The organism is Microcoleus sp. PH2017_24_DOB_U_A (genome assembly GCF_020738205.1).
In the GTDB taxonomy this organism is placed as follows: Bacteria; Cyanobacteriota; Cyanobacteriia; order Cyanobacteriales; family Microcoleaceae; genus Microcoleus.
In genome coordinates this window covers 1-42,671 of the sequence record NZ_JAEQCT010000074.1, presented here as the reverse complement: position 1 = coordinate 42,671, position 42,671 = coordinate 1, and the positions used below count along the sequence as shown (strand labels likewise).

Sequence of the window (42,671 nt, the reverse complement as noted above, 5' to 3'; positions counted from 1 at the left end):
GCGCTCCGGAAAGGTACGTAGTTGCGCTTCAGCGCTCCGGAAAGGTACGTAGTTGCGCTTCAGCGCTCCGGAAAGGTACGTAGTTGCGCTTCAGCGCTCTGGGAGCATCACATTTTTGCAAAAACCATCTTGCTTGCAGTGCTGTCCACCAAGAACGAGCTGTATAATACTCGCTCGGAGTGGACAGCACTATAACAACAAAACTGAGATGCTCCCGAAGTAATTGCGCCGCGAATTTCTGTGGCTTCATCCAGATTTTGTCGATGAGTATTAATTGGGGAATCGGCGACGGAAATCGCTAGTATACTGTATGAAATGGTGTTAGCAATCCAATGCTAGAAAAGGTAAAACTTCATAACTTCAAAAGTCATCAAGATACAGAAATTAATTTTGACAATTCAGGCTTACACGCCCTCGTAGGACAAAACAGTTCTGGTAAAACATCCGTTTTGCAAGCATTGCATTATCTCAGTCAGCTTACTAATTCATCATTTGCAAATATTTTTCAGAATGAAAGAGCGCCTCAATTTCTTACAACAATTGGGCAAAATAATATGTCTGTTACTGCAAGTGGTTGTTGGAAAAACCCAGATCGAAATGATTGGGAAGCTTCTTATGAATGGAGACAAAGAGTTAATCATTCTTGGTTTCCGACAGCATCATGGAAGGCCGATAAAAACCAGGAATATAGGAAAGTAATGTCTAAAACTTCCTTAATCACTACGAAAGAGCCAATTCCTGAATCTTTGAGATACTCAGTTCATCTTAAGCTAGTAGCTACTAATCTTGCTAAAGCAGCTTACAGCGATGCAATCATTCCGCGAGTTGAGTTCGATGGTTCAGGCTTAGCACCTACCTTAGACTATCTTCGTGACGAAGCTCCAGATAAGTTTCAATCTTTACAAGAAATGTTGAAACGGATTGTACCAGGTGTACGCGAAGTAGGCGTAAAACGAGCCAAGGTTATGGTAAATCGCCAACGCTTAATCGAAGTCGATGGCAAATCTATCTCCTACGAAGAAAGTCAGGAAATGACAGGGCAAGAAGTTGTCCTAGACATGAATACTGGTAAACGCATTCCAGCCCATGCGATTAGCGAAGGAACAATGCTCGCCCTCGGATTACTGACTGTTTTGATAAATCCAACTCAACCTAATTTAGTGTTACTAGATGATGTCGAACAGGGACTCCACCCAAAAGCACAACGAGAATTAATCGCTGTTTTTAAAGAAATTATTCAACAAAACAACAACCTGCAAATTATTTTTTCCACCCATTCTCCCTACATTGTGGATGAACTTACTCCGTCTCAAGTTCATGTATTAAGTAACAATAACTCCGGTGTGACTCGTTGCAAAAGATTAGATGAACATCCTGATGTAGAATGGGCAAAACAAACTTTAACCACCGGAGAATTCTGGGATGCGGAGGGAGAAGATTGGGTGGTTGCAGGAGAAATTAATGATTGAGTTTGTAGTGATTGTCGAAAGTAGTGCAGACGCACGAACCGCTACTAAATTAGCCGATCGCACTTTAGTGCAAAAAATTGACTGGTTAGACCCTGAGATGCTGCAACATCTATATCAATGGAGTGGTTTAGAAGCTGGCACAGAGAATTCTTGCTGGAAAAATATTAATCAAATTATAGATAATTTCCAACAAAGCTTAGGATTCCGTCCTCCCAGATATTTAGGTCATCGTAAAGATGGAGCATTAAAAGCTGATGGTGCAGCAGTGTCCGAGTTGTGGGACGAAAATCTAAAATCTTAAATGTATTGACGGCGGCCCCAGAAGCCGCTACGCTGTGAAATTAAGGTTGCTTTGCTCGAAGATGAAGCAGCCACGATCGCCCGAAAATCTAGTTGCACTGTCCGAAGCTGTAACCAGCAGCAACGGACAGCTAACCGCCAAACTGAGATGAGCAGTCTGGAGGCTGATCGAGAATCTTAGCATTCTCTGTCGCCGCCCTGCCTTTTGTTAGTATGCGGGGCGGCTGGGTTTTTGGGTTTTCCTCCCAGAAAACAACCAAAAACCAGGAGACCATAATTATGTCACAGGAATTCGTGCCTGACGATAACTCTTCCGTGCAGCCAAATGACGGCTGTGCAGTATCCGAACAGGAAATCGTGCAGATAACGGTTGTCGGTTCCCAGAAAACCGTATTAGAAACCATCCACACCTTGTACAGGCTGGGATTCGCCACCGTCGGCGATTGGAGTAAGTTGCAGCGAGGCCCAAAGCCGGGACAATTTATTAGCGTTTTAATCAAGCGCAAAGCCTAGAAATTGGTCTAGCCTCATCGGTTATATCAGCGGGCGGTTGAAATAGACAACACGGCGATGAAATAGAGGACACGGCATTGCCGTGTCCCTACCCGATATCGTTATTTCCAGCAATTTTATCCTTCACTCAATCCCGCTTGAAAAATCTGTTGTGCCGTCAACTTCAACTCTGGAAAAGTTGGCGACTCAATCCTATCATCTCCCCGAAATTGACTAACTTCATACTCGCCATCAATCAACCGATAAATCGAAATAGTCGGTTGCTTGGGATTCCCAATAAATCGACGGCCGCCCAAACCGAGATAATCCACAATCCAATATTCGGGAATGCCGATTAGTTCGTATTCACCTACCTTTTTTATGTAGTCATCTTGCCAATTCGTGCTAACGACTTCAACAACCAGCGGAATTGATGCTCCTTGAGTTACGGTTGAAAAATTTTTCCACAAAGGTTCTGATGTTAAGTTGGGGCGATTTAATATCAGAATATCCGGCGAATAAGCTGATTCGTTTTCTGGTGGCTTAATTAATGCTTTTCCGGGGATGAAGTATGGACGTTTTTCTTTTCTAAACTCAGCAGTTAATTCGGAGGCTAAAAAACCGATAACTTCTTCATGGTCTCCTAATGGCTGTGACATTTCAACAATCTCTCCATTGTGCAGTTCGTAACGTCCGTTTTCTGGCTTCCATTCCGCAAATTCTTCAAAAGTTAGCGTTTTAGCTGCTATTTGAATCATGGTTATTCTCCTTGGTGATGAATCGGGCGGGCTAGAAGCCCACCCCACAAGATAAACTGACTCTTTGTGGAACAGGCATCTTGCCTGTTCAAGAAAATAAGGCTAAATGCAAGTTCTTACCTATAGCCTTTCTCAAAAAGATGAGGTGTAACTGATAGATCGATAATCATTAAACTCAGAGGGCTGAAGCCCAACAACGTACCTAATTTTTCTGATAAGCGCTATTCATATTATAAATGCCCAAGGCCCAATTCCCAATTACCATTTGATTAATTGTGCATCTTGATTAAAAAAACTCCGACACAATCCCTCAGTCAACAATAGAGTGGCGATTAAAGTTGCTAGCGCCAACACAAACATAATCAAAATTTGATAAGATGCTGCATCCAAAGGACTGACACCGCTCAACATTTGACCCGTCATCATTCCCGGTAATGTTACGATACCTACGACTGTCATTGTGTTTAATGTGGGGATTAATCCAGCTTTGATCGCATCTTTGCGGTACTGTTTTACTGCTTGCTGCGGAGTCGATCCTAAACTTAAATGGGTTTCTATTTCTAATTGGCTGCTGTTAACTGTACTCACAAGTCTTTCACCAGCGATCGCCCCTGAGTTCATCGCATTGCCCAAAATCATCCCCGCTAGGGGAATCAAATACTGCGGTTCGTACCAGGGATCAGGTTGCAAAATTAGCAAGTGTGTATAGGCCAGAGTAAACGCCGTACCGATCGATATCGAACCCACAACTAACGGCAGCAAGTGCTTGATTTTTTTGCTAATCCGGTTGGTGGCCACCATGCTAGCCGTGGCCAGCATGATTGCTAACACTGCTAACACCAGCCACGGATTTTTCCCCTCCGGCGCAAACACCACGGCGAGCACGTAGCCGACTCCGATTAGCTGGATCAAGGTGCGCCCCGCCGCGATCGCCAGAGCCCCTTCCAACCCCAATCCCTGCCACGCCGAAAGCCCGATCGCGATCGCCACCATCCCCAAAGCCCAACCCAAATCAGTAAAATCTAGCAGAATTAACATCCGCGCTCCCTTTCGATAAAGTGATTGTTTGCCCGTCCAACTATAAGATATTTGAATAAAGGTTTCTGAGAAACAGTTTTGCTGTAAGAATTTGCTTTGATAATGGTTGCAATTTGTGGTGTCAAGAGTGAATAACGTTCCCCCCCTCGATTTAACCCAGCAGTACGCCCAGATTGGCGACGAAATCGGCGCTGCGGTACAAAAAGTGCTCGCCTCTGGCGGCTACATCGGCGGCCCCGCCGTCAAGAGTTTTGAGCAAGAGTTTGCCAACTACACAGGCGTTTCCGACTGCGTTGGCTGCAACTCCGGCACCGATGCCCTAATTTTGGCTTTGCGAGCTCTCAAAATCGGCCCCGGCGACGAAGTAATTACCACTCCTTTTACCTTCTTCGCTTCCGCTGAAACAATTAGCGCTGTGGGTGCAACTCCCGTATTTGTCGATATTGACAGCGGGACTTTTAATCTGGATGTCGAACTTTTGGAAGCGGCAATTACCGACAAAACCAAGGCAATTATGCCGGTTCACATTTTCGGACAACCCACAGACATGACTCGGTTGATGGAAATTGCCACCAAGCATAACTTAGCCGTCATCGAAGATTGCGCCCAGTCTGTCGGGGCCGAGTGGGAGTCTAGAAAAGTCGGCAGCATCGGCCATGTGGGCTGCTTCAGCTTTTATCCGACCAAAAATTTAGGCGCTTGCGGTGACGGCGGCGCGGTGACAACAAACGATCGCGCCCTGGCAGCTTCCATGCGTATGCTTAAGGAGCACGGACAGTCTTCTAGGTATTTTTACGAGGAAATAGGCTACAACAGCCGTCTGGATGCCCTGCAAGCGGTGATTCTCAGCATTAAGTTGCGGTATCTCGACAGTTGGAACTCCCAACGGCGCGAGAAAGCAGCCGTTTATAGCGAATTTCTTTCCCGCGTGCCCGGAGTTGCTGTCCCCAAGGAATTGCCAGCAGCCAAGCCTGTTTGGAATCAATATACAATTCGCTTGACAAGTCAAGACACAATCCGGCTGACAAGTCCAGAAGGCGCGCCAAATCCTTCTGGTAATTTCCGCGACTCGATGCGGACTAAGTTGCAGGAATCCGGCATCGGTTCGATGGTTTACTATCCGTTACCTTTGCACCTGCAACCTGTTTACAAATCTTTGGGCTATCAAGCCGGTCAGTTGCCTGTAGCTGAGCAAGTTTGTCGCGAAGTCTTGTCTTTGCCGATGTTCCCGGAACTTTCGAGGGATCAACAGGAGAGGGCAATTTACGGGCTGAAAGATTGTTTGGCAAAGGGCGGATAGGATTTAGTGGCTTTTGTGCGATCGCCCGATCGAAAGAAATACCTGAGAATAGAGGAATTGTAGGGTTGCAGTGTCGTACTGGTGCAGCGGTCAGGAAAACATATTAAGTGTTTTGACTGATCACTTGTACTTTTATCAGAAATTTGGGTTTAAAACCCCGTCATAAGCTTGACGGCTTTCTGCTATAGTATTCGTAGGTTGCTGACCGTGAGAACGTGAGGAAACAGGTTGAACGTCCTACTCCGGGATCTCAAAATCTTTAACCGTCAATGGTAAAAACCAAATCCACACGGTAAGAGCAAATAAAAATCAAATAGCGTGGGACACACGCGAATTTACGCTTGGGGAGTAGTCCGTAAGAGTGCTTGCTGTAAAAGGTGTAGTCGGACTAGACATGAAACTGTAAGACCAAAACTGACATTGTTGGTAGAGGCACGATTCAGCCCAAGAATCCTCGTACCTTGATAGTCGAGGAGTGTCAAGTACTATATTTAATGAAAAGAAACAAATTTAGGCTGGCAATCCGCCTTCAACGGGTGCATTTTCCGCTCGCCTAAAATTTGCGATCGGTCAATGATGAAGAAGGAAGAAGGAAGAAGGAAGAAGGAAGAAGAAAGACGGAAGAAGGAAGACGGAAGAAGGTTTTAACTTTCGACTTCCGATGCCCGATGCCCGATGCCCGATGCCCGATGCCCGATGCTTTTATGCCCGATGCCCGATGCCCGATGCCCGATGCCCAATCTCAATTTAAGCTGCAATTTTCATAAAACAAGAGGAAAATAAACGAGTGCCTCAGTATCAATTCACTCAGGCTAGACGCTACGATCCACAGGCGATCGCCCAATATTACCGCAACCGTCCTTGGAAAGCAATTTGGCGAGCAATAACCGTTATTTGGTCATTTGCAGGCTTCGTACTCGGAATGCTGTGGGACAGTTGGCAGCACGAAGTTGCCGCCCACCAGCCGGAACGCGCCGCCCATCTGCGACTAATACTCACTCGCTTAGGCCCCACTTTCATTAAAGTCGGCCAAGCCCTGTCTACTAGACCAGACTTAATCCGCAAAGACTTTCTCATAGAACTAATCAAACTTCAGGATCAACTGCCGCCCTTTGATTCGGTGCGAGCATTTGAGATTATTGAAGCAGAACTCGATCGCAAAATCAGCGAAACTTACAGCGAAATCTCCCCCGAACCAGTCGCCGCCGCCAGTCTCGGTCAAGTTTATAAAGCCCGTTTAATCACCGGAGAAGAAGTAGCAGTCAAAGTTCAGCGACCGAATTTGCTACCAATCTTGAGCCTTGACCTTTACTTAATGCGCTGGGCTGCTGGATGGTTGGGCCCGTTGTTGCCACTAAATCTCGGTCACGACCTCTGTTTAATAGTCGATGAATTCGGTATTAAATTATTCGAGGAAATTGACTATATCAACGAAGGCCGCAACGCCGAAAAATTTGCGACCAATTTTGCCGACGACCCGACCGTAAAAGTTCCGAGCATTTACTGGCGCTATACTGCAAAATGCGTTCTCACTCTCGAATGGATTGACGGTATCAAACTGACAGATATGGCAAGTGTCAAAGCCGCCGGTTTAGACACTAATAGCTTAATTGAAATCGGAGTTCGCAGCGGTTTGCGGCAGTTACTGGAACACGGTTTTTTTCACGCAGACCCCCATCCAGGAAATCTGTTTGCCTTAGCGGACGGCCGCATGGCTTACATCGATTTTGGGATGATGGATCAGATGGAAGAAACAACTAAAGAAACTTTGGTTGATTCTGTCGTTCACTTGATCAACAAAGATTATTTAGAGTTAGCCCAGGATTTTGTAAAACTTGGGTTTTTGACACCAGATACAGATATTATGCCGATCGTCCCGGCGCTGGAATCTGTCCTCGGCGATATCGTCGGCGAAAAGGTAGGAGACTTTAACTTCAAGACGATTACAGACGAGTTTTCGGAGTTGATGTACGACTATCCTTTCCGAGTCCCCGCCAAATTTGCCTTAATTATTCGGTCTCTCGTCACAGAAGAAGGTTTAGCCCTTAGCCTCAATCCAGATTTCAAGATAGTTGAGGTAGCCTATCCCTATGTAGCCCGACGTTTGTTAAACGGAGAATCTCCGGCATTGCGCCGTCGCCTGATTGAGGTATTATTCAAAGATGGCAAATTCCAGTGGAATAGATTAGAGGAGATGATTGCGATCGCCAGATCCGATCGCAGTTTCGACCTGCTACCCACAGCCCAACTCGGCTTGCAATTTTTGCTGTCAGAGGAAGGGTCGTTTTTGAGACGCCAGGTAATGTTAGCCTTGATTGAGGACGATCGAATTCACACCGAAGAAGTTGGCAGCCTCTGGAACTTAGTCAAAGAAGACCTGCAACCAAGTCGCTTGTTCAACGTTGCTTTAGGCGCTTTGACAGAGTTCTCCACAGCAGGAACAGCCGCGCTGAATCGATTTTAATTAGAAGGAAGAAGCAAGAGGGAAGAAGGAAGAAGGAAGAAGGAAGAAGGAAGAAGGAAGAAAAATAATTCTACTTTTGCCAATTCCCAATTCCCAATTCCCAATTCCCAATTCCCAATTCCCAATTCCCCATCCCCAATTCCCAATTTTCCCATTACCCCAAAAGAATTATTCGTGTATTACTTTCCAGAACCTCCCTATTTTTTAATGACTGCTGGATTAATAGCAGGTATGGCATCAGGCTTAGCCTTTGAAGCAACTCTCAAACAAGCCGTACAACTCTGGTCTAAAAATCGTTCTAGCCGTACTTTGTCCAACCTAAAAGGTCTACAATTGCAGTTGCCTTTTTTGGGAATGGCCGGCGGAATTTGCGTATTTTTAGCTTCAGGAATGGAGATATTCGGCTTCCCCAAATTACTGTCCTACGTTCTAGCCCTGCCCCTGACACTACTAACAGCATGGCTAGTTTGGACTCAACTAGCCAAAGTTTTAATTGAACTACAACGCGGAGGTTCCCAAGCCTTAGACTTGGATTCTTTTTTTGAAGAACCATAGTTAAACATCAACCCTCTTTTACAACGAAGAGGGTTGGTTCGTAGTAAGGACTTTAGTCCTTCTTTATTAAAATCCGCAACTTAAATAGAACATTATTAACCCTTTGAATACCCCAACTTTTGAAATTCCTCTGCAAGCGCAGTAACAAATTGGGAGGCGCGAGTTTTGGTCGTGTTTCCGGCGAATTCAAATAGCGGTAGTGCAGAAATACATCGCGGTAAGGAATCTCAACATCTTCGCCCGCACACAATCGAGTAAATTTTGCAGCCGAAATACTCATGTAATGCAAATAAGTCAGCCGCCGTCCTTTGTCGTATAAAACATAATCTATCACATCAAATTGAGAAGACCAATGATTTCCCGTTATCAGTGCAGGTTGATGATAAGCAAAATTATAAAAAGAGATAGCGCTGCGGGCGACTAAATAGTTAAATAAAGGTTGGTCAGTTCCCCGCAAAGACAAAATTTCTGCTTCTCCTGAAGTCAATTTATCTAAAAGTTCGGCTAAGTTATTGCGATTTAAAATACCTTTTTTTGCAGCAAACCAACCAGCACAAAAAATCTGAGATTCCAGTTTTTCAATCTCAAAAAATGCTGCGAGTTTTTCTGATGATAAATCAAAGACATAATTGAGGTCAGATTTGTATTGAAAATCGTTAGCTACCCAATCAAATTCATCAAGTTTTTGATAAATATAATCCAGAGAACCCATTAACAGAGTGTCGGCATCAAAATAGACAAACTTGTCAAAAGGGCCATCAAAACAGCAAAATTTTCGGTGCATTCCCAAACAGTGAACTGGCGCCCAACCTTTAGCTTGCCAAACTTTTTGAGCTTTTTGGTGAGATGTCCAAACTACAGTCGCGAAGTCTTCCCAAAATTGGATGGAATCGGCATTGTCAAATAGAGTAACATTGCTTCGCGAGGCAATTTCTACTCGAACTTTTTGCAAGTTATCATCGTAGGGAATGATGCAAACAGGAATAGTTTTCGCCCCATTAACTTCGAGACTATTCAATAAAGCGACTAAGTGATCAAAAACCACATCATTGCCTAGAATATAAATACCATCAGTCATAGTTGTTAATAAGTAACTGTTTAGGTGCGGGCAAGATGCCCACACCACAATAAAAATGATTGACTGTGGAACAGGCATCTTGCCTGTTCCTCAAAGCTTGTTTAAAGTTAAAAGCACAATAAAATTTATGAATTGTGGAACAGGCATCTTGCCTGTTCCTCAAAGCTTGTTTAAAGTCAAAACCACAATAAAATTTATGAATTGTGGAACAGGTATCTTGCCTGTTCCTCAAAGCTTGTTTAAAGTCAAAACCACAATAAAATTTATGAATTGTGGAACAGGCATCTTGCCTGTTCCTCAAAGCTTGTTGATAATAATATAACATATCAGTTTATCCTCATCTACTGAAAGGCTGAAGGATTTTTTGCATTAAATTTGGTTTTCTTTCATCCAAATAACGATAATATCGCCAAAGTTTCCAATAAGGAGTACCGGATTTAATTGGTATTCCAGCCCAGTGAATATATTTTAATCTTTTGCCTTTGTCATAAAGCACATAATCTCTTTCCTGAAAATGTGTAGAACCAGCCCAGCTTCCAGGTTCTGCTGCTGAATCTTTAACAAGATTCCAGCGTTTGAAAATTAACTTGAGAATCATATAATTTAGTATAGGCTGGTCTGTGACATTTTGAGTAAAGTCAAAATATTCTCGATGTTCCGAACATTCCCGCAAAATTTCATACATTTGCGATTCTGCAATCGTGCCTTTTCGGGAAGCCCAAAAACCGCTGTTGAATACATCTTGAAGCTGTGAGTCGGTAAAGATATTTTGTTCTTTGACAATGGGTGAAAATATATTTCGCAGTTTTTCGCTGAGGTGGTGATAGTCGCAGCAAAAAAAGTCTACTTCTGAGAGTTTGTTGAGGTTGGCTGCGATGTCTTCAAAGACGATGATGTCGGTATCGATGTACAGAAATTCGTCGAGGGGGCCAAACCAGGCGCAGAGTTTCCGCATTTTGTTGGGAAGGGCTAGAAAGTTGCGATCGAATATTTGGCCAATTTCCCTGGTAAACTGTTCCACAAACCCCAGATTTGGGTACAATTGCACACCATAGAGGCTGCTGAGGGCGGCAGCGACTTGCAGATAATTGTCGTCAAACGGGATTAAAAAAACTGGTACTTGACAATTGTACAGGCGTATGCTGGCTAAAAGGGCGATCGCACTTTCCATCACCTTATCATTAGCAACAATATAAATACCGCGACTCATAAATTTATCCTCAACCTTCTCAAGACTCTTTCTAGCAAACTCGGCGCAGAAATATCAGCATAAGACTTTAGCGGTTCCCTAAAAACCGGCCGCTTCGAGGGTTCGCGGAGATAGCGGTAATGTAGAAACAAATCGCGGTAGGGAAACTCAATATTTTCGCCAGCACAAACTCTCCGAATTAAATCCGGCTGCACCCCAATATAATGAAGGTAAGTCAGGCGATTTCCCTTGTCGTACAAAATGTTATCTCGGGTTTGAAAATGTGGGGAAGTGACACTGCAACCAGTTTTTTCATCATCCGGGAGACTGCAACCAAAATTATAGCTGTTCATCCCCGTTTTCATCACCATATAATTGAGCAACGGCTGTTCTCCCGCACCTGCATAGAGAATTTCCGCCTCCCCAGATAGCAGTTTACCTAACAGCCATTCTCTAGTATCACGGTCAAAAACTCCTTGCTTGCTGGCGTAAAATCCAGAACAAAATATTTCCGAGTCGAGCCGATTTTGCTCAAAAACTTCCAGCAGTTTTGGCGAATCAATGTTGTAGACTTTAGTTGGGTCGCGAAATTGAAAGTCATAAACCACAAAATCATATTTATCTAATTTATCAAAAACCGCATCTAGCGAATTCATTGCTAAAGTATCAGCATCCATGTAAATAAACTTGGCAAACGGGCCGTCGAAAGCGCAAAAGCGGCGGTGCGCGCCGTAAAGCCGGAACTTTTTGCGATTTAAGCGCTCAGGTGCGGCGGCTTGCATAAATTCATCCCATCGCTGAATTGATGCAGTATCTTCATAAATAAACACGTTGGGACGGTTAATGATTTCTGCTTTGATTTGTTCTATATGCTCGTCGAAAGGATAAATACAGACAGGAATATTTGAACCTAAAATTACTTCAATACTGTTGAGTAAAGCAATTAGTTGGTCGTAAACTACATCGTTTGCTAGCGTGCAAATTCCCTTCATATCATGTCCTATCTATTGACCGTAATAACTAAGGTTAGTTCGTAGTGCGGACTTCAGTCCGCTCTCCGGCTGCGGACTTCAGTCCGCACTACGAACCTATTTTTTGTACTATTTCCTAAGATGCAAAATTAGACAGCCAATTGAGCAAGTTCAATTCGTGGAGAATGATTTGCCTAGCTTCAGCAATTTTATCCCTCGCTTCATGCCAACAATCCGGCGTAGCAATCACCTCTTTAATAAATTCTACTCCCTTCTCATCCAAACTGGGAAGCCGCAAAAAACTTCCCGCCGGCAACAACTTATCCGCCGCCGAACCGCCGTAATAAATCGGCAAATTCCAAGCTAATAAAGCATCCCAAAGTTTTTCGCTGACATACCAATCATTTTCTGCATAATTCTCCACAGCCAAATTGTAATAGTAAGGCGCGACAGCGTGCCATTTATTATTAACCGTGCCGTTTCCCTGCGCCCAACTTGGCAAGTTTCGCCCGTAAAGGTCAAAATCTAATTCTGCTTCTTGCAGCAAATTGATAAAATCTAATCTGCGTCGGTGGTTGGCTGTGCGACTAACGCCCGAAGTTATCCAAGAACAGGATTTAGTTTTAGTTGGTGGTGGCATTTCATTCAATTCTCGAAACGAGTTTGAGTGATACCAAATCGCGGGCATATAATTGGGATTGGGCGCAAAATCATCCGGCCCGGAAACGTAACCGCAATAAAGTTTTGCTTGTTCGTAGTTGGCTTTGGTAATTTCAATAACTTCTGCTAAAGGCGGTTCTCTGATTAGATAAATAATCCGTTCTTGGGGGACGTTGCGGAATTTATCTCGAATGTCATTTTCTGGTTTATTATGCCCGTGTCGGCGTATTTTGTCGAGCCATGACTGCTGTTTAGGCTGTCGGGGAAAGTCGAATTGATACATGAGCAAAAAATCTGGTTCCGGGTGATTGGCGAGCATTTGAATGTTGCCCCATTCCCCAAAGTTGTGAGGTGTTTGTTGCCACAGCCAATCGCTTTGATTCATGCCTGGATAGGTGGTGATTGCACTGATAATTATTGGGTTCATTTCTCTCTTAGTCCGCGGAGGCGGACTTTGTTTATGTAGCCGCGGTTTCAACCGCCGGGGCTAGGAATAGGTAATTTAAAATTATACAAAACTAATGAATAATTTGCGATCGCACTTCTTCATCCACATAACTCAAAATCCTCTCGATCCTATTTTCCCACGAAAATTGCTTGACAAAACCCAATGTTTCTGCATAACCTTCGCTTCTCCTCGGATATTTTGCTAAACTATCTCGAATGCTTTGCGCGAACTTGTGCGGGTTATCAGGTTCGCACCAAATGGCAGCTATATTTCCAGATTTGAATTCCATTAAAGATGCAATCTCCGTCGCAACAATAGGAGTTCCCGATGCCATATAATCAAAGAACTTCAAAGGAGATGTGAATGTCGCGGCCTCTGTCTGACAGTGAGGGTGAGTCAAAACATCGGCGGCTTGCAGCAAGCTGGCTAGTTGATTTTGAGGCAGGTAGCCGAGAAAATTGATGTTCTTGACTTGCTTGTCTGTGGCTAACTGCTGGTATGCTGTTACTTGAGATGAGTCACCACCGGCGATCGCAAATTGAACTTCCGGCAACACCCGCGCCACATCCACCAGCATATCCACACCCTTAAACGGGTACAGCCCACCCGCATACACCGCTAAATATTGCCTTCCACCTGCTAATAATCGCTGCCGCCAATTCTCCGCTGCGTCTGTTTGTCTCGCCAGAAACAACTGGTTAAAACCATTGTGCAGCATAATGACTTTTTCCGCTGGCATCCCATTTTGAATCATGCTGTATCGCACAGTATCTGCAACAGTTACAGCAATTTGAAAGAGAGGATTATTAACAACCTCCGGCTCAAATTTCTTATCTTCGTGGTGGTGTTGTTCGTAGATAGCAGGAATCCCGTGTTTAATGGCAGCTTTAACAAAGTTCCAGTCGCGAGTATGAACAATTTTAGTCGATTTCAGCAGGTGAATTGGCAAGTAGTATTTTGAGACTATTGTACTGGAACTTGTCCACTTGCTGTTCAAAAGGTCGATCGGCCACGGCATCGGTAAGTATGCTATTTTTAATTGCTCTTGAATATTGTATATTTGAGCAAGTTTTGCATCGGGTTTTCTCGGTTGAAAAGGATGAAACCAATCAACTGGATTAAAAGCCTTCCATCCTTTACGGATATATACCAAAACTGCTGGATAACCGAGATTTGCTGCGGCATTTGCTGAGTGTGCAACTTGAACTAAGCTGGCTACATTCGGTTGTGGCAAGATATTTCTGGTGAAAAATACATAGTATTTCGACATTGGAATTGGTAATGGGTAATGGTAATTGGCTGGATCGCGGCTGGATCGCGGCTGGATCGCGGCTGGATCGCGGCTGGATCGCGGCTGGATCGCGGCTGGATCGCGGCTGGATCGCGGCTGGATCGCGAGCGAGACGCTCGCACTACTATTCTAATAACAAATAACAAATAACAAATAACTAATAACTAATAACCAATAACTATTTTGTTGCTTGACGTTTAATAGTATTTTCTATAAATTCCAAAGTTTTGAAAATATTAGCAGCCGAGTGATATGATTCTCTGATTAACTCATCTCTTTCTTCGGGAGAATCAACCATTTCATCTACTAGCAACTTCAGGTAAGCTATCATCGGAGTCAGGCGAGTGCGAATTTCGTAAGAACCTCTAATCAAAGCTTCATCGCGGGCGGTTTCTTCCGCAAATTGCATTGAATACAAGCGAGTGTAGTAACCTCCTTTGGCTAGCAATTCTTCGTGAGAACCGATTTCTACGACTTGTCCGCGATCGATCACGGCGATTTTGTCTGCTTTTTGGACTGTGGAGAGGCGGTGGGCGATGACTAAGGTTGTGCGATCGCAACTCAGTTTCTCGATCGCCGATTGCACGTATCTTTCCGAAACCGTATCCAGCGAACTCGTTGCCTCGTCTAAAATTAAGATTTCCGGGTTTTGCAGCAAAGCCCTAGCGATCGAAATCCTCTGACGCTGCCCTCCCGATAATATCACACCGCGATCGCCAATTTGAGTATCCAACCCCTCCGACAACCGTTCAATAAACTCATAAGCATTCGCCCCCTGCGCCGCTTCCACAATTTCAGCCTCCGTCGCATCGGGCCTAGCGTAAGCAATATTTTCGCGCACCGAAGCATTAAACAAAAACGTATCTTGGCTAACAATACCCATCGCCTTTCTGAGACTTTTTAGCTCAAATTCGCGCAAATCTCTACCATCTATCGAGATACTACCTTCAGTAGGATCGTAAAATCTCGGCAGTAAATCTGCCAAAGTTGACTTCCCAGAACCCGAAGTTCCTACCAAAGCCAAAGTAGTGCCGTAAGGTAGAAATAAATCAATTCCTTGAAGAACTAAATTTTTGTGATTCGGATAACTAAAAGATATTTTATTAAAACTAATTCCCGATCGCAAATGAGTGTATGGCACAGAACCGTTCAGCATAAAAGGCTTCTCATCGCAGCTCAAAAAATCATCAACTACTTCTACGCTAGCTGACGTATTAGCAAATTGACTCCGCCCGCTATTCAACTGAGAAATCAAAGGAATTAACCTAAAAAGTACCAATAAATAGGTCAGCAGAACAGTTGAAATAGACTCAATTTCATTAGCAAATATTGTACGACCGATAAATACAATCAAAATTATCACGATCAAATTAACAACTTCGTTAATTGGGGCAATCGCCGCATAATTTACCTGAGCCTGAAAATCCGCGTGTTCTCGCCTTTGAATTAAATGCTTAATCCGCTGATACTCCCTTTCTTCGTTACCCGTTGACTTAACTAGCCGAATCCCAGTCATGGTTTCCAGCACCCTCACCGAATAATCTTTCGACATTTCAGAAAGCACGAGACCAAAATGCTTAGAACGGTTAATAATATATTGATTTGTGCAAGCAACCAATCCCAACAAAAGCGTAGATGTCAACGTCAACTTCCACGATATAGAAAGCAGCAAACCCAGAAACACGAAAACAGTGACTGAGGTAGTAAACATTCCAATTGCCGTACCAACTGCACTCGCAGTCCGGCCAATCTCCCCGCCCAATCTATTAATCAAATCCCCGACTTTAGTTTTAGAATAAAAATCTAAATCTACTTCTAACAACAACCGCAAACCTGCTTCTCGCAAATCAAAAGTCAGAGAGCGCGTCAGAGAAGTGGCGACTAAAGTATTAATATAGCTAGCAAGATTTTTTAATATAATTGCCAGAACAATCGCCCCGGTCATCAACATTAAACGCTGATTTTCCGGCATTCCCTCAAAGGGATACATCAAACTTTTAATGAGAGGTGGAGCGCCGCGCAGCTCGATAGCTTCCCCCAAAAAAATTAAAAGCACTGGTACAATCAGAGTAGTGCTGATACCGCTGAATAAAGCCCCAGCAAAGCCCAGCATCACAGTTAACACAATCCTGCCCGGATATCGTCTCGCAAATTTTAGGAGTAGCTTATTGGCAGACATGAAGCATTCCCAGCTAAACAGTACGGCATCTCAAAATATTCTTTAATTACAGCCAGTTTTTCTTCCTCCATTCAGTCGCTTCAATTTCACCTATAGCTACCTGCAATTATATCTGAAAGTATCGGTGCCATTGCTTGAATACTATATTTTTTCACGCATCTTTCCCGAGCTTTCATTCCTTGGAAATTGGCGGCTGTAAAATTTTGAAATATCCATTTAATTTTTTGGGAAATTTGATCGGGAGAACTAGGTTCGACTAAATAACCAGTTCCGCCTAAAATTGTAGGAATATCTCCCACGCGCGTAGACAAAACAGGCTTAGCCATTGCCATGCCATCTGTCAGCTTGAGCGGAAACTGAGCCACCGCTGTCAGAGTGTCTCGCTGAGGAACAACGACAACGTGAGCAGCCGCTACAACTTCCGGCATCGTTTCCACAGGAAATTTTGGCAGTTTAACAACCCAACGACCCCATTGTTGCATAAGTCTATCATCATAATCATCATAAGGACTTCCGCCGACGATCGCTAATTTTAAATCGGGCTCATTTAACTGTTCGAGGGCCATCAAAACATCCTCAACACCTTTGTGAGGTCGCGGCGCCCCGGGAAACATCAGAACTCTATAGCCCGACAAGCCGTAACGCTCTCTGCTCAATTCAGGATTGTATTTAACAGGGTCAAACATTTCAGTATCCTTACCATTAGGCAAATATACACCACCAAAACGCTGTTTTAAAAACTCTGTATCAACGGTGACAGCATCAGCACGGGAAACTAAACCTTCCATCCACTTGACATATAGCGGATGATCCGGTTCTCGCAATTGACCATTGTGTTTAAAAATATCTCGATAAAGTTGCTTAAAAGAAGGGCGATATTTCCATTCGTCACCGCCGAACCAGCTAAGTTCCCAGTCATCAATGTCTAAAATGAGAGGGCGGCGAGTATCGAGTTTTTTGAGCAGCGATAAACCAAAACTTGTAGGCTTAGGTTTCACTGCATAAATAATATCCCCATCGATTTTTTTCAATAATTTTTGAACATCCATCAAAAACCCTGGATAGTTTTTCCCCGGTATCGCACATACGGGGATGCCTGTCGGAGGAATAGCATACAATTCCTTACCAAACTGAAATCCCACAACTTCTACATCACATTTAAGCTCGATTAGGACTTGAGCTAGTAGAAAAGCACGAATTGCACCTCCTCCAGACAAATCGCTCACCACTAATGAAACTTTCACTTGGTAATTTTTTATTAAAAAAGTTGCTTTATTTTCCTGCTTAAACGATCTTTTGTCAAGGGTAGCAAAGCAAAAAATATTTTTTTCAGTGAAATCCTTGGATCTTTTAAGGCTAAAATATCTTTGATTTCTTGTCTTAATTTGGTAGCTGCTGATGCCGTTCGCAAGTAAAGCTGCGGATGAATTAAGGAAAGCTGAAAAATGTTAGTTCTCGCTGCCTCTTTTTGCAAGACTGGATTTGTTGTTAAATATTCCCGATTCGCAAATATAAGTATATTCTGGGCGTAGTACCATTTAACTCGCTCATTTTGCCATATTTTATGTCTCATGCAGTCAATCGCCACATATCCTTGCTCTTGAAAGAGTTTCGCCCAATAGTCTGGCCACTGTTCGTTAACGTGATTTGTTCCCCCTTGAAATGGTACTGCGGCAGAGAATAAAATCACTGGGCCAAGCTTCACTAAAGACTCTATAAATACTCGGGCACACTCTGGGGGCAAGTGTTCTGCTACTTCTAGAGAAACAACTAAATCAAATTGTTGTTGGACGCGCAAAGGTTGGGTTAAATCTAATGCTAAAAACTTGTTTTCAGGGATTTCTAGCATTTTGATATCTACCCAATCACCGTCTATTCCTAAAAAATCTTCAACGCCGAATTCTTGGAATGCGGACAGCCAAGTCCCCGTACCGCAACCGACATCAATTACTCGTTTGGGCTGCACGAATTCCCAAAGGATAGGGATAATTTCTATGGCTGATTCGTAGGAGGTTGTTTGTAAGTATTGATATAATTCTTTGGTATAATGTTGCACGGCCTAGAGTAGTAAGTTGGTCAAGTTTATTTTAAGCGCCAGGGATTGTTAATTTGATTTGGTAAAAATATTTTAGCGGTGCGATCGACTATTCGAGTAAAAAGCGATCGCGTGACGTTCTTTGCGTACTGCGGGCGGTAGGGGTAGGTGCAGTGCATGACTTTTATCGGTTTGTCGATCGCATAAGCATCTTTCCACTTATCCAAATAGTTGTACACAGGGGACAATGTTCTCATTTGCGGTTTCACAGATTCAATAGCAGCAGCAAAAGCACCCTGGTCTTTCAAAAGTAGCACATTTTGATGCGCCACTACTATCTCGAAATATTTCTTAAATTCCGCGAACAATTCCTGATTTGTACTGCTTTTCGTAAAAGCAATAAATCCGCCATTGTATTGAATGGTATTTTTGTTTAGTGGCAATCCCACAGACTGCAAAGTTGACAGAATATCTTGCTTGACTCTTAATAAATTGCTCGCTTTCGCAATCGCAGGCTGCACATCTTCTGTCACCAACAAATCCACCTCATCAAGATAGCCGAAAACCTCATCTATTGGCGACAGCAAACAAATATCGCAATCCATATAAATAGTTTTCTCAAACAGAGATTCCCCGTACAAAGACAGCTTGGCTTGGCGCGACGCTAAAACAGGATTTTCGTGAGAGGGTGCTCTTTGCAATATGACATTTCCAAACACCTGAAGTAAAGGATATAAAATTCGAGGTACTCTATCTATTAAAATAATAATTGGTTCCTGGTGAAATTTCCTGACGGACGCCAGAAAATGAACGCAATCTTGGAAAGAGTAAAGACCTGTTAAAATAGTGATAAATCCCTTAGTTGCTAGTTTCATTAGTGCGTCCACTCCCAAAAACTCTCGTTCCAGTTATCTCGATAATTAAAAATTCCTTCCCATTCATAAAAATGCACAAAATCTTTCAAGTTAATTACTTTATTGATATTTTTGAGCATATAAAGAGGTTTTTCGCCATAAAAAGAAGCCCACATAGTATAACTACTAGGCGGCCCGACAATATAGTCGCACTCAGCCAAAGCATAGATATCTTCGATTAAATGACCGTTAGCAAAAACGCAGTTAAAATCATCAAATAACTTAGGATTTTGCTGAATATTAGAGCAAATCAAAAACTTGATTTTGTTACCTTCAAATAGTTTGACTATTGAATTCATCACTTCTAAGTATTGCTCAGTTGTGTAAAAGTATCTCCCCTTTTGGTGCTGAGCATAATCCCCTTGACGGATGTGAACTCCAACGATCGTATCTGCGTTATTTTTTACATTCAATATCAAACTATTTACATTGATTTTATATTGTTGTAATGGTGTAAAGTAGGATCTAATCTCATCGGCGTACTTATACAACTTTGGCAAATCTTCTACAAACCAGCCATCTCGAAATAACCAGCCTTTAAAACAAACAATTGAACTATTTTTTATTGCTTGAATATCCCGATAATTTATCCAATTAAACGGCTTTTCTCTGGTAATTTCTTGCGTTTTAAAGATATTTTTATTGCTTAAATTATTGATGAGTTTAAAATATTTATTTCTGATAAATCTGTTACCTGATACGGTAAAATATGGAGGAGGATAACAGCACAATAAATCTTTGTTCGTGTCTACAAAGAATTCTGCATATTCTTCAAAAGCTGGATTGAGGACAGTGCAATTATGCTCGATCGCCCAAGCTATGAAATTGGCAAAAAGCAGCAGTCTGTTGCCTAGTTGTCCCGATTTAGCAGATATTATCAACATAGTCGCTATTTTGGTTAAGGTAAGGTGCGCGGCGCGCACCCTACAGACTAAGGGTGATGACGTTTTTGGTGCCACTGCCAAGCGTGAGTTACAATATCCTTAATGTCGGGATATTCTGGAGACCAACCCAAGGTTTCGATCGCCTTTTTGCTGCTGCCAACCAAACTAGGCGGGTCTCCCGGACGCCGATCGCACTCCACAGCCTTAATCTCTTTTCCCGTCACTTGGCGGGCTGTTTCAATCACCTCTTTTACCGAAAACCCGCCACCGTTGCCCAAATTAAAGAAATCTGATTTGCCGTCATTTAGCAAATATTCTAGCCCTAAAATGTGAGCTGACGCCAAATCGTTAACGTGAATGTAATCGCGAATGCAAGTACCGTCAGGAGTATCGTAATCGGTGCCGAAAATTGCGATCGAATCTCGTTTTCCCAAAGCAGCGAACAACACCAACGGGATCAGGTGAGTTTCGGGCTTGTGATCTTCTCCTAACAACCCGTTCGGATCGGCTCCAGCGGCGTTAAAATAGCGAAAACAAACAGACTTAAAATTGTACGCCGCGTCAAAGTCTGACAAGATCCTTTCTACCATTAACTTAGTAGCACCGTAGGGATTGATCGGATTTTGCGGGTGGTCTTCGGTGAGGGGGATTTTCTGCGGTACGCCGTAAGTCGCGCAAGTAGAAGAAAACACCAATTTCTTAATCCCAGCAGCAATCATCGCTTCCAAAAGTGTAATCGTGCCGATGACGTTGTTCCGGTAATATTTAGCTGGATCGGTAACAGATTCGCCGACGTAAGCGTAAGCAGAAAAGTGCATTACCCCTGCAATGTTGTGGGTGGCGAACAAGTTGTCGAGAAGTGCGCGATCGTTTGTATCACCAACTACTAACCCTACTTGCAAAACCTGCTCTACTATATCTCGGTGGCCGTAAACTAAATTATCTAAAATCACTACACCGTAACCGGCATTTTTCAGCGCTAATACTGCGTGAGAGCCAATATATCCAGCTCCGCCTGTTACCAAAATTGTTGGTTTTTCTGTACTCATATTATTCTGGGTTGTTTTGTAGCTGTAACTGTCGATGAGATTGCAATACGGTTGGGTTAAGCCTGTTTATGCCCCGGAGATCCCCCTCGCATCCCCCTTAAGAAGGGGGACGAAAGAGAATTCTCTTGTCCCCCCCTTTTTTAAGGAGGCTGTGAGAATTCTCTTGTCCCCCGATTTTTAAGAGGGCTTTGAGAATTCTCTTGTCCCCTCATTTTTAAGGTTTGTGAGAATTCTCTTGTCCCCCCCATTTTTAAGGAGGCTGTGAGAATTCTCTTGTCCCCCCCTTTTTTAAGGGGGGTTAGGGGGGATCGGCGTTAACTGCAACTGTGGATTATCTTGTGAATTTACCAGCTCAATCGATGAACTTGAGGCGACCAATTTGGATGTAATCAAATATCCGATTGATTTGATATCGATCCTCCTCTGAAATTTTATCATCAGATAGGATCGTAGAAGTCAAAACTAAATGTTCCCGGCGAGAGATTTTGCCAGACGTGACAATCCGATCGACCATTTGAGAAATTGTTAAGTTGGATTTGTTTTGAGATGTTCGCATTTATTCGATCGCATTTATGTCAGAATATTTAAAGCTGCTGGGAGTTCTCGACCTAAAAATCGTCTGTACCAGACTGCAAAGCAATTTGTGGAACAGCAGAAACAATGTATCAGAGTTTTACTTCCAAAGATAGATGCGCTGATTATAGAATTCTGCATTATGCCTTCGGAACACGCTCACAATATTTTAATTGTATAATATTTTTTCTAGAGAGGCTGTTTTCTATGCAGGTCTATCGGATTCCGGTACTGTCGGACAATTACATTTTCTTGCTGTACGACCCCGATCGCCATACAGTAGCAGTGGTCGATCCAGCGCAAGCAGAACCGGTCTTGCAGCAAGTGCGATCGCTCAAAGCCGAATTAATCGCAATTTTCAACACGCACCACGATCGCGATCACGTAGGCGGCAACCAGCAACTGATCGATCGCTTCCCCCAAATTACAGTTTACGGCGGCGCCGAAGACCGAGGCAGAATTCCCGGACAGCAAGTATTTTTACATCAGGGCGATCGCGTTGAATTTGGCGATCGAACCGCCGAAATTTTCTTCGTGCCCGGCCACACAAAAGCCCACATAGCCTACTATTTCCCGCCCAGCAACCCAGGGGAAACCGGCGAATTGTTCTGTGGAGACACTTTGTTTGCTGGAGGCTGTGGCAGACTCAAAGAAGGCACTCCCGCCCAAATGCTAGCTTCCCTCGAACAATTGCGAAACTTGCCCGACAATACCAGAGTTTGGTGCGCCCACGAATACACGCTGACAAACTTGCAATTTGCCATTAGTGTAGATCCCGACAATCCTGAGTTACAGCAGCGCTTGGCAGCAGTTAAAGAAGCTCGCAGCCGATCGCAACCTACAATACCATCATCGATCGGCATCGAGAAAAGCACAAACCCCTTTTTGCGCTGGGATTTTCCTAGTCTTCAGTCAGTCGCCAACAGTCAAGATTCAGTGCAAACCTTCGCTCGATTGCGCGGGATGAAAGACCGATTTTGACAGTTGACAGTTGACAGTTGACAGTTGACAATTGACAGTTGACAAAAGAAGGAAGGGTCTTGGAGTAATGAATCGTCTGATTTTAATTTTTCTTTAAAAAGGAGAGGCTTTCAACCAATTCTTTCTGGTATAGCCCTTCTCAAAAAAGTGAGCTATGACATATGCCCTATGCCCATGCGTACCTCATCTTTTTGAGAAGGGCTATAAATGTCTGTATTGGGTTAAGTTGGGGGCACGAACCAAAGTAAAAGGCGATCGGTCTAAACATCAGAAGAGCCGTGGCACTGGAGGAAAAATAGACCGCTATATTGGGTAAATGCGATCGCCATTTACCGTTAACACCAAGATAGCCTTGCCAAAATTTGCGATCGGGTTTAGTTAAAGCAATTGGGTTTTTCGTTACCTGCGCGCAAGTGCGATCGGATCGCCCTCGAAAACAAGCAACAGCAGGCGATCGCAATCTACAGAAACGTTGAATAATGATGAGACCGATCGCTCATTTGCCACAGCCAGAAAATTGCCTCTCGCCTTTGCTTACACAACTGGTCAAGGCGTGGAGCTCTGGTATAAAATAAATTGTCGAGATATTGAAATTCCAGCAGAACGATCGACATCTCTCTGAGGTTTGAATTGTCAGCCTGTTTGCATCAAAAGTTTTTGTGATTATTTCCTTATATATAATTGATGAGTACGATTAGCTTTGCCACAAGTAAAACGATCTTTGTTAAAAGATGAAAAATCTAGGCAATACTGAACCCCAAGCGAAAATAGACTCCTCTGTTTCAGAGGATTCTAACAAAGCACTCAACCCGAGTGCAGCTTTGCAAACAGATGTAGGGATGGTTCTGCAATTGGCAGACGGCAGCATTCAGGCGTGCAATTCTCGCGCCGAGAAACTGTTGGGGATGACAGCAGAACAAATGCAGGGAAACACTTCCATCAACTGTCCGTGGCAGACTCTGCGTGAAGATGGCTCGGATTTTCCTGGGGAGACGCACCCGTCTATGGTGGCGCTGCAAACCGGGAAACCCTGCTCAAATGTCATCATGGGCTTCTATCAACCACAGGGAGAATTGATTTGGTTGAAGATCAATTCTCAACCTTTATTTCAGGGAGATCGATCGACTCCCTACGCCGTAGTTACCACCTTTATAGAAATCGGTCAACCTGGGCCAAGATTCGTCGGTGACGCGCCCGCCCAACAACAGTCAGACACCCTCGAAAGTATTTCCGACGGGTTCTTTGCTTTGGATCGAAACTGGCGGTTTACCTACGTTAATTCTCAAGCGGCGCGGTGGATAAATCGACTCTCGAAAGATTTGATCGGCAACACCGTTTGGGAAGAGTTTCCCGAGTCTGCGGGCAGTTTGTTCGATCAGGAATTTCGCCGCTGCGCCACAGAGCAAGTTACAGTTAGTTTTGAATCTTTTTATGGGCCGCTCAATGCTTGGTATGCGGTACGAGCTTATCCGATCGCATCGGGAATTGCCGTTTATTTTCAAGATGTTACCGAGCAGAAAGCCGATCGGGCTGCTTTTATTAAACAAGGGCAAACGGCGCACCAACAACTAGCAGAAATCGAGGCAATTTATGCTAGCGCGCCGATCGGACTTTGCTTTATCGATACCGACTTGCGATTTGTCCGCATCAACTCGCGCCTCGCAGAAATTAACGGAGTTCCCGCCGCCGCCCACATCGGTAAAACATTGCGCGAAATCTTGCCGCAACAAGCTGATGATTTAGAGCCGCTTTACCGAGAAGTTATAGCCACTAAAGTTCCCGTCGAACAGCTCGAAATTCACGGGGAAAACTCAGCGCAGCCGGGAGTAGAACGTAGTTGGCTGTTGAGTCTCTATCCGCTGAAAGCCCAGGACGATCGCGTGTTGGGCGTGAATGTGACAGTGTACGAAATTACCGATCGCAAAGCTCGCAAAAAAGAAATTCAACGGCTCAACCAGGAACTACAGCGCAGAGTTAACGAACTGCAATCAATATTTGATGCTGTACCCGTCGGGATCGCGATCGCCCACGATCCAGAGTGTAATGTAATTCGCACTAACAGGTTTGCTCAGTCGATGCTAACAGTGCGGCCGGATGCCAATGTTTCTGCAAGCGGAGACGAAGCCGCACTCCTTCCCTTCAGACTGCTTAGCAACGGCCAGGAAATCCCGCCAGAAGAGCACCCAATGCAGCGGGCGGCGGCTTCGGGTGCCGAATTGCGAGATGCGGAATTTCAAATGGTGCGATCGGATGGGGCGACGTTTGATTGGTTGATGAATGCGGTGCCGTTATTTGACGCACAGGGCGCAGTCTGCGGCTGTGTCTCGGCGTTTGTGGATATTAGCGATCGCAAACGAGCGGAGGCAGCTTTGCGCGACTCTGAGGAACGCTACCGCACTTTGTTTGAGTCCCTAGACGAAGGCTTTTGCGTCATCCAAATACTGTTTGACGACAACCAAAAGCCGATCGATTACCGCTTTTTGGAAATCAATCCGGCCTTTGAGAAACAAACCGGACTCGTACAAGCTGCGGGCAAAACTGCGCGGCAGCTCGTTCCAGAACTCGAAAATTATTGGTTCGAGATCTACGGCAAAGTTGCGCTGACAGGCGAACCAGCGAGCTTTGAACACGGCTCCGAAGCCATGAACCGCTGGTTTGAGGTTTCAGCGTTCCGCACGAGCGAGCCCCAGAGCCGCAAAGTCGCCATACTTTTCAAAGACATCAGCGATCGCAAACAGGCGGAAAATCGCCTGCGGGAACAGTCAGAGCAACTGCGGCTGTTCGTCAAACATTCGCCTGCGGGGGTGGCGATGTTTGACCGCCAGATGCGGTATATGCTGGTGAGCGATCGCTGGCTGGAAAGTTACGGGCTGGGCGCTCAAAACATTGTAGGTCGATCGCACTACGAGATATTTCCAGAATTGTCCGATCGTTGGAGACAAATCCACCAGCGCTGTCTGGCGGGAGCAGTCGAAATGTGTCCAGAAGATCCGTTTCCCCGCGCTGATGGTTCGATAGACTGGGTGCGCTGGGAAATTCACCCTTGGCGAACCAACAGCGGTGAGATTGGCGGGATCATGATTTTTTCCGAAGTAATCACCGATCGCAAAAACGCTGAACTCGCGCTGCAATTGGCAAACCAGCAAGTCAGCAATATTATCGAAAGTATTACCGATGCCTTTATCGCGATCGATGCACAATGGCGCTATACCTACGTTAATGCCACTGCTGAAAAACTTCTGGTGCGATCGAGAAACGACTTGTTAGGTCGATCGATCTGGGAGATATTCCCCGCCGAAGCAGAATCCAACTCAAGGCTGTATCAAGAATTTCATCGAGTCGTTTCCGAGCAAGTTTCTGTCAAGTTTGAAGAGTTTTCGCCGTCGCTTCAAAGGTATATAGAAGTCAGCGTCTATCCAGCAGCCGATGGACTTACGGCTTATTGGAGCGATATTGGCGATCGCAAACGCACAGAAGAAGAACTGCGGCAAAAAAATGCAATTTTGAACGTAATTAACGAGTCAGCGCCCACGCCAATTTTTGTTAAAGATCGACAAGGATGTATTATTTATGCCAATCCAGCCACCCTGGAGGCGCTGGGAAAACCTGCTGCTGAAGTAATTGGCCGGCGCGATCGCGATTTATACGCAGTAGCAGAACTGGGAGCCACAGTCTCGGAAAACGATCGGCGGATTATGGAATCCGGTCAAACAGAAATCGTCGAAGAATCTCCCGATGGCGTTCGGACTTTTCTGGGAATGAAAGCTCCCTACCGCAACGAAGCCGGAGAAGTAATCGGCTTGATTGGCATCTCCAACGACATCACAAAACGCAAGCGAGCCGAAGTCGCACTGCAAGAAAAAACGAAGTTACTCCAAGTAATTATAGACAGCATTGGTGACGGTTTGATTCTCGCCAACCAACAAGGGGAGTTTGTGCTGTTTAACCGCGCCGCCGTGAGAATATTCGGTCAGCTAACCAATGAAAAATCCTCTCAGGAATGGTCGAGCACCTACGGACTATTTTTGCCAGACCAAAAAACCCTTTTCCCCGAGGAGGAACTACCTCTAACCAGAGCAATCAAAGGTGAATATGTCAATGATGTAGCGATATTTGTCCGCCACCAAGATTGCGAAGATCGCTGGATCAGTATCAGCGGTTATCCGGTAGTTGATACCAGCAGAGAAATCACAGGCGGAGTGATTGTCTGTCGGGATATCACAGAACGCAAACAATCAGAAGCCGCGCTGCAAGAGAGCGAACAGCGATTCCGCTATATGGCTAACAACGCTCCATTTATGGTCTGGGTAACAGACTCTACAGGCTACTGCACTTTCTTGAGCGACAACTGGTATGAATTCACAGGTCAAACTGAGGAAACAGGTTTGGGATTTGGTTGGATAAACGCGGTGCATCCAGAAGACCGAGAATACGCCCTTAACGGATTTTTGAGGGCCAACGAACGCCAGGAACATTACAGCATGGAATTTCGCTTGGGGCGCAAAGATGGCGGATATTCTTGGGCGCTGGATGCGGCGGCTCCCAGATTTACCGACAGCGGACAATTTGAGGGTTATATCGGTTCTGCGATCGACATTACAGAGCGCAAACAAGTGGAAACCGAGCGCGATATGGTTCTGCAATTGGAACAAACGGCGCGCGCGGAAGCCGAACGAGCTAACCGGATTAAAGACGAGTTTTTGGCGGTGCTTTCTCACGAGTTGCGATCGCCCTTAAATCCGATTTTAGGCTGGTCGCAACTGCTGCTCGGCGGCAAACTGAGCGCGGCTAAAACCGCCCAAGCCTTCGAGACGATCGAACGCAACGCCCGACTGCAATCTCAATTAATCGAAGACTTGCTCGACGTGTCTCGGATTCTGCAAGGAAAACTCAGATTGAATGTTGCTCCGGTGAATGTCGGCACCATTATCTTGTCTGCTTTGGAAACCGTGCAACTAGCAGCCGAAGCTAAAAAGATTCAAATTCAAACAATCTTAAATCCAGATATCGGACTCGTTGTCGGCGATACAGGTCGCTTGCAGCAAATTGTGTGGAACTTGTTATCTAACGCGGTGAAATTCACGCCCGAAGGCGGTCGAGTAGAAGTTAAATTAGCGCAAATCGCACACGAAGTTCAAATTCAAGTTTCAGACACGGGTAAAGGGATTATTCCCGATTTCTTGCCCTATGTTTTCGAGCATTTCCGACAAGAAGACGGCGCCACAACTCGCAAATTTGGCGGTTTGGGATTGGGATTGGCGATCGTCCGCCAACTGATTGAACTTCACGGCGGAAGGGTGTTTGCAGAAAGCCCCGGAGAAGGTCAAGGAGCGACGTTTACGGTGAGATTACCGCTATTAAATGATGATTCTAGAACGCAGGATGAGACAGAACGTCATTCATCTGAGAGTGCCAATCTTTCATCTTTGCCGCTCGCTGGATTGAGAATTTTGGTAGTAGATGATGAGCCGGACTCGCGCGATTTTGTCGCCTTCGTGCTAGAGGACGCGGGTGCAGAGGTGATTTCCCTGTCATCTGCTGCTGAGGTGCTGCTGTCGATCGCCCAAACTGCACCGGATCTGATCGTCAGCGACATCGGAATGCCCGAGATGGACGGGTATATGCTGATCCGTCACATCCGCACTCAGCTCGCGCCCGAGTATCGGGGGCTAGTGGCGATCGCCCTAACAGCCTATGCTGGAGAAGCCAACGAGCGTCAAGTTTTGCAAGCCGGATTTCAAAAGCACTTATCTAAGCCGATCGATCCAACCCAGTTAGTTGCTACAGTAGCGCGGGCGATCGGCCCAAAGCTAAAAAACCCATAATAGGTTCGCAGTCAGTTGACAGTTGACAGTTGACAGTTGACAGCTTGTCAGTCAGATCCGTCGAAGGGTTGACGGTTGACAGTTGACAGAAGTCCCACGGAATAAGGATGAGATATCATTTTTGGTGCATTCATCCGTCTACAGCGAAGGTGGTGCAGAAATCGGAGAAGACTCTTCGTCCTTACTACGAACCTGATTAAGAAGGACTCTTAGTCCTGTCAACTGCCAACTGCCAACTGCCAACTGCCAACTGCCAACTGCCAACTGCCAACTCTTCCTTCTCCCTTGCGATCGCCCGTCAAACTTCGCTATTATAGAAAGTTGCAGTTAAAACCCCACAATCAACGATCATGGCCAAGCGCGTCCAATTAGTTTTAAACAAAGATGTCAGCAAACTCGGCAAAGCTGGCGACGTAGTAGAAGTAGCCCCAGGCTACGCCCGCAACTACCTAGTACCCCAAGGAATGGGATTTAAAGCCACTCCCGGCATTCTCAAGCAAGCAGCCCGCCGCAGAGAAGAAGAAAGACTGCGCCAGCTAGAGCTCAAGCAGCAAGCCGAAGTCCGCAAAACCGCCCTGGAAGCAGCCGGGCCTTTCATCATCTCCAAGCAAGTCGGCGAAGGAGACGCGATTTTTGGTACAGTCACCAACCAAGAAGTAGCAGAGCTGATCTTCAACTCTACCAGTCAAGAAGTCGATCGGCGCGGCATCACCCTGCCCGAAATTCGCGGCACTGGTACATACAAAGCTGAAATCAAACTCCACGCAGAAGTTACCGCCGAAGTTGATGTTCAAGTTGTCCCGATGTAATTTGGTATTGGGAATTGGGAATTGGGAATTGGGAATTGGGCATAGGGCATAGGGAATTGGGCATAGGGAATTGGGCATAGGGAATTGGGCATAGGGAATTGGGCATAGGGCATAGGGCATAGGGCATAGGGCATTGTCATTTGTTTTTCCACTAACCACTAACCAATAACCACTAACCACTAACCAATAACCAATAACCACTAACCAATAACCACTAACCAATAACCAATAACCAATAACCAATAACCAATAACCAATAACCAATAACTATTGACTAATGAGCGATTTGATGCCGACAAATATAGAGGCAGAGGAAGCAATTTTGGGCGGGATTTTAATCGACCCCGAAGCTATTTCCCGAATTTCTGAAATCTTGCGACCAGAGTTTTTTGCCATCACCGCTCATCAAGTCATTTATCGATCGGCATTAGGGCTATTTTTGCAAGGTCAACCGACGGATTTAATGACCGTAACGACTTGGCTGACGGATCGCAACCAGTTAGAACAAGTCGGAGGATTAACTAAATTAGCACAATTAGTCGATCGCACAGTTTCAGCAGTCAACATCGACCAATATGCAGCTTTAGTCGAAGACAAATATCAGCGGCGCCGATTGATCGAAGCGGGCAACAACATAGTACAATTAGGTTACGAGACATCAGCGCCACTAGAAACAGTCTTAGACCGTGCCGAACAAGAAGTTTTCGGCATCACTCAAGACCGCCCGCAACAAGATTTAGTATCGATCGGCGAAACCCTAAACCAAACATTTCAAGACTTAGAAAATCGCAATGAAGGCCTCACGCTTCCCGGTATTCCGTGCGGTTTTTATGATTTAGATGCCATGACAGGCGGCTTTCAGCGATCGGATTTAATCATCGTTGCTGCCAGGCCGGCAATGGGCAAATGCCAAGCAAGCTCTACCATAACGCTTCAAAGCGATGGAAGCCTTGCTACCATTGAAGAAATCTATCAAAAACGTCAAGCTGAATTACTAACTTTAGGAAAAGATTGGAAGTTTCATCTAACTAGACCATCTGCTTTTATAGATGATGGAATTAAGCCTGTATTTCGCGTCACAACCAGATTGGGACGCTTTATAGAAACTACAATTACACACCCATTTTTAACAATTAAGGGTTGGCGGCAGTTGGGGGAAATACAAGCAGGCGATAAAATTGCTGTACCCCGCAGGATGGATGTTTTTGGTAAAGAAACCATTCGTGACTGTGAAGTTAAGTTATTGGCTTATCTAATTGGCGATGGGTGTTTGACACGCAGCGCGCCGCACTTCACCAATGGAAATACTGCTATACTAGAAGACTTTGCTAAGGCTGCTACTAGCTTCGGAGGTCTTAGGCTGCGATACAACGATCAAGGGAGACGCGCACCAGAATATTACGTCATGGGCGATCGAGACAGTTACAAAGACAAAATATCTTTCTTTGGTCTGAATTTGCAAAAAGTCCTTAAAGAACAACATTTGTATGTTAAAGAATTTGCTAAAATATTGAAGGTTTCACCCGATTTAGCCTCGGATTGGGTGCTAGGATTGGCATTCCCAAAGCAAAAATTATTTAGTCGCATCTGTGAAACTTTAGATGTCGCTCCCAAAAAACTAGCCGGCCCGGGAATGGAGGCTATTAATACCTTGCATCAAAACCCGCTGAGATACTGGTTAGAAGAATTAGGTCTGATGGGAAAAAATGCTCACCAGAAAACAGTACCAGACATAGTTTTTAGATTGGAGCGATCGCAAATTGCCCTTTTCCTCAACCGCCTCTTTTCCACTGACGGCTGGGCTACCCTACTTACCAGCGGTCAATCTCAACTAGGCTACTGTTCTGTCAGCGAAGGACTAGCTAGACACGTACAGCATCTACTGCTGAGATTTGGCATCATTGCCGCCCTCAAAAAACGTTTAGTTAAATATAAAAATACTCGTAATCCAGCTTGGTTTATAGATATTACTGATGCTATATCTATCAAAATATTTATATCAGAGATTGGCATTTTTGGCAAAGAAGAAGCATTGTTTAAAGTTAAAGAAGCACTAGAAAACAAAAAATCTCACAATAACCGTGATTTAATTCCTGTCGAGGTTTGGGAATACATAGCATTAGCCAAAGGCAACGAATCTTGGGCATCCTTAGCAAAACGCGCAGGCATCAAAGGTTATTCCAATATTCACGTTGGTCAACGTGCGCTGTCCAGGCAAAGACTTTTGGTTTTAGCAACTGCTTTAAATAATTCGTGGCTGAAACAACTTGCAGATAGCGAGGTTTACTGGGATGAAATAGTTTCGATCGAACCGATGGGAAACAAGCAAGTCTATGACTTAACTATCCCGGAGACACACAATTTTGTTGCTAATGATATCTGCGTTCACAATACGGCCTTTTGTACCAACATCGCGCACCACATCGCCGCCGGAGGGCAAAAATTACCGGTTGCCGTTTTTAGCTTGGAAATGTCGAAAGAACAGCTAGTGCAGCGTATTCTGTCCAGTGAAGCCAAAATAGAAAGTAATAGGTTGCGATCGGGCAGAATCAGTCAAAACGAATGGGAGCCAATCAGTACAGCCATTGGTAACTTATCAGAACTACCGCTGTTTATTGATGATACTCCTAATATTACCGTGATGGAGATTCGCTCCAAAGTCCGCCGCCTCCAAGCAGAACAAGGCGGATCTCTCGGATTAATCTTGCTAGATTACCTGCAATTAATGGAAGGTAGCAGCGACAACCGCGTGCAAGAATTATCTCGAATTACCAGAAGTCTCAAAGGTTTAGCCCGCGAGATCAACGTGCCGATTATTGCTTTGTCTCAGTTGAGTCGAAGTGTGGAAGCGAGGACAAATAAGCGGCCGATGATGTCGGATTTACGGGAAAGTGGATGTCTGAGTGGTGATAGTTTAGTTACTATGGCTGATAGTGGATTAGAAGTCCCGATTCGCGATTTAGTCGGTAAATCTGGCTTTGCTGTTTGGGGATTAAATTTAGATACCATGAAACAGGAAAGAGCAATGGTGACTAATGCTTTTTCTACTGGAATCAAGCCAGTATGGGAGATGACAACTTGCTTGGGGAAATCGATTACAGCAACAGGCAATCATAAGTTCTTTACATCAGATGGTTGGAAGCGTTTAGATGAATTAAAAATAGGTGATCGAATTGCTACACCTCGCTCAATTCCTTGTACTGAAGTGCAGACGATGGGTAATGCTGAATTAGCTTTACTAGGACATTTAATTGGTGATGGTTGTACTTTACCTCGACATACCATTCAGTACACGACGCGAGAATTAGATTTAGCTGAATTAGTGGCACACTTGGGTAGAGAAGTATTTGGTGATGAAATTAATTCCCGTATCAAACGCGAACGTGATTGGTATCAAGTTTATCTCCCTGCTAGTTATCATCTCGCTCCCAATATTAAAAATCCGATTACTAAATGGCTAGAACAATTAGAAGTCTTTGGTTTACGTTCCCATGAAAAATTTATTCCCAGTTTAGTATTTACCCAACCCCAAGAATCGATCGCTCTTTTCCTTCGACACCTATGGGCAACCGATGGTTGTATCCGCACGAGTAAAGACAATTCCCACTATCCCAGTATTTATTATGCGTCTAGTAGCAAAAAACTAGCGCGGGGAGTTCAATCGTTATTATTAAGATTGAATATTAATGCCTCCTTAAAATCAGTTTGCCAAGGTAATAAAGGACGAACTCAATATCAAATATGGGTAAGTGGGAAGCAAGATATAGAGAAATTTGTAGATCGGATTGGTGCGGTTGGCAATTATAAACAAGAAAGTTTAGCCCTAGTCAAAATATATCTAGAAAATTCTGGACGGGCTAATACAAACCGAGATTTAATTCCTAACCAAGTTTGGCGAACCCAAGTTAATATTGCCCGAGAAAATTTAGGTTTAACAACTAAACAAATTAAATCAGTTTTGGGCGTGCGCTATTGTGGCGACAGTTCCTATCAATGTGATGTCAGCCGAGAACGAGCTACGCAGTTAGGGACTCTTCTAGGCTCTGAGGAAATTAGGAAAATTGCTGTTAGCGATGTCTATTGGGATAAGATAAAAAAAATAGATTTCATCGGCGAAGATATGGTTTACGATCTAACAGTAGATAAAGTTCAAAACTTTTCTACACAAGGATTGTACGCTCATAATAGCATCGAGCAGGACGCTGATTTAGTAATTATGTTGTACCGCGATGAATATTACAATCCCGATTCGCCCGATCGCGGAATTGCCGAAGTCATCATCACCAAACACAGAAACGGCCCCACAGGCATCATCAAACTATTATTTGACGCCCAATTTACCTCGTTCCGCAATTTAGCATCTCCGAAGCGCTCTTAAATCAACTCAAACGAACGCGGTAAAATAGGTTTGTAGTCAGGACTTCAGTCCTAATTGACTAATAGTCTAATCAGAGGACTGAAGTCTTCACTACGAACTTATAACAGAAACCCGGTTTCTTAAAAAAACCGGGTTTCTAAATATCGCCAAAGTTTTAAGTTTAATTAGGTTGAGCTACCTAGCCAGCGATTTTCAATAATTCCACATCAAAAATCAGCGTAGCATTAGGAGGAATCACCCCGCCCGCACCGCGAGCACCATAACCTAATTCAGGCGGAATAATCAACTTGCGGCGTTCTCCAACTTTCATTGTACCGACACCTTCATCCCAACCCTTAATTACTTGACCGACGCCAATTTTGAACTGAAAAGGAGAATTGCGATCGCGCGAACTATCAAATTTCGTGCCATCCTCCAAAGTGCCAGTGTAGTGCACTACAACCGTCTGACCGATTTTTGGAGTCGCCCCATTACCTTCTTTCAATTCAACATATTTCAGACCTGAACCTGTGGTAACAGTTTTCTCAGTATTTTCAGTTTTCTCTGTATTTCCAGTCATGTTATTGCCAGCAATAGTAGCTGGTTCTTTTGGTAAATTAGCATCAGCTACTAGCAAGCTATCTTCAGTGAAAGACTTCGCTGAGAGTATCTCAAGCGCAGCATCGGTTAAAGGACTATTCACTTCGGAGGCAACTGCTGTAGGTACATAGCCGCTCATTTGAGCGACTATCAAAAACACAAAGCAAACCAGCATTACGCCCAAGCTGACCAGAATTCCTTGCAAAATTAATCCTCCTGACACTTTTAACCGCGATATCTCAGATATCTAAGACATCTAGTACAACAAGAACTACAAAATTTTATCTGAACTTTTCCGCCCAAAAATAGCGGCTGCCAGTTAATTTTAAAGGCAAAAGAAAGTATGAAGTCAGAATCTTTGTAATTCTACCTTCTGCTTTCATTCATAAGTGCCTGATTGAGCCTTCTGCGTTCGGGTGACAATTTTATCACAAGATCGCAGCGAGAGCGCGCGATCGCACTTAGCGCCAGTTACGGTTTTCTAGATCCCGCATCTGACGTTCGAGACGATCGAGCCTGCCGCGCAACTCATCCATTTCCGACTGTCGGGGAACGCCCATATCTTGCAGCATATTCCGGAGTTGGCGCTGCAACTGCGTATCCCAATTGCCCTGCTCGGACTTGAGATGTTCAGTCACGTCATCGACAAAGGTTTTGGCTTGCTCGGGATTGATTTTGCCATCTTTGACCCATTGCTCGCTGGCTTCCTGCAATTTCTCCGCCACCAAGGATGTAGTACCAATGCCCAGCATTACCAGTTGTTTGAGTAAGTTGCTATTGTTATCCATAGATTTTTCCTACTGTTTGCCCCAAAATACCCGATCGGCTCAGGTCGCCTGCGGTCGCTGCGAAACCCTTTGTACAATTTTAGTTACATCAGCACTGACCTACCTTTCTATTTTGGAGCATCCAGCAGCCTGCTGGCGAGTTTAACCCGCCAATCGGCGTTCGGAAAACCCGCTAATAAGCCTCCCGACAAAATTACCCCATCACCCTGCTATCCAATGCCTGAGTGTCCCCGCTGTCACCAACCTGTAGACTCCCGAGCGATCGCCTGCACCCACTGCAAAACCCCTCTCAAAGCTTTCGGTCATCCGGGTATCCCGCTTTATCGATCGGCATCCGCAGAATTTCTGTGCGCTACCTGTACTTACCACGAAGACGACACCTGCAACTACCCGCAGCGTCCCTTCGCCAAAGAATGCACGCTTTATCACGATCGAGCTGAGCCGCTGGTACCACAGACGAGCCGTTATATCAGTGGTGGCTGGCCCCAATCAATCAAAAATTGGTGTCAGCGAAATGTCGTTTGGCTGGCTTTATTTGGTTTAATTATTATTAGCATTGCCCTGTCGATTTAATCTAATTATATCAAGCGTAGAATAGAGATATCTGCGTATGTCGGGCTTGCTATGCGGTTCATTCTCTAAATTATCCATGAGTTACGTATTCGGCATCGACGGCGGCGGAACTAAAACTATCTGCATCTTAATAGACGAAAACAGAGTTGTTTTGGGACGGGGGGAAGCAGGGCCCTCAAATTATCAAACGCAGGGAATCGAGACAGCAAAACAATCAATTGAAGTGGCAATCGAACGAGCAGTTCTGTCCGCTAAAATAGAGCCAAATAGCAATCTCAACATAGAAGCAATTTGTCTGGGACTAGCCGGCGTCGCGCGTCCAAAAGATATTGAAATAGTGCAATTTGTAGTGCAGAACTTGCAGTTGACGAATACTTTACCAGTAACCCGATCGCTCTTGCCCAGAAATATCGTAATTTGCAGCGACTGCGCGATCGCACTTGTGGGCGGTGTCGGCAATCCAGTCGGTATCGCCGTTATTGCTGGAACTGGTTCGATCGTTTTCGGGCAAAACCGTCAAGGGAAAACTAAACGAGTCGGCGGTTGGGGATATATTTTAGGTGATGAAGGTAGCGGATATGACATCGCGATTGCGGGTTTGCAAGCTGCTTTGAAGTTCTATGACGGACGCTCGGAGTTTACCGTGCTGGCCCAAAAATTTCAACAGCATTTAGGTCTAAATAACCTGGAAGAATTGGTAGAAGTCGTTTACCGGCGCGGTTGGGGAGTGACAGAAATTGCAGCTTTAGCGCCGATTGTCGATCGAGCAGCAGCAGAGGGCGATCGCGTCGCTGACGGCATTATTAGTCGTGCTGTGGCAGAATTAACATTTTCCACCAAAACAGCTATTTCAGCGCTGTTTAGCCCCACAGAAGAATTTGAAATTGTGACGATTGGAGGTGTGTGGGGTTCAGAAGCTAATTTCCGGGGTAGGTTTGAAAGTGCGATAAGTGCGATCGCCCCGAATGCTAAGGTAATTTTGCCCCGATCCGAACCAGCTTTCGGTGCAGCGTTGTTAGCATTAAACGCTCTCAAGAATTAAGCTCGTCCGGCGCTTCCTGCTAGGATTTCAGCTTAACTGCTAAAAGGACGATGAATCCCAATCTCTCCTTTATCTTCCTTATCTTCCCGATCGCCCCAGCCTTGCCAATTTTCGAGATTTTGCCAAAATTAAAAATTCTTGATTATCTACCTTATCTTCCCAACTTGCAGAATCTCTACCTGCCATCATTAAAACATCAAATGAATCCGAAACGCGAAACAGATTTAGCAGTAGTACATTCCTAAGTAAAACAAAACAAAACCAAGGAGACAAATTATATGATTACTTCTCACAAATGGCGCTCAGCAACAGCAGCAATCCTCGCAGTAGGCATTACAGTTGCAACCAGCGCGCCTCTGGTGGTAGCTACTCCCGCAGAAGCTCAACAACGAATTTCACAATATGATAGCATCCGAATTCCGTCTGGCAGTGTAATTCCAGTTAGCTACGAAAAAGAAAAAATTGTTGTTACCCGCGATGAAACTGCACCTTTAACTTTAACCGTATCGCGAGACATCCGCACAGATCAAGGAAGAGTATTAATCCCCGCAGGCAGCCAAATTGTCGGGGAATTGCGACCGGTTAGAAGGGGCAATCAAAGGGGTACTCAATTTGTTGCCAGAGAGTTAATTGTCAGCCGCCGCCAACGCTATCGGATTGATGGCTATTCCGGAGTTATTACCAGAACCGAAAGAGTTCAAAAAGGTGCCGGCACAGGTTCAGTAGCGCAAGGTGCAGCATTAGGCGCAGCAGCAGCAGCAGCCCTAGCAGGCATTACCGGGGACAAGGCAATTGCCACTGAAGAAGTATTGGGAGGCGCTGGCATCGGCGCATTAGCGGGAGTATTGTTGGGGCGGCGCAGTGTTGACGTGATCGTGATTCGCCCGGAAGAAGATTTATCAGTCAGATTGCGATCGGACATCGTGCTGCGGTAATATTAAAATCTTCCGATTAAGTATTTGCAGCAAAACATTGTCGATCGCAAACTTGTGGTCTCCCGATAATTGGCTAGGCATACTATTAAGGTTGTGCTTGGCCATGTTTGTTGGCGGAATTATTGGATGGGAGGTTGACAAAGGCTAGACAAATAAGGTAATAGAAACACTTGACAAACCTAGACGACAAAGCGTACTATTGAGAAAGTTATTTAATTGATGCTTGTGCTGTTATCAATCAAGACAAAGTTAAAATTAACAAGTGCCGAAAAACAATTGATGAGTAAACACGCTGGAATAGCTCGTTTTACTTACAATTGGGGTTTGGCGACTTGGCAAAACTTGTACCAAGATGGATTAAAGCCCAACAAATATATTCTCAAAAAGTTTTTCAATAATTACGTCAAGCCAGAGCTGGAATGGATTAAAGAAAAAGGGATTTGTCAAAAGATCACTCAATATGCTTTCGACCAATTAGGTAATGCGTTCGATCGTTTCTTTAAAGGACTGGGTGCTTATCCCCATTTTAAAAAGAAGTTTCAACACGATGCTTTCACTCTTGATGCTGGTGGCAAGCCGATGAGAGTTGGCGGGGTAAGGATTAAATTGCCTACAATTGGCTGGATTCGGACGTTTGAAGGATTGCCAAATGTTACTACTTCTAAAATAACAATTTCTAGGATTGCTGATGACTGGTATTTATCTTTTGCTTACGAGCAGAGTCAGCAAGTAATAGCCAAACAATATGAAGTTGTTGGTGTAGATTTAGGCGTGAAAACTTTAGCTACACTTTCGACAGGAGTTGTGTTTGAAAATCCCAAGTATTACTACCAAGAGGCTGCGAAACTGAAGCGACTGCAAAAACAACTATCTAGAAAAAAGAAAGGCAGCAATCGCCGATTTAAAGCGAGAATGAAAGTGGCTCGTCAACACAGTCTAATTGCCAATCTCCGCAATAATACTCTTCATCACGTTACTACTTATTTAAGCAAAAACCACGCGAAAGTAGTAATTGAAGACCTAAACATAGCAGGAATGATGGCTAATCATAGGTTGGCTAAAGCAATTGCTGACTGTGGATTTCATGAATTCAGACGACAACTAAAATATAAGTGTCGAAAATTTGGTTCCGAACTAATGATAATTAGTCGGTGGTACCCAAGTTCTAAAACTTGCTCTAGTTGTGGGAATATTCAAGATATGCCGCTTAAAAAACGCACGTATGATTGTTGTTCGTGTGGCATATCTATCGATCGCGATCTGAATGCCAGTCTGAACATATCAAGGTTGGCTTAACCTTGAAAGCTCGTTGAGGGATAGCCGCTCCGATGCCCCCGATGAAACGAGAAGTAATGACTAGACTTGTCTAGGATTTATATAGCAGTAATTAAAGTATTGGAGCGTCGAAGTCGTCCCAAATAGTCGAGGGCCCAACTCGCGTGGCTCTGTACTTTTTTGCAGCCGTTAAAACAGACAGATAGACTCTGGTTTGAGGGGACAAGTCTTATTTGCGATTAGATCATCATCTAGCCATAGATTAGTTAGTTTGGTCAAAGATTTCAGGGGTGTAATGTCTGATATTTTATTGTCATTATAATTAGGTATGTAGTTGGGCTTTAGCCCTCTTTATATATATATAAAGGAGGCTCAAGCCCAACTACGTACCTTTATTTATGAATATGAAAATTGCGTCTAATATGCCACCCGACCTTTGAGCGATGCTTTCGGTAGTTTCAGATTTATTTTTCCTACAATAAAACTGCACTGCTTCGATCGGGGGATTAGGGCGAATCTGCCTTAAGTGAACGGTATTGCGTTATAATAAAAATTAGGGGGAAAATCCACTTATAATATTAGTTAATTTTTAGGCATAATAATCACTGTCTATCCAGCCCAAAGACTGAATAAACAGGATTAATTTTTTCCATAAATAGTGGGCAAACTTATCAATTCCAAAGACTCTTGCCGCACGCGACCCGCCATCGCAGCTAACTGCAAGCTCATAAAAGCATTCAAATCTTCCAAATCACACTTGGACGAGGAAAAAATATGCTGCATTTCATTTTCCGCTTCCAAACTCAGATATCCAGCGTCAATAGCTTGTTTTACAACTTCACGAATCAGCACGATCGAAATGTTCCTTACTAAAATTCAAGGTGTCCAAAGCAAAATAATTACCAACAAGCAGTTTCCGAGGCGGTCTCCCCAAATATTTCAAATTGTTTGAGTTCGCGAGACTCTTGTTTTACCAAGCCGGACATGGCTGCTAGTTGCAAATTCATAAAAGCATTTAAGTCTTCCAGGTCATACTTTGTGGTGGTTAACATCCGCCGCAGTTGATTTTCGGCTTCCAGACTTAAATAACCTAGGCTCAGAGCTTGTTGGGCGAGATCGCGAATCAGTACCATAACACTTGGGAGTTTTATTTGTTGAATAGCCTCAGTATCAACGGTTTTCACTGACTCCGCAGTGACGGCTATTGCTCAATTTGTGTGACATTTTTAATGGCCGGCCGTGACAGCCGGACTCGCAAAGTGTGACTAAGTGTTTGCACGGGTGTGACATGGATCACGCGGGGGAGAGGGGAGAGGGGGAGATGGGAGAGGGGGAGAGGGGGAGAGGGGGGAGCATTTTTCTTATTCCCTTTGACTAATGACTGATGACTCATGACTCATGACTCATGACTCATGACTGATGACTCATGACTCATGACTACTACCTTCTACCTTCAGAAGGCTCTCACCGTCTATAATCAGCAAGTTAAATATTTACGGCAAGACTATGGAAGCACCACTTAAAGATTTGTTACAACAAATAGCCAGATTATCGGAAACTTATGCTAATTTAGCCGATCGACTCTCCCAAGCAGCCAAACAACTGCAAGACTCGGGCTTTCCTCCCTCGGACAGCTTACTTCAAGAAATTAGCGCCTACAGCCGAAACTTTGCAGAAGTCCAAAAAAAAGCACTCGAACTCAATAAATCCGCCCTCGCCCCAGGGGAAATTGCTTCCCTCAAAGACATTCAAAACTTAGTCGAGACAGCCACAGCTTCCGCTGGTAAAGCAGGAATTCGCGATGCAGCTTTGAAAGTGCTCGATCGAGTATTGGCGATCGCCCACCGCGAACAAAGCGACTTCGCGCCCTTACAATCAGTTCATGGCAGAGCTCGGGAACTTCACCGCGCCATTTCCGAATCCGCCCCAACTCAACTGCATTCCGACGCAGAATCCTTAGTGGGCGGCAAACACCCAGTTGCAGCAGTGCTCGCCCTGGTGGAGCAGCAAGACAAACTAGATGACGAACAGTGGGTGATCCTCGAAGAAACAGTCAGCGCCGCTTTTGGGAAACAAATAGCCGTCGCCATTTCCAGAGGCAAATTAACCGTTTCGCAGATGGTAAAAGCAGCACCTGCGAAAGTCGAGCCCGTATTTCAAGCAGCAACCGAACCAAAAATCAGCACCGAACCTCTACCGGAAGTTATTATCATCCCCTCGGGAAATGCGGCGCCGAAACAAGTTACAGTTGCACCACAAATCCAAATTTTGGAATCCCCCGCCGCGACGGCGCCCATGCACGAGGTGATTATCGTTCCTAGCGTGGAAGTACCTAAATCCCTCCAAGCAACCGGTTTCGGCAACATTGTGTTTGGGGCACCTCGCGAGATTCAACAAGTGCCAGTAGAGGGCGGTTTGGGATTGAAAGTGTTGGCGCACATTCAAGGAATTGGCGATCGCACTTTTAGCGCTCAAGAATACGCCGGCACTAAAGGTAAAGGCCTCCGCGTTGAAGGATTTCAAATTAATATTGAGCCACAAATTCCTGGCTTAACAGTCGAGTATATGGCTCATGTCGAAGGTGTTGGCGATACCCCTTGGATTGGCGAAGGGGAATTAGCCGGTTTTCGCGGTCAAGCGAAACGAATTGAAGGATTTGCCGTGCGGTTGAGCGGGCCGCAAGCTGATAAGTATGACGTATTCTATACTGCTCACATTCAGAATATCGGCGACACCGAGGTGTCCTCCAACGGCGAATATTGCGGCACTCGCGGCAAAGGTTTGAGAATAGAAGGGATCAAGGTTTGGATTGCGCCGTCTGCGAGTTCTCAAGTTGTGGGGCCTGTGGGTTTGAAAGTGTTGGCGCACATTCAAGGAATTGGCGATCGCACTTTTAGCGATAAAGAATACGCCGGTACTAAAGCTCAAGGCCGCCGAGTCGAAGGTTTTCAAATTAAAATAGAGCCTCCGGTTCCCGGTTTAAATTTGCAGTACATGGCTCACGTTGAAGGAGTTGGCGATACTGCTTGGATTGAGGAAGGGGAATTAGCCGGTTTCCGGGGTAAAGCCAAGCGCATTGAAGGATTTGCAGCACGGCTGACTGGGGTGAAAGCTGATAATTACGATGTATTTTACACCGCTCACATTCAAAATGTGGGTGATACTCCTGTTGGTTCTAACGGTCAATATTGCGGCACTCGCGGCAAAGGTTTGAGGGTTGAGGGGATGACGGTTTGGGTTGAGGCTAAGGGGTAAAAATGATAAATGAATGGAAAATTTAAATTAAAATTTTCCATTCATTAAGTACCCGAATCAGTAGGGTGCGTCAGTTCGCATTATTTTTGCCAAAAACTAACAATTTTGAAGCTGACGCACCAGCCAATAAATGGTATAGCCTTTCTCAAAAAGATGAGGTATAACTGACAGCTTATATAACCGCTTAAACCAAGAGGGCTCTCTTCCCAACAACGTCCGCGAATCTTTGTGAGAACCGCTATACGTCAGAACGATACTTTATACTTTATGTGCTTATTCAGAATCCCAAAATTGACAGCAATATGTCTCTTTGACCATTTCAGCTTGAATTTTTTGGTTGATTTCGGAGCGATTGAGTTCCCAGTTGCGGATGGTATGCACAATATCGATACCGGCCCAAATCAACATTCCGAGGACGATCGCACCAATTAAATATTCCATAGCTTTTTAAAAGGTTGAGGTTTTCTGGATCTGATCTAGCGCGGTAATTAGGGCTTGCTGAATAATTGATTGCCAACCAAGAGCAGGAGCGATCAATATATTCAAGCTTGGTTAAAGATAAGTTTTTTCTGTATCGAGTCGCC

The 42,671-nt window shown here is 44.6% G+C and carries 39 protein-coding genes; 19 read left to right on the top strand and 20 right to left on the bottom strand.

The window, feature by feature from the left end; all coding sequences use genetic code 11:
- Positions 1–332: 332 nt before the first annotated feature.
- The 3 genes from JGK07_RS21160 to JGK07_RS21150 all read left to right on the top strand — a co-directional run bounded on the left by JGK07_RS21160 (position 333) and on the right by JGK07_RS21150 (position 2,282).
- Positions 333–1,469, top strand: a complete 1,137-nt coding sequence (locus tag JGK07_RS21160; protein ID WP_293225423.1) for an AAA family ATPase — start codon at positions 333–335, stop codon at positions 1,467–1,469.
- On the top strand, positions 1,462–1,770 hold the full coding sequence (locus JGK07_RS21155) for a hypothetical protein (RefSeq protein WP_293178350.1): 309 nt from the start codon (positions 1,462–1,464) through the stop codon (positions 1,768–1,770). Before JGK07_RS21160 ends, JGK07_RS21155 begins: the two co-directional genes overlap by 8 nt.
- A gap of 278 nt (positions 1,771–2,048) precedes the next feature.
- Positions 2,049–2,282, top strand: a complete 234-nt coding sequence (locus JGK07_RS21150; protein ID WP_293178353.1) for a hypothetical protein — start codon at positions 2,049–2,051, stop codon at positions 2,280–2,282.
- 116 nt (positions 2,283–2,398) lie between these two features.
- Here the strand turns inward: JGK07_RS21150 and JGK07_RS21145 are convergent, their stop codons facing one another.
- On the bottom strand, positions 2,399–3,019 hold the full coding sequence (locus tag JGK07_RS21145) for a Uma2 family endonuclease (protein WP_293178356.1): 621 nt from the start codon (positions 3,017–3,019) through the stop codon (positions 2,399–2,401).
- Positions 3,020–3,277: 258 nt separating this feature from the next.
- Positions 3,278–4,057 (bottom strand): iron export ABC transporter permease subunit FetB, encoded by a 780-nt coding sequence (gene fetB / locus JGK07_RS21140; protein WP_293178359.1) that lies wholly within the window; start codon positions 4,055–4,057, stop codon positions 3,278–3,280.
- A gap of 127 nt (positions 4,058–4,184) precedes the next feature.
- On the opposite strand from fetB, the gene JGK07_RS21135 reads away from it, so the two are divergent.
- The 3 genes from JGK07_RS21135 to JGK07_RS21125 all read left to right on the top strand — a co-directional run bounded on the left by JGK07_RS21135 (position 4,185) and on the right by JGK07_RS21125 (position 7,821).
- Positions 4,185–5,357 carry a DegT/DnrJ/EryC1/StrS aminotransferase family protein gene (locus JGK07_RS21135; protein WP_293178362.1) on the top strand — a complete coding sequence of 391 codons (1,173 nt, stop codon included), beginning with the start codon at positions 4,185–4,187 and terminating at the stop codon, positions 5,355–5,357.
- Positions 5,358–5,917: 560 nt separating this feature from the next.
- Positions 5,918–6,124 (top strand): hypothetical protein, encoded by a 207-nt coding sequence (locus tag JGK07_RS21130; protein WP_293178365.1) that lies wholly within the window; start codon positions 5,918–5,920, stop codon positions 6,122–6,124.
- Between the two features lie 20 nt (positions 6,125–6,144).
- Positions 6,145–7,821, top strand: a complete 1,677-nt coding sequence (locus tag JGK07_RS21125; protein ID WP_293178367.1) for an AarF/ABC1/UbiB kinase family protein — start codon at positions 6,145–6,147, stop codon at positions 7,819–7,821.
- On the opposite strand, the gene JGK07_RS21120 is transcribed toward JGK07_RS21125, so the two are convergent.
- Complete coding sequence (locus tag JGK07_RS21120; RefSeq protein ID WP_293178370.1) at positions 7,818–7,976, bottom strand: hypothetical protein; 159 nt, start codon at positions 7,974–7,976, stop codon at positions 7,818–7,820. The genes JGK07_RS21125 and JGK07_RS21120 overlap by 4 nt on opposite strands.
- A gap of 19 nt (positions 7,977–7,995) precedes the next feature.
- Between JGK07_RS21120 and JGK07_RS21115 the strand changes: the two genes are divergently transcribed.
- Positions 7,996–8,376 carry a hypothetical protein gene (locus JGK07_RS21115; protein WP_293178373.1) on the top strand — a complete coding sequence of 127 codons (381 nt, stop codon included), beginning with the start codon at positions 7,996–7,998 and terminating at the stop codon, positions 8,374–8,376.
- A gap of 52 nt (positions 8,377–8,428) precedes the next feature.
- Here the strand turns inward: JGK07_RS21115 and JGK07_RS21110 are convergent, their stop codons facing one another.
- Complete coding sequence (locus JGK07_RS21110) at positions 8,429–9,454, bottom strand: Npun_R2821/Npun_R2822 family protein (RefSeq protein ID WP_293193361.1); 1,026 nt, start codon at positions 9,452–9,454, stop codon at positions 8,429–8,431.
- Positions 9,455–9,509: 55 nt separating this feature from the next.
- Between JGK07_RS21110 and JGK07_RS21105 the strand changes: the two genes are divergently transcribed.
- Positions 9,510–9,776, top strand: a complete 267-nt coding sequence (locus JGK07_RS21105; RefSeq protein WP_293193360.1) for a hypothetical protein — start codon at positions 9,510–9,512, stop codon at positions 9,774–9,776.
- A gap of 15 nt (positions 9,777–9,791) precedes the next feature.
- On the opposite strand, the gene JGK07_RS21100 is transcribed toward JGK07_RS21105, so the two are convergent.
- The 4 genes from JGK07_RS21100 to JGK07_RS21085 form a co-directional block, all read right to left on the bottom strand.
- Positions 9,792–10,664: an Npun_R2821/Npun_R2822 family protein gene (locus tag JGK07_RS21100; protein ID WP_293193359.1), complete on the bottom strand. Its 873-nt coding sequence runs from the start codon at positions 10,662–10,664 to the stop codon at positions 9,792–9,794.
- Positions 10,661–11,635, bottom strand: coding sequence for an Npun_R2821/Npun_R2822 family protein (locus JGK07_RS21095; protein WP_293225425.1), 975 nt, complete (start codon positions 11,633–11,635; stop codon positions 10,661–10,663). The genes JGK07_RS21100 and JGK07_RS21095 overlap by 4 nt, the downstream gene beginning before the upstream one ends.
- A gap of 115 nt (positions 11,636–11,750) precedes the next feature.
- Complete coding sequence (locus tag JGK07_RS21090) at positions 11,751–12,701, bottom strand: glycosyltransferase family 10 (protein ID WP_293196472.1); 951 nt, start codon at positions 12,699–12,701, stop codon at positions 11,751–11,753.
- A 91-nt stretch (positions 12,702–12,792) separates the two neighbouring features.
- Complete coding sequence (locus JGK07_RS21085; protein WP_293196474.1) at positions 12,793–13,992, bottom strand: glycosyltransferase family 4 protein; 1,200 nt, start codon at positions 13,990–13,992, stop codon at positions 12,793–12,795.
- Positions 13,993–14,003: 11 nt separating this feature from the next.
- On the opposite strand from JGK07_RS21085, the gene JGK07_RS21080 reads away from it, so the two are divergent.
- Positions 14,004–14,156 (top strand): hypothetical protein, encoded by a 153-nt coding sequence (locus JGK07_RS21080; protein ID WP_293200893.1) that lies wholly within the window; start codon positions 14,004–14,006, stop codon positions 14,154–14,156.
- Positions 14,157–14,191: 35 nt separating this feature from the next.
- Here the strand turns inward: JGK07_RS21080 and JGK07_RS21075 are convergent, their stop codons facing one another.
- From JGK07_RS21075 to JGK07_RS21045, 7 genes are all read right to left on the bottom strand, one after another.
- A complete protein-coding gene (locus JGK07_RS21075) occupies positions 14,192–16,192 on the bottom strand; it encodes an ATP-binding cassette domain-containing protein (RefSeq protein WP_293212148.1) in 2,001 nt (666 codons plus the stop codon).
- Between the two features lie 86 nt (positions 16,193–16,278).
- Complete coding sequence (locus JGK07_RS21070) at positions 16,279–17,436, bottom strand: glycosyltransferase family 4 protein (protein ID WP_293178391.1); 1,158 nt, start codon at positions 17,434–17,436, stop codon at positions 16,279–16,281.
- Between the two features lie 14 nt (positions 17,437–17,450).
- Positions 17,451–18,248 carry a bifunctional 2-polyprenyl-6-hydroxyphenol methylase/3-demethylubiquinol 3-O-methyltransferase UbiG gene (locus JGK07_RS21065; protein ID WP_293203539.1) on the bottom strand — a complete coding sequence of 266 codons (798 nt, stop codon included), beginning with the start codon at positions 18,246–18,248 and terminating at the stop codon, positions 17,451–17,453.
- 26 nt (positions 18,249–18,274) lie between these two features.
- Positions 18,275–19,102, bottom strand: a complete 828-nt coding sequence (locus tag JGK07_RS21060) for a hypothetical protein (RefSeq protein ID WP_293178394.1) — start codon at positions 19,100–19,102, stop codon at positions 18,275–18,277.
- Positions 19,102–20,025, bottom strand: coding sequence for an alpha-1,2-fucosyltransferase (locus JGK07_RS21055; protein WP_293178397.1), 924 nt, complete (start codon positions 20,023–20,025; stop codon positions 19,102–19,104). Before JGK07_RS21055 ends, JGK07_RS21060 begins: the two co-directional genes overlap by 1 nt.
- 47 nt (positions 20,026–20,072) lie before the next feature.
- A complete protein-coding gene (gene galE / locus JGK07_RS21050) occupies positions 20,073–21,074 on the bottom strand; it encodes a UDP-glucose 4-epimerase GalE (RefSeq protein ID WP_293178400.1) in 1,002 nt (333 codons plus the stop codon).
- Between the two features lie 352 nt (positions 21,075–21,426).
- Positions 21,427–21,630 (bottom strand): hypothetical protein, encoded by a 204-nt coding sequence (locus JGK07_RS21045; RefSeq protein WP_293178403.1) that lies wholly within the window; start codon positions 21,628–21,630, stop codon positions 21,427–21,429.
- Between the two features lie 224 nt (positions 21,631–21,854).
- Here JGK07_RS21045 and gloB point away from each other — a divergent pair, with 224 nt between their 5' ends.
- The 4 genes from gloB to JGK07_RS21025 all read left to right on the top strand — a co-directional run bounded on the left by gloB (position 21,855) and on the right by JGK07_RS21025 (position 33,640).
- Entirely contained in the window at positions 21,855–22,628 is a 774-nt protein-coding gene (gene gloB / locus JGK07_RS21040) for a hydroxyacylglutathione hydrolase (RefSeq protein WP_293178406.1), read from the top strand.
- Positions 22,629–23,359: 731 nt separating this feature from the next.
- Positions 23,360–28,453, top strand: coding sequence for a PAS domain-containing protein (locus tag JGK07_RS21035; protein ID WP_293178409.1), 5,094 nt, complete (start codon positions 23,360–23,362; stop codon positions 28,451–28,453).
- 350 nt (positions 28,454–28,803) lie between these two features.
- Complete coding sequence (rplI, locus tag JGK07_RS21030) at positions 28,804–29,262, top strand: 50S ribosomal protein L9 (RefSeq protein ID WP_293127513.1); 459 nt, start codon at positions 28,804–28,806, stop codon at positions 29,260–29,262.
- A 277-nt stretch (positions 29,263–29,539) separates the two neighbouring features.
- Complete coding sequence (locus tag JGK07_RS21025; RefSeq protein WP_293178412.1) at positions 29,540–33,640, top strand: replicative DNA helicase; 4,101 nt, start codon at positions 29,540–29,542, stop codon at positions 33,638–33,640.
- Between the two features lie 178 nt (positions 33,641–33,818).
- On the opposite strand, the gene JGK07_RS21020 is transcribed toward JGK07_RS21025, so the two are convergent.
- Together JGK07_RS21020 and JGK07_RS21015 are read right to left on the bottom strand one after the other, a co-directional pair.
- Positions 33,819–34,424, bottom strand: a complete 606-nt coding sequence (locus JGK07_RS21020) for an FKBP-type peptidyl-prolyl cis-trans isomerase (protein WP_293178415.1) — start codon at positions 34,422–34,424, stop codon at positions 33,819–33,821.
- Between the two features lie 256 nt (positions 34,425–34,680).
- Positions 34,681–35,007 (bottom strand): phasin family protein, encoded by a 327-nt coding sequence (locus JGK07_RS21015; RefSeq protein WP_265235356.1) that lies wholly within the window; start codon positions 35,005–35,007, stop codon positions 34,681–34,683.
- 216 nt (positions 35,008–35,223) lie between these two features.
- Between JGK07_RS21015 and JGK07_RS21010 the strand changes: the two genes are divergently transcribed.
- From JGK07_RS21010 to JGK07_RS20990, 5 genes are all read left to right on the top strand, one after another.
- Entirely contained in the window at positions 35,224–35,580 is a 357-nt protein-coding gene (locus JGK07_RS21010) for a zinc ribbon domain-containing protein (RefSeq protein WP_293178492.1), read from the top strand.
- 76 nt (positions 35,581–35,656) lie between these two features.
- The gene (locus tag JGK07_RS21005; protein ID WP_293178418.1) at positions 35,657–36,622 is read left to right on the top strand and encodes an N-acetylglucosamine kinase; all 966 of its coding nucleotides are present in this window, start codon (positions 35,657–35,659) and stop codon (positions 36,620–36,622) included.
- 50 nt (positions 36,623–36,672) lie between these two features.
- A complete protein-coding gene (locus JGK07_RS21000; RefSeq protein WP_293178421.1) occupies positions 36,673–36,867 on the top strand; it encodes a hypothetical protein in 195 nt (64 codons plus the stop codon).
- A 33-nt stretch (positions 36,868–36,900) separates the two neighbouring features.
- Complete coding sequence (locus JGK07_RS20995; RefSeq protein WP_293178424.1) at positions 36,901–37,557, top strand: hypothetical protein; 657 nt, start codon at positions 36,901–36,903, stop codon at positions 37,555–37,557.
- 219 nt (positions 37,558–37,776) lie between these two features.
- A complete protein-coding gene (locus JGK07_RS20990) occupies positions 37,777–38,853 on the top strand; it encodes a transposase (protein ID WP_293189941.1) in 1,077 nt (358 codons plus the stop codon).
- A gap of 618 nt (positions 38,854–39,471) precedes the next feature.
- Here JGK07_RS20990 and JGK07_RS20985 read toward each other — a convergent pair.
- Both JGK07_RS20985 and JGK07_RS20980 read right to left on the bottom strand, forming a co-directional pair.
- On the bottom strand, positions 39,472–39,687 hold the full coding sequence (locus JGK07_RS20985) for a hypothetical protein (RefSeq protein ID WP_293149964.1): 216 nt from the start codon (positions 39,685–39,687) through the stop codon (positions 39,472–39,474).
- A 44-nt stretch (positions 39,688–39,731) separates the two neighbouring features.
- A complete protein-coding gene (locus JGK07_RS20980) occupies positions 39,732–39,965 on the bottom strand; it encodes a hypothetical protein (protein ID WP_293149962.1) in 234 nt (77 codons plus the stop codon).
- A gap of 373 nt (positions 39,966–40,338) precedes the next feature.
- Here JGK07_RS20980 and JGK07_RS20975 point away from each other — a divergent pair, with 373 nt between their 5' ends.
- Positions 40,339–42,087, top strand: a complete 1,749-nt coding sequence (locus JGK07_RS20975) for a hypothetical protein (RefSeq protein WP_293225429.1) — start codon at positions 40,339–40,341, stop codon at positions 42,085–42,087.
- A 273-nt stretch (positions 42,088–42,360) separates the two neighbouring features.
- Here the strand turns inward: JGK07_RS20975 and JGK07_RS20970 are convergent, their stop codons facing one another.
- A complete protein-coding gene (locus JGK07_RS20970; RefSeq protein ID WP_293178434.1) occupies positions 42,361–42,528 on the bottom strand; it encodes a hypothetical protein in 168 nt (55 codons plus the stop codon).
- Positions 42,529–42,671 lie beyond the last annotated feature (143 nt).

Bases quoted from the DNA above. Each gene is read 5' to 3' on its own strand.
- JGK07_RS21160 (WP_293225423.1), top strand. From the start codon at position 333: ATGCTAGAAAAGGTAAAACTTCATAACTTCAAAAGTCATCAAGATACA.
- JGK07_RS21155 (WP_293178350.1), top strand. From the start codon at position 1,462: ATGATTGAGTTTGTAGTGATTGTCGAAAGTAGTGCAGACGCACGAACC.
- JGK07_RS21150 (WP_293178353.1), top strand. From the start codon at position 2,049: ATGTCACAGGAATTCGTGCCTGACGATAACTCTTCCGTGCAGCCAAAT.
- JGK07_RS21145 (WP_293178356.1), bottom strand. From the start codon at position 3,019: ATGATTCAAATAGCAGCTAAAACGCTAACTTTTGAAGAATTTGCGGAA.
- fetB (WP_293178359.1), bottom strand. From the start codon at position 4,057: ATGTTAATTCTGCTAGATTTTACTGATTTGGGTTGGGCTTTGGGGATG.
- JGK07_RS21120 (WP_293178370.1), bottom strand. From the start codon at position 7,976: ATGGGAAAATTGGGAATTGGGGATGGGGAATTGGGAATTGGGAATTGG.
- JGK07_RS21110 (WP_293193361.1), bottom strand. From the start codon at position 9,454: ATGACTGATGGTATTTATATTCTAGGCAATGATGTGGTTTTTGATCAC.
- JGK07_RS21105 (WP_293193360.1), top strand. From the start codon at position 9,510: ATGATTGACTGTGGAACAGGCATCTTGCCTGTTCCTCAAAGCTTGTTT.
- JGK07_RS21100 (WP_293193359.1), bottom strand. From the start codon at position 10,664: ATGAGTCGCGGTATTTATATTGTTGCTAATGATAAGGTGATGGAAAGT.
- JGK07_RS21095 (WP_293225425.1), bottom strand. From the start codon at position 11,635: ATGAAGGGAATTTGCACGCTAGCAAACGATGTAGTTTACGACCAACTA.
- JGK07_RS21090 (WP_293196472.1), bottom strand. From the start codon at position 12,701: ATGAACCCAATAATTATCAGTGCAATCACCACCTATCCAGGCATGAAT.
- JGK07_RS21085 (WP_293196474.1), bottom strand. From the start codon at position 13,992: ATGTCGAAATACTATGTATTTTTCACCAGAAATATCTTGCCACAACCG.
- JGK07_RS21080 (WP_293200893.1), top strand. From the start codon at position 14,004: ATGGGTAATGGTAATTGGCTGGATCGCGGCTGGATCGCGGCTGGATCG.
- JGK07_RS21075 (WP_293212148.1), bottom strand. From the start codon at position 16,192: ATGTCTGCCAATAAGCTACTCCTAAAATTTGCGAGACGATATCCGGGC.
- JGK07_RS21060 (WP_293178394.1), bottom strand. From the start codon at position 19,102: ATGAAACTAGCAACTAAGGGATTTATCACTATTTTAACAGGTCTTTAC.
- JGK07_RS21055 (WP_293178397.1), bottom strand. From the start codon at position 20,025: ATGTTGATAATATCTGCTAAATCGGGACAACTAGGCAACAGACTGCTG.
- galE (WP_293178400.1), bottom strand. From the start codon at position 21,074: ATGAGTACAGAAAAACCAACAATTTTGGTAACAGGCGGAGCTGGATAT.
- JGK07_RS21045 (WP_293178403.1), bottom strand. From the start codon at position 21,630: ATGCGAACATCTCAAAACAAATCCAACTTAACAATTTCTCAAATGGTC.
- gloB (WP_293178406.1), top strand. From the start codon at position 21,855: ATGCAGGTCTATCGGATTCCGGTACTGTCGGACAATTACATTTTCTTG.
- JGK07_RS21035 (WP_293178409.1), top strand. From the start codon at position 23,360: ATGAAAAATCTAGGCAATACTGAACCCCAAGCGAAAATAGACTCCTCT.
- rplI (WP_293127513.1), top strand. From the start codon at position 28,804: ATGGCCAAGCGCGTCCAATTAGTTTTAAACAAAGATGTCAGCAAACTC.
- JGK07_RS21025 (WP_293178412.1), top strand. From the start codon at position 29,540: ATGAGCGATTTGATGCCGACAAATATAGAGGCAGAGGAAGCAATTTTG.
- JGK07_RS21015 (WP_265235356.1), bottom strand. From the start codon at position 35,007: ATGGATAACAATAGCAACTTACTCAAACAACTGGTAATGCTGGGCATT.
- JGK07_RS21010 (WP_293178492.1), top strand. From the start codon at position 35,224: ATGCCTGAGTGTCCCCGCTGTCACCAACCTGTAGACTCCCGAGCGATC.
- JGK07_RS21005 (WP_293178418.1), top strand. From the start codon at position 35,657: ATGAGTTACGTATTCGGCATCGACGGCGGCGGAACTAAAACTATCTGC.
- JGK07_RS21000 (WP_293178421.1), top strand. From the start codon at position 36,673: ATGAATCCCAATCTCTCCTTTATCTTCCTTATCTTCCCGATCGCCCCA.
- JGK07_RS20995 (WP_293178424.1), top strand. From the start codon at position 36,901: ATGATTACTTCTCACAAATGGCGCTCAGCAACAGCAGCAATCCTCGCA.
- JGK07_RS20990 (WP_293189941.1), top strand. From the start codon at position 37,777: ATGCTTGTGCTGTTATCAATCAAGACAAAGTTAAAATTAACAAGTGCC.
- JGK07_RS20980 (WP_293149962.1), bottom strand. From the start codon at position 39,965: ATGGTACTGATTCGCGATCTCGCCCAACAAGCTCTGAGCCTAGGTTAT.
- JGK07_RS20975 (WP_293225429.1), top strand. From the start codon at position 40,339: ATGGAAGCACCACTTAAAGATTTGTTACAACAAATAGCCAGATTATCG.
- JGK07_RS20970 (WP_293178434.1), bottom strand. From the start codon at position 42,528: ATGGAATATTTAATTGGTGCGATCGTCCTCGGAATGTTGATTTGGGCC.